Source organism: Paractinoplanes hotanensis (assembly GCF_023717965.1).
GTDB lineage: Bacteria > Actinomycetota > Actinomycetes > Mycobacteriales > Micromonosporaceae > Actinoplanes > Actinoplanes polyasparticus.
Genome location: NZ_JAMQOL010000005.1, coordinates 1 through 56,915 on the forward strand (window position 1 = coordinate 1; position 56,915 = coordinate 56,915).

The window sequence follows — 56,915 nt, forward strand, 5'->3', positions numbered from 1 at the left end:
GGCCGGAGCAGCCTTGGTCGCGGCCGTCTTCTTCGCCGCCGCCGTCTTGGTCGCCGGAGCGGCCTTCGTGGCGGCGGTCTTGGTGGCGGCCGTCTTCTTGGCTGCCGTCGCCTTGGTAGCGGTGCTCTTGGCCGGAGCAGCCTTGGTCGCGGCCGTCTTCTTCGCCGCCGCCGTCTTGGTCGCCGGAGCGGCCTTCGTGGCGGCGGCCTTGGTGGCGGTGGCCTTGGTGGCCGTCGCCTTGGTGGCGGTGCTCTTGGCCGGGGCGGCAGCCTTGGTCGTGGCCGCCTTCCGGGCCGTCGTCGCCTTGGTGGCGGCAGTTGCCTTGGTGGCCGTAGCCGTGGCCTTGGTGGCCGTGGCCTTCTTGGCCGGGGTGGCGGCCTTGGCCACCTTGCCGCTGGCGACCATCTCGCGGAAGGCCGTGCCGGGCTTGAAGGCCGGCACAGACGTTTTCTTCACTTTCACCGGCTCGCCTGTGCGCGGATTACGAGCCGTCCGCGCATTGCGTGCCCGCTTCTCGAAGACGCCGAAGCCGGTGATGGCAACCCGGTCGCCCTTGGTGACTGCGTTCTCCACCTCGCTGATGACCGCTTCAAGAGCGGCCGTAGCCGTCTTGCGGTCACCCAGTCGGGCTGCGAGCGCCTCGATGAGCTCGGCCTTGTTCACGATTTTCCTCCCGAACGTGAGAACTGAGGCTCGTAGGGGTCTACTCCGTCGTTTCGAGCCTCACTGGCCCAATGCGAGCCATTCTGCGCGCACCGTATGCCCTCTGACCAGCGGACACAAACATTCGTGTCAAAAAACCCCTTGTGTTGCAACGAATTCGCCCCCACCGGGGAACCGGTGGGGGCGAAAAAGCGTGTTCCGACTAGGGTTTTCGCCTCAGGCGACGACCGGCTTGAAGGACGGACGAGATTTTTCGTACTCCGTGATGGCGCTCTCATGGCGCAGCGTCAGTCCGATGTCGTCGAGCCCTTCCATCAGGCGCCACCGGCTGAAATCGTCGATCGGGAACGACCAGGAAGCGTCGTCGGCGATGACCCGGCGCCCCTCGAGGTCCACCGTGATCTGCTTCTCGGGCTCGCTTTCGGCCAGATCCCAGAGCGCCTCGACGGCCTTCTGGTCGAGCTGGACCGGCAGCAGCCCTTCCTTGAGGGCGTTGCCCCGGAAGATATCGCCGAAGCGGGCCGCGATGACCACCTTGAAGCCCCAGTCGCGCAGCGCCCAGACGGCGTGCTGGCGCGACGATCCGGTGCCGAAATTGGGTCCGGCGACCAGGATTGTGGAGCCCGCGTGGGCCGGGTTGTGGAGCACGAATCCGGGGTCCTCGCGCCATGCGCTGAACAGACCGTCCTCGAATCCGGTGCGGGTGACCCGCTTCAGATAGACGGCCGGAATGATCTGATCGGTGTCCACATCAGAACGGCGCAGCGGCATGACTTTGCCGCTGTGGGTGACGAACTTGTCCATCTCTCGTCCCTCTCTCAGAGGTCGGCCGGGGCGGCGAGCTTGCCCACCACGGCGGTGGCCGCGGCGACCTGGGGCGAGACCAGGTGCGTACGCCCGCCCTTGCCCTGCCGGCCCTCGAAGTTGCGGTTGGACGTCGAGGCAGCGCGCTGACCAGGGCTGAGAGTGTCGGGGTTCATGCCCAGACACATGGAACAGCCCGCGAAACGCCACTCGGCGCCCGCCTCGGTGAAGACCTTGTCGAGCCCCTCGGCCTCGGCCGCCTCGCGCACCTTGTACGACCCCGGGACGATCATCATGCGGACGTCGTCGTGCACCTTGTGGCCGCGCAGCACGTCGGCCGCGGCCCGCAGGTCCTCCAGGCGCCCGTTGGTGCACGAGCCCACGAAGACCACGTCGACCGGAACCTCCTTGAACGGGGTGCCGGGCTCGAGGGCCATGTAGTCGAGCGCGCGACGGGCGGCGCTGCGGTCGGTCTCCTCGATGAACTCGTCGGGGTCGGGCACCACGCTGTCGAGCGGCGCGCCCTGACCCGGGTTGGTGCCCCAGGTGATGAACGGGCTGATCGACGCCGCGTCCAGGATGATCTCGGTGTCGTACTCGGCGCCCTCGTCGGTCACGAGCGTCTTCCAGTACGCCACGGCGGCGTCCCACTCCGCACCCTTGGGCGCGTGCTCGCGGCCCTCGAGGTAGGCGAACGTCGTCTCGTCGGGCGCGATCATGCCGGCCTTGGCGCCCCACTCGATGCTCATGTTGCAGATGGTCATCCGGCCCTCCATGGAGAGCTTGCGGATGGCCTCGCCGCGGTACTCGACGATGTGGCCGTTGCCGCCGCCGGTGCCGGTCTGCGTGATGAGCGCCAGGATCAGGTCTTTGGCGCTGATGCCGGGGCGCAGCTCGCCCACCACGGTGACCGCCATCGTCTTCGGCTTCGACTGCGGCAGCGTCTGGGTCGCCAGCACGTGTTCGACCTCGCTGGTGCCGATGCCGAAGGCGAGCGCGCCGAACGCGCCGTGGGTCGCGGTGTGCGAGTCGCCGCAGACGATCGTCATGCCGGGCTGGGTGAGCCCCAGCTGCGGGCCGATCACGTGCACGATGCCCTGATTGACGTCGCCCAGCGGGCGGATCTGGACACCGAACTCCGCGCAGTTCTTCCGCAGGGTCTCGATCTGCGTCCGCGAGGTCGTGTCGGCGATCGTGAAGAGTTCGCCGCGCTTGGTGTTGAAGGCCGGGTCGGCGTAGCCGGTCGGCGTGTTGTGATCCTCGGTCGCGAGCGTGAGATCCGTGCGGCGCACCGGGCGCCCGGCCAGGCGCAGACCGTCGAAGGCCTGCGGACTGGTCACCTCGTGCAACAGGTGCAGGTCGATGTAGAGCAGATCAGGCTCACCCTCGGCAGCACGCACGACGTGGTCGTCCCAGACCTTTTCGGCCAGGGTCCTCGGAGTGACTCCCACCATCTGGACATCCTAAATTCTGGGAGGTATGTTTCGGCTTGTGGGACACAGTATGAGCGGTGTCGGCGTTCTCGACAAGGCGGTCGTCATCTTGGCGGCCTGTGTCGACGGCGCCAGCCTGGCCGAACTCGTCGACCGTACGAAGCTGCCACGGGCGACCGCACATCGCCTGGCCCAGGCCTTGGAGATCCACCGGATGCTGGTGCGCGACACCCAGGGCCGGTGGCGCCCGGGGCCCCGCCTGGGCGAGCTGGCCAACGCCGCGCCGGACGTGCTGCTGACCGCGGCCGAACCTCTGCTTTCCGCATTGCGGGACGCGACCGGGGAAAGCGCCCAGCTCTACCTGCGCCGGGCCGACGAGCGCATCTGCGTGGCCGCGGCCGAGCGCGCGAGCGGCCTGCGCGACACCGTCCCGGTCGGTTCGGTGCTGCCGATGGTGGCCGGCTCGGCCGCCCAGATCCTGCTCGCCTGGGAACCGCCCGAGGCTGTCATGCCGCTGCTGCCGCGCTGCAAGTTCACCGGCCGCACGTTGGCCGAGGTGCGCCGCCGCGGCTGGGCCCAGAGCGTGGCCGAGCGTGAGCCCGGTGTGGCCAGTGTCTCCGCCCCGATCCGCGACCGCACGGGCCGGGTCATCGCCTCCATCTCGATAAGCGGACCGATAGAGCGTCTCGGCCGGCGCCCGGGCGAGCGCCACGCGATGGCCGTGGTGCGCGCGGGGCAGCGTCTCTCCGGCCTCTGAGGCGCGGTCCCGGCTCTTCGCGGGCTTTCGCGTACCCGAGCCGGCTCTTCGCTTTGCGGGGGCAGGCTCTTCGCTTACTCGAGACGGCATTTGTGCACTCGGGGCGGCTCTTCGCGCACGTCGATCGGCCCTCTGTGCACGCGGATCGGCCCTGGGTGCACGGCGGGCTTCGACCTGGTGACCGGCCGTTCCGGCGCGGATAGGGTCGCCGCGTGCGGTTGTTCGGTCGGGAGAGCGAGTGCGCCACGCTCGACGCCATGCTGGCGGCGGCGCGACGCGGTCGCAGCGCGTGCTTGGTGCTGCGGGGCGAGGCCGGCGCCGGCAAGACCGCCCTTCTGACGTACGCCGTGAACGCCACACCGGACGTGCTGCGACTCAGCGGCATCGAGTCGGAGGCCACATTCCCGTTCGGGGCGCTGCACCGGTTGCTCATTCCGCTGCTGTCGCAACGAGATCGGCTGCCGGAGCGGCAGCGCGCGGCCCTCGAGGTCGCCTGCGGGCTGGCCGACGGCTCCCCACCGGATCTCTACCTGGTCAGTCTGGCCGCCCTGACCCTGCTCGCCGACGCGCCCCGGCTCTGCGTGATCGACGACGCCCAGTGGCTCGACCAGGAATCGTTGCGATCACTGGCCTTCGTGGCCCGGCGCCTGCACGCCGAGGGCTTGGTGCTGCTGTTCGGCCTGCGCGGCGCCGAACATCCCGGCCTGACCGGCATCCCGGCCCTCGACGTGGCCGGGCTCGGGCGCGAGGCCGGTGTGGCGCTGCTCGGCGAGGTCGTCGACGGTCAGCTCGACCGGCTGGTGGCCGCCTCGATCGTCGACGCCACCGGCGGCAATCCGCTGGCGCTGACCGATCTCGGCCGCGAGCTGACCGCCGCCCAGCTCACCGGCGGCACACCACTGCCCGAGCCGATGCCGATCGGCGCCCGGCTCGAGGCCACCTATCTCGCCCGGGTGCTCGGCTATCCCGCGGCCACCCGCACGTGGTTGCTGCTGGCCGCGGCCGAGCCCAGCGGTGACCCGGTTCGCCTGGGGACCGCCGGAGCGGCCCTGGGCGTCGGCCCCGACGACGCCGGACCGGCCGAGACGGACCGTCTCGTCTCGGCCGGGCAGCAGGTCGCGTTCCGGCACCCGCTCGTGCGTTCCGCGGTCTACAACGGAGCCTCGGCCACAGAACGCCGCCGGGTGCACCGCGCCCTGGCCGCCGCGACCACCGAACCCCACGACGCCGATCAGCGGGCCTGGCACCTGGCGGCCGCGGCGACCGGGCCCGACGAGGAGACCGCAGCCGAACTGGCCCGCGTCGCCAACCGGGCCGGCGCCCGCGGGGGTCATGCCGCCCGCGCTTCGTTCCTGGTACGCGCGGCCGAACTGACCGACTCCCCCGCCGCTCGTTCCGGGTGGCTGCTGGCCGCGGCCGGCGCGGCGTTGCAGGCCGGATCGCCGGTGCGGACGCTGGCTCTGCTCGACTCGGCCGACGACGTTCTGCTGGGCCCTGTCGGCCGGGGCGAGGCCCTGCTGATCCGGGCGGCGGCCGCGGTGAGCACCGGCGACCCCGAGGCGACCCGGCGGGCGTCCGCGATGTGCCTGGCCGCAGCCGGGTCGTTCGGCAGCGAGGCGCCCGACCGTGCCCGAGCGGCCGTGCTGCAGGCGGCGGAACACTCCATCTCGGTCGAGTCGTCGCTGCACGGCACGACCCAGCGCGAGATCGCCCGGGCCGCCCGCGCGCTACCCGGCATCGACCAGGCCGGAGGCGAGCTCGCGGCTCCGGCTGATCTGCTGCTGGCCGCGTACGCCAATTTCTTCGACGGCGGCTACCCGGAGGCCGGGCCCCATCTGCGGCGCGCGGCCGCGGCGATGGCCGGCGCGGCCGACGCCGAGGTGCTGCGCCACGTCGTGCTGGGGGTCACGTTCTGCACGCTCGTCTGGGACGACGCCAACCGCCAGACGATTCTGCGGCGGGCCGAGGCGCACGCGCGGGCCACCGGCGCGCTGCAGATGCTCGACCTCGTCGTCTTCCTGGCCGCGATGACCGAGACGTCGTTCGGCCGGCTCGCCGAGGCCGACCGCTACGAGGCGACCGGCCGCCGGATCCGGGAGTCCATCGGATCGACCACCGACCAGGAACAGATCTGGCGGCATCCGGAACTGCTGGCCTGGCGGGCCGGCGACGGCGTCCACGAGGCCCTGCAGGCGATTCTGCCGGCGGCCGAGGCGATCGGTCTGGGCGCGATGGTCTCCATCGTGCGGCAGAGCCTCGCGCTGATGGCGGTCGGCCGCGGCGACTACGCGGCCGGAATGGCTCAGCTGAGCCGCCTGGTCGAGCTCGGCACCCCGGGCCTGTACGCCCGGGTGCTGCCCGACCTGGTCGAGTGCGCCCTGCGGGCCGGTGACCGCCGGACAGCCAAGCTGGCGTACGGCGACCTCGCCGCGGCCGTGCGGCACAGCGGGACGCCGTGGGCGCAAGGTCTGCTGGCCCGCTCCCGCGCGTTGCTGGCCGCCGGGGAATCGGCTGAGCCGCACTACCGGGAGGCAGTCGAACTGCTGTCGGGCACGCTCGCGGTGGGCGATCTGGCGCGGGCCCGTCTGCTGTACGGCGAGTGGCTGCGCCGCCGCCGGCGCCGGGGCGACGCCCGCGAACAACTCGCCGCGGCACTGCGGCTGTTCGAGGCGGAACGGGCCGAGGCGTTCGCCGGAAGGGCCCGTCGTGAGCTCGCCGCCCTCGGCGGAAGCGTCCGGACCTTCGTACAAGAAAACGAAACGGCCCTGACCCCGCAGGAGGCCGCCGTGGCCCACCTGGCCCGAGCCGGCAGGACCAACGCGGAGATCGCCGCGCATCTGTACCTGAGTGCCAGCACCGTGGATTACCACCTGCGCAAGATTTACCGGAAGCTCGGGGTGCGTTCGCGGCGGCAGCTACGGACCGGTCCGCACGACTGACTACGCGTCGCACGGGATTCGCGGATGGGTGCGCTCCCACCACGATCGGCTCATGGCCTTCGTGAGAACCGCCGACGGCGCGGACATCTTCTACAAGGACTGGGGCGCCGGCCGGCCGGTCGTGCTCAGTCACGGATGGCCGCTCAACGCCGACAGCTGGGAGGCGCAACAGCTTTCCCTCGCGAGCCACGGATACCGTGCGATCGCCCACGACCGCCGCGGGCACGGCCGCTCCACCCAGACGTGGCACGGCAACGAGATGGACACGTACGCCGATGATCTGGCCACGCTGATCGGCGCGCTCGACCTGTGGCGGATCACGCTGATCGGCTTCTCGACCGGCGGCGGCGAGGTGGCCCGTTATGTGGGCCGGCACGGCACCGCACGGGTGGCCCAGGTGGTGCTGGTGTCGGCGGTGCCGCCGTTCATGCTGCGGACGCGGGACAACCCGGGCGGGCTGCCGGTCGAGATCTTCGACAGCCTGCGCGCGGGCTCGCTGGCCGACCGTTCCCAGCAATATCAAGACCTGGCGGACGGCCCGTTCTTCGGCAACAACCGGCCGGGGGCCGACGTGTCTTCCGGCATCCGCCACGCCTTCTGGTTGCAGGGGCTGCAGGCGGGGAACCGCAACGCGTACGAGTGCATCGCCGCCTTCTCGGGCACCGACTTTCGCGCCGACCTGGACGCGATCGACGTGCCCGCACTGGTCATCCACGGCGACGACGACCAGGTGGTGCCGTTCGCCGTGGGCGGGCAGGCGTCCGCTGCCCGCCTCAAGTACGCCCGCCTGACCGTCTATCCCGGTGCGCCGCACGGCATCACCGACACCCATCGAGAACAACTCACCGCCGATCTGCTGGCCTTTCTGAAGGAGTACGACGCATGAAGCCCATCGTTCTGGTCCACGGTTTCTGGGTCACCCCGCGCAGCTGGGAGAACTGGAAGGCGCACTACGAGGCCAAGGGGCATCAGGTCATCGCGCCCGCCTACCCCGGTTTCGAGGTCGAGGTCGAGGCGCTCAACGCCGACCCGACTCCGGTCGTCAACGTGACCGTGCCGCAGATCATCGCGCACCTCGAGGAAGCGATCCGCGCCCTGCCCGAGCCGCCGGTCATCATCGGGCACTCGGCCGGCGGCGCGTTCACCCAGATCCTGCTCGACCACGGCTTCGGTTCGGCCGGGGTGGCCCTGAACTCGGCGCCCACCGAGGGCGTACGGGTGGTGCCGCTGTCCCAGCTGAAGTCTACGTTCCCGGTGCTCAAGAACCCGGCCAACCGGCACAAGGCGATCCCGCTGAGCTTCGAGGAATGGAAATACGCCTTCACCAACACGTTCACCGACGACGAGGCGCGGGCGCTGTACGAGCGCTACGCGATCCCGGCCAGCGGCGGCATTCTGTGGGGTGGCGTGCTCGCCAACTTCCAGCCCGGCCACCAGGACACGTGGGTCGACTACACCAACGACAACCGGGCGCCATTGCTGTTCGTCTCGGGCTCGGAGGACCACATCATGCCGCCGGCAATCCAGGAGTCGAACGCCAAGCACTACAAGTCCAACACGATCACCGAACGGCGCGAGTACGAGGGGTACGCCCACCTGTTGCCGGCCCAGAAGGGCTGGGAGCAGATCGCCGACGAGGTCCTCGAATGGGCCCTGGCCCACGCGAAATGACGAAGCTGACCATCACCCACATCGGCGGGCCGACCACGCTGCTGGAGCTGGGCGGCGTGCGGCTGCTGGTCGATCCGACCTTCGACGCCCCCGGCCGGCGCTACTCGTTCGGCTGGGGCACGTCGTCGCGCAAGACCGCCGGCCCCGCGGTGCCGCCCGAGTCGCTGGGCCGGATCGACGGCGTGCTGCTGACCCACGACCAGCACGCCGACAACCTGGACGACGCCGGCCGGGCCCTGCTGCCGACCGTGCCCGCCGTGGTGACCACCCCGGCCGGCGCAAAACGACTGGGCGTCACCGGTCTGGCCCCGTGGCAGACCACCACCGTCGGCGACGTCGAGATCACCGCCACCCCGTCGCGGCACGGACCGGCCTGGAGCGTGCCGATCGTCGGCCCGACAACGGGTTTCGCCCTCCGGACGCCCGGCTCCTCATCGGTGGTCTGGATCTCGGGAGACACCGTCGTCTTCCCCGGCATGCTGGAGGTGGCCGATCGCTTCACCGTGGACACCGCGATCCTGCACCTCGGCAAGGTTCAATTCGGCCTGACCGGCCCGGCCCACTTCACCATGACCGGCCGCGACGCCGCGACGCTGGTCGATCGGATCAAGCCCCGCGCCGTCGTCCCCGTGCACTACGAGGGTTGGTCGCACTTCCACGAGGGCCGCACCCAGATCGAGGCGGCCTTCCCACCGGACAGCCTGACCTGGCTGCAACCCGGCGTCGCAACAACCGTGTGAGCCGTGCGGCGGTCAACCAGGCCGCCGCACGGCAGAGCCACGGTTCGCACCGCCGCCGAATCGGTTTCGTTCTGAGGTGAAAAATCCGCCGCCGGGTAGCGATAGCTTGGTCAAGGTGAGCGACATCTCCGTGCGGCGCGTCAACTACGGCTACTTCATCCGGCCCGCCGAAGAGACCGGCACCGGGACGCCCCGGGTCGAACCGACTCTGGGCTATGTCGTCACCCACCCCTCCGCCGGCGTGATCCTGGTCGACACCGGAATGGGCGGCAACGCCGAGGTAGACGCTTGGTATCAGCCCACCCGCATCCCACTGGCCGCCGCCCTCAAATCCGCCGGCACAGACATGACCGAAGTCAAGGCAGTGATGAACTGCCACCTGCACTTCGACCACTGCGGCGGAAACCCCGAACTGGCCGGCGTCCCCATCTTCGCCCAGCAATCCGAACTGGCCCTGGCCCGCGCCACCGAAAGCCACACACTGCCCGAATTGGTCGATCACCCCGGAGCCCAGATCGAAGAACTGACCGGCGAAGCCGAGATCGCTCCCGGTGTCTTCATCATGCCCACCCCCGGCCACACCGCCGGCCACCAATCCCTGGTGGTCCGCCGCACCGACGGCACGCTCATCGTGGCCGGCCAGAGCCACGACAACGCAACCCTCTTCACCAGCGACGTCCTCGGCCACCACGCAGGCGTGGGCGAACAGCCCACCTGGCTCGACGCCCTACTGGCCCTGGACCCGAAGCAGGTCCTGTTCGCCCACGACAACGCAGTCTGGACCCCATCCTGACCGCCACCACGAAGATTCATCCGGAATGTGAGCAGGGACAGAAGCCGTCGTCGCTGCTGATCTCCGCCGGCAGCGCGGTGACAGTCGACCGCGCGGACTGCAAGGCCCGGCACGCGGTCGAGGCGAGATCAGCCGTCACAGGCAGCACCGGGCCGCGGCAACCCGGTTTGACAGATTTGCGGGGCGGTGCGTCCAGGTTGCACCTTCCGTAGCGGCATGTGGTCCAGTGGACTGACGTCCCGATTCCCTCGAGGAGAGGTGTGCCTGCTCATGCATTCGTCCTTCCTTCCACCCCGCCAGGTCAAGATCGGTGACGCGGCGGCCTTCGCCGGCAGCACGCCACGGGCGATTCGCCACTACCACGAGATCGGCCTGCTCCCCGAGCCTGCGCGGGGCAGTGACAACCGTCGCCGCTACGGGTACGAGGACATGATCCGCCTGCTGTGGATTCGCAAGATGGCCGACGCCGGGATCGCCATTGTCTGGTAACGCCGCGAACGGCGACCAGCTCGCGCGTTGCGCAGGACTTGGACGGCGACGGCAACAGCATCTTCGTCGCGGATCGCCCCCAGCCGACGCGGGAAGAACTCAACCCGGAACCCAAGAAGCCAAAGACCGAGAACCCAAGAAGACCGAGAACCCGGTGAAGCCGGTGAAGCCGGTGAAACCGAAGGCGAACCACCAGGCCCGAACCGCCGCCCACACCAACCACCCACGACACCAGCCACCGTGAAGCCGAAGGCGAACCACCAGGCCCGAAGGGCCTTCCACCCCAACCACCCACGGCCGCAGGCACCGTAACGTGGGGTCTGGGGGCTCGGCCCCCAGGGAAAATGCGAAATGACCCCGTTCGCGCTTTCTGCGAACGGGGTCAACCCGAATGTAGCCCCGAAGGGATTCGAACCCTCGCTACCGCCTTGAGAGGGCGGCGTCCTAGGCCGCTAGACGACGGGGCCAGGACTTGCTTTGTGCTCCCGCTCTCGCGTTTGCGACGGGCTGAACTCTATCAGAAGTCCAGCGCCGCCCCTCCGGCAGGAGTGGTAGCGCTGGGGTACCAGGACTCGAACCTAGACTAGCTGAACCAGAATCAGCCGGGCTGCCAATTACCCCATACCCCAATGGCTCGGTTTCCCGTGCCGAGAGAAAACCTTACCTGACGCCAGGGGGCCAACCAAATCGGGTTACCTCATCGGAAGAGGTCGGCGTTGGCTCGGGCCCACTGTTCGTACGTCGCGGCCGGTCGGGCCAGCAGGTCGGCGACCGTGGTGACGGCGGGCTGGGGGTGCTGGGCGAGCAGGGCCACGCCTTCGACGTACCACTCGGCGTACTCGCCCATGGCGGGCCGCAGCTGTTCGACGGCCTCGTCGTGGCTGAGTTCTATGTAGCGCAGTTCACGGCCGAGCGCCCGCCCGATGGCTTCGACCTTTTGGCGGCGGGTCAGGGATTCGGGGCCGGTGAGGTAGTACGACTTTCCTTCGTGCCCGGCCTCGACGATGACCTTGGCGGCGACGGCGGCGATGTCCTCTTGGGCGATGGCCGCGTTGGCCGAGTTCGCGTAGCCGTCACGCACTTCGTCGCCGGCGCGGATCTGGGCGGCCCACAGGGTGGAGTTGGCCATGAACTCGCCCGGTTCGAGGTGGGTGTACGGCACGCCGGAGGCTTCGACGCCGTCTTCGATCTGTTGCCAGTGGTCGCCCTTGGCGCCGGCCAGGTCGACGATGCGGCCGACGCCGGCGGCTGCGGCCAGGCGGCAGGCTTCGAAGACCGTCGGGATGTGCGGCGCGAGGTACATCACGTCGACGCCGGCCAGCGCCGGGCGCAGCGACTCGGGCCGGCCGACGAAGCCGTGCACCACTTCGACGCCGGGCGGCAGAGCGGCCTTCGCCGGGTCGACCGTGAGGGCGCGCACGTCGGTGGCGCCGAGCGTCAGAAGTTCGTCGACGACCATCCGGCCCACATTGCCGGTGGCGCCCGTAACCAAGATCTTCATTTTCGTACCCCCCACCCGTCCGACCACCCCGCCCGCCACCCCTGACCGGACTGAAGGCTGCATTCCTAGTTCCCGTAGGGTATACGGAATCATGGAGGAATTCAGCCCCCGGATCCTGCCGCTGCTCTGGCGGCGCTCGGTTCCGGCCCGCAAGGCGGTCGGCCGCCCACCCCGGCTCAGCATCGACCTCGTGGTGTCCACGGCCATCCGGATCGCCGACGCCGAGGGGCTCGAGGCGGCGTCGATGGCACGCGTCGCGGCCGAGCTCTCGGTGGCCACGATGAGCCTCTACACGTACGTGCCGTCCCGGCCCGAGCTGGCCGACCTCATGGTCGACGAGGTGTTCTGGGCACGCGACCTGCGCGGCGAGGGCGCCTTCCGGGATCGGGTGCGGCACTACGCCGAGCGCACGTTCGCCATGTACCGGGCGCATCCGTGGCTGGCCGAGGTGTCGCGGGCGCGGCCGCCGCTCGGGCCGGGCATGCTCGCCGAGCAGGAGTACGTGCTGGCCGCGGTGGCCGCGCTCGGACTGCCGCTGCGGCAGCTGAACCCGGCGGCCACGGCGATCTCGGCCTGGGTCACCTCGGCCGCCCGGCACGAGGCGGAGAGCGCCCTGTTACGCCGTACGACCGGTCTCAGCACCGACGAGTGGTGGCTTCAGCGCGGCGAGCTGTGGGAGAGCTGGTTCGACGTCGAGGCTCATCCGACGATGACCGCGATCTGGAACGGCGGTGCCTTCGACCGGGGCGCCGACGAACAGGCCCAGGACGCGTACGAGTACGGCCTGGGCCTGCTGCTCGAAGGGATCGAGCGGTGGGCCGAGCTCGAAGGGGTCGAAGGGGCCGAGCGGTCAGTCGAGGGAGACGACCGGGTTCCGTAGCTCGCCGATGCCCTGGATGCTCACCGAGACCGTGTCACCCGACGTGATCTCGCTGACCCCGGCCGGCGTGCCGGTCAGGATGATGTCGCCCGGCAGCAGCGTCATGACGTGCGACACGTACGAGACCAGGGTCGGGACGTCGAAGACCATGTCCTTGGTGCGGCCGATCTGCCGCACCTCCATGTCGTCGGGGTTGCGGCCGACCTCGCAGCGGATCTCGAGGTCGCTCACGTCGAGGCCGGTGACGATCCACGGGCCGATCGGGCAGAACGAGTCGAAGCCCTTGGCGCGCGTCCACTGCGGGTCGCTGCGCTGCAGGTCACGGGCCGTGACGTCGTTGCCGATGGTGTAGCCGAAGATCGCCTTCTCGGCGCCGGCCCGGTCGACGCGGCGGGCGCCGGTGGCACCGATCACCACGGCCAACTCGGCCTCTTCCTCGACCCGCTTCGACTGCGGGGGCAGGCGGATCGCGTCGTTGGGCCCGATCACCGAGGTGGAGGGCTTGATGAAGATCAGCGGCTCCTTGGGCACCTCGTTGCCGAGTTCGGCCGCGTGGTCGGCGTAGTTGCGGCCGACCCCGATGACCTTGCTGGAGAAGATCGGGGCGAGCAGCCGGACGTCGGCGAGCGCCCAGCGCTGGCCGGTGAACCGGACCTCTTCGAACGGCAGCGAACCGATCTCGGCGACGGTCAGGCCCGACGCGTCACCCTCGACGACACCGAAGGACACCCCTCCGGCATGAACAAAACGGGCGAATCGCACGGTTGATCCCCTCTTCGCGGCTGGCGGCTCTCGAGAAGAAATCTACGCCGGACGCCCGGCGTGCGGGCCGGGCCGTCACGAGGCTCACGCCGAGCCGGACGAGCCGTTCGACGAGGGCGCCGCGGCGCCGAGCCGGGGGAACGGGTCGAGCGAGAAGATGACCTCGACCGGGACCTCGAAGTAGCGGCTCAGCCGCAGGGCGAGGTGCAGGCTGGGGCTGAACTCGCCGCGCTCCAGATAGCCCACCGTCTGGTAATGCACACCGAGAGCGTCGGCGAGTTGCCGCCGGGTGATGCCTCGTTCCGCGCGCAGCATCGCGATGCGGTTGAAGGTGATCTCACTGCCCACTAGCGGACCATACTGTTCATCGCCCGCTCGCGCCGCGCGGCCACCGCCGAACCGGACTCGCGACGGGCCATCCGCCGTAGCAACACCGGAGCCAGCAACAGGCCGGCGACCGCCCACGCGGCCAGCACGCCCAGCGTCTCGAAGTGGCGCCAGGAGTCGCCCAGTTCGACCGCCGCCAGCGCGTCGGGCAGGAACGCCGACCGCATGCCCAGCCCCAGCCAGTAGATCGGGAAGATCTGGCCGACGCCCTGCAGCCACCCGGGCATCGCGCCCAGCGGATAGAAGATGCCGGAGATCGCGACGATGCCCAGGATCGGCAGCATGACCATGCCGAAGCTGCGCGGGTTGTCGAAGAGCGAGCCGATCGCCGCCCCGATCGGCACGGTGGCCACGACCGCCAGCGGGAGGACCCAGAGCAGGGTGCCGATGCCGCCGAGGTCGACCCGCAGACCCTCGACCAGGAACAGGCCCGGCACCAGCACGACCAGCACCGAGGCGAGCGTCATGCCACCCACGGCGACCACCTTGCCGACCAGGTAGCCGCTCATGCCGTTGGGCGTCGCCTTGGCCCGCAGCAGTGTGCCGTCCTCGCGGTCGACGATCAGGTATTGGGCGACGGTGAGCAGGCCGCCGAAGGCCAGCAGCATGCCGATCGAGCTGGGCAGGGTGCTCGCGCCGAGCGAGAAGTTCGTGCCCGGCACCTTCGAGTCGGCCGTGAAGAACAGCGTGACGAGCAACCCGGCGGCCGGGAAGAAGTAGCCCCACAGGTCCTGGGCGTTGGTGAGGGTGTGGCGGAACTCGATGAGGCCGCGAGCGGCGCCGACCCGGAGTGTCTCGATCATTTCCGGCCTCCCTCGAAGTCGTGCACCAGGCGCATGTAGGTGTCTTCGAGGCTGTTGCGCCGCACCTCGAGCTCGGCGACGTCGTCGCCGTGTTCCAGCAGCAGCTCACGGACGAAGGGTGTGGGGTTCGTCGCGGAGTGCACGAACCGCCGGCCGTCCCGGGTCCAGCGGATCTCGCTCGCGCCGGCCACCCGCCGCGACAACTCATCGGCCGAGCCGTCCGCGATGATGCGGCCGCCGGACAGGATGAGGATGCGGTCGGCCAGCTTCTCGGCCTCGTCGAGGTCGTGGGTGGTGAGCAGCACGGTGGTGTCGTCCACATCGGTGAGCCGGTGCACCAGGTCGTGGAACTCGCGCCGGGCCTCGGGGTCGAACCCGACCGTCGGCTCGTCGAGGAAGAGCAGCTCGGGCCGGCCGACGATGCCGATCGCCACGTCGAGCCGGCGGCGCTGCCCACCGGAGAGCCGGCTGACCCGGTTGTCGGCGGAGGCGGTGAGGCCGACCACGTCGAGCAGGTCGTCGACCGGCCACGGCCGGACCCTGGCCTCGGCGGAGTAGCGCCGGTAATAGGCGCCGAGGTGGCCGAGCAGCTCGCGGACCCGCCACTTGCCATGGTCGCGCCAGGACTGGAGCACCACGCCGACCCGGGCCCGCCAGGCCTCGCCGGCGCCCGCCGGGTCGGCGCCCAGCACGCTCACCTCGCCCGAGGACCGTACGCGGAAGCCCTCGAGAATCTCGATCGTGGTCGTCTTGCCCGCGCCGTTGGGCCCGAGCAGCGCCAGCACCTCGCCCCGGCGCGCGGCGAAACTGACACCGGTCAGGACGTCTTTCGCCCCGTACCGCATCCGCAGGTCGCGGACATCGATGACTCGCTCGCCCGGTGGCACCTGCGTGCCGGCCGCGAGCGCCCCCGCCAAAGTCGTTCCTCCCATGGGGAGCAAGCTATCAAGCAATGTAGTAGGTGTACTACATACTTAAGTATGTATTCGGCACGCGACCAGGATGAGGAGCGGGACGCCACTCTCATTCGCGCTGAACGGTGATCGTGTTGATCGCTTCGGCTGGATACGCTGGGCCCATGGGGATCAAGCAGGTGAGGGCGCTCACCACGACGCTGCCCTCGGTCACCTGGATTCCTCTGGCCCGGGCGCACGCCGAGCGGGCCGACGAGATGACCGCGGGCCACCGGGCCCGGCGGGCCACCGGCGAGAAGCACGCCATCGAGGATTTCCTGTACGACTACTACGGCACCCGGCCCTCGGTGCTGCGCCGCTGGCACCCCGGTGTCGGCGCCGGCCTCGCGCCCGCCCCCGACGGGCTGGCCGAGCACTCGGCGTGGAAGTTCTACATGACCTATCCCGACGGTGTGGTCGCGCTCGACCAGGACGCCTATCTCCACGCCCGCGGCGAGAGCGTGCGCTACATCCACGGCCTGCTCACCGCGACGGCGTCGCGCCCGGTCTTCTCGGGCTGCTTCGGCCTGCACGAGTGGGCCATGGTCTATCGCGACCCCGACCACCGCCATCCGCTGCCGCTGCGCCTCGGCCTGGCCGAGACCGACCGGGTGGTCGAGCAGCACCCGATCCGCTGCACCCACTTCGACGCGTTCCGCTTCTTCACTCCCGAGGCGGTCGGGCTCAACCGGCTCCAGCCGACCCGGGCCACCCAGGTCGACCTCGACCAGCCGGGCTGCCTGCACGCGGCGATGGATGTCCACAAGTGGGCGACGAAGCTGGGCGCCGCCGTGCCGGGCGCCCTGGCCCTCGACTGTTTCGCCCTGGCCATCGACATCCGGCTGCTCGACATGCAGGCCAGCCCGTACGACCTGAGCTCCTACGGCCATCCCCCGGTCAAGATCGAAACCCCCGAGGGCAAGGCCGAGTACGTGGCCCGGCAGCGCGAGTTCGCCCGCCGGGCGGCCGGTCTGCGGGCCCGCCTGATCCGCGTCTGCGAAGAGTTGCTGGGCCCCGAGAACGCCGCTCGCAACCGCGAGGCCGTGGCCCCCTTCAACCACCGCTGACGAAGTCGAGCACCAGCCGCGCGGTCTCCTCCGGGGCGTCGAGGCGCACGTCGTGCCCCGCCGCCGCTGAGCACGGTGGGGCTGGTGCGGACGAGGGTGGCCACGGTCAGTCCCCCGGATCGGAGCGGCGGTTGCGCTTGGTCTCGCCCCGGCGCTTCTTCTCGGCTATCCGCCGCTCCACCGAGCCCCTCGAGGGGCGCGTGGCCCGGCGTACGCGTGGGGGCGCCGCGATCGCCGACGCGACCAGCCCGGCCAGGCGGGCGGCCGCAGCCTCGCGGTTGCGCAGCTGAGACCGGTGCTCGGAGGCGGTGACGGTCAGCACGCCGTTGACCAGGCGGTGGCCCAGGCGGTCGACCGCCCGCTGCTTGAGCGCGGTCGGCAGCGACGGGGAACCAGTCAGGTCCCAGGACAGCTCGACCCGGGAGTCGGTGGTGTTCACCCCCTGGCCACCGGGGCCGCTGGAGCGGGAGAAACGCCACGCCACCTCGGCCGCCGGGATGGTGAGCCGATCATTGACCCGGATGTCCTCCAACACGCCGCCCATCCTGGCACGCCCGCAAGGCACTATGGGTGGGTGACGTCACCCAGCGCGCCGGTCGTCGCGACCGGCTATCCGTGGCCCATCGAAACCACGCGCCTCGACAACGGCCTCCGGGTCGTGGTCAGTGAGGACACGACCGCCCCGGTGGTCTGCGTCAATCTCTGGTACGACGTCGGCTCGCGCCACGAACCCGCCGGGCAGACCGGCTTCGCCCACCTCTTCGAGCACCTGATGTTCGAGGGCTCACAGCACGTGGCCAAGACCGAGCACATGCGGCTCGTGCAGGGAAACGGCGGCTCGCTCAACGCGACCACCAACCCCGACCGCACCAACTACTTCGAGACCATGCCGGCCGAACACCTGGAGCTGGCCCTGTGGCTCGAGGCCGACCGGATGGGCGGCCTGGTGCCGGCGCTGACCCAGGAGACGCTCGACAACCAGCGCGAAGTGGTGAAGAACGAGCGGCGTCAGCGGTACGAGAACGTGCCCTACGGCGACGCCTGGCTGCGCCTGCTAGCCCTGCTGTATCCCGAGGGCCACCCCTACCACCACGCCACCATCGGCTCGATGGAAGACCTGAACGCCGCCGGCCTCGACACGTTCAAGGCCTTCCACCAGCAGTACTACGCGCCGAACAACGCCGTGCTGACCGTCGCCGGGGACGCGTCGCCGGCCGAGGTGTTCGCGCTCGCCGAGAAATACTTCGGCCTGCTCGAGCCGGTGGCCTCGATCCCGGCCGCGCCCAGCCCCCATCTGCCCGGCCCGGCCACCTCGCCGGCCCGCGAGACGGTCACCGCGGCCGTCCCGGCGCCCCGGCTCTATCTGGCCCACCGCACCCACCAGTTCGGCACCGCCGGCTACGACGCGATCACCGTGCTCGCCGCGGTGCTCGGCAACGGGCGGGGCAGCCGGCTCTACCAGCGGCTGGCCGACGGCGCCCGGATCGCCCAGCCCGACTACATCGGCTCGTACGGCGTCGACCTGGCCCACGCGCCGGCCCCGCTGATCATCACGGCGACGGCCAAGGACGGTGTCTCGGTCGAAACCCTGGAGGAGGGGCTGACCGAGGTCATCGGCAGCCTCGTCACCGATCCGGTCACGCCGGAGGAGCTGTCCCGGGCCAAGGCGCTGCTGACCACCGCGTGGTGGCGGCAGGTGTCCACCGTGGGCGGCCGGGCCGACACGCTGAGCCGCTACGCCACCCAGTTCGGCGACGCTGCCTCCGCCGGCTACCGCCTGCCCCAGTGGCTCGCGGTCACCGCCGACGACGTCACCGAGGCCGCTGCCTACGCGCTCCAGCCCAAGTCCCGGGTGACGCTGACCTACCTGCCCGAGGCCGCCGAGACCGAGTCGAACGGGGAATCCGCATGACGCTCATCGCCACCCGCCCCGATCCGGGCCAGGCCCGCCCCTACACGTTCCCCGGCCTGCAGCGGGTGACCGTGGCCGGCGGCACCGTCATCGGCGCCCACCTGCCCGGCCAGGCGCTGGCCAGCGCCATGCTGCTGCTCGACGCCGGCGCCGCCCGCGAGCCGGCCGGCCGCGAGGGCACGGCCACCGTGCTGGCCAAGTCGCTGGAAGAGGGCACGGCCGAGCGCGACTCGGCCGCGTACGCCATCGCCCTCGAGAGCCTCGGCGCCGAGTTCTCGCCGGGCGTCGACTGGGACACGTTCCGGGTCAACGTCTCGGCGCCCGTCCCGCAGCTGCTCGGCGCCGTCCGGCTGGCCGCCGAGGCGGTGCGCACACCCCGGCTCGACCCGGCCGACGTCACCCGGGTGCGTGACGACGAGGTGACCGCGCTGCGCATGGACTGGGCCCAGCCCGGCCCGCGAGCCGACGCCGCCCTGCGGGCCGACCTGTTCGGCGCGGCCGAGCGCTTCGGCCGCCCGATGCACGGCGACCCGGCCTCGGTCGCCGCCGTCGAGGTCGACGACGTGCTCGCCTTCCACCAGGCCTGGCTGCGCCGGCCGGGCGTGCTGCTGGTCGCGGGCGATCTCGGCACCCTCGACCTCGAGGCGCTGGGCGAGGCCGCCTTCGCCGGCACCGGGGGCGAGGCGCTGGTCCCCGAGCCGCCGTTGGGGGTTCCGGTGCGGGCGGAACGCCGGATCATCCTGGTCGACCGGCCCGGCTCGGTGCAGTCGACGCTGCGCATCGGCCACCGCGCGCCCGAGCGGGCCACGCCCGACTTCGTGGCCATGACGCTGGCCGCCACGGTGCTCGGCGGCGCCTTCACCTCCCGCCTCAACCATCTGATCCGCGAGGTCAAGGGCTACTCGTACGGCATCCGGGGCGCGTACGCGATGAGCCGGCGCTTCGGCCGGTTCGAGGTGGCCGCGGGTGTGCAGACCGCCGTGACGGTGCCCGCGATCGTCGACACGCTCGGCGAGATCGCCCGCACCGAGCAGACCGGGGTCACCGAGGACGAGCTGGCGGTCGCCCGGTCGTGGCGGGCCGGTCAGCTCTCGGTCGAGATGCAGACGCCGGGCTCGATCGTGGGCGCGCTGAGCACGCTGGTCGTGCACGGCCTGCCCGACGACTACTACGCGACGCTGCGCCGGCAATACCTGGAGACCACACTGGCCGAGGTTTCCGCCGCGGCCCGCGCCCACCTGCGGCCGAACGGGCTGACCCTGGTCATCGAGGGCGACGCCGCGGTCATCCGCGACGAGCTGGTGGCGGCCGAGCTGGGTGAAGTGGTCGACTCGGAGATCTGAATCACGGCGATCTTCACAGAGAGCGGCAAGGTGGGACCGATAGCTTTGCCGCCATGACGATCACCACGACGCCGTCCGAGGTCCGGCCGGGCCGGCGGGTGAGGCGCACCGCGCTTCTTCTGCTGCTGACCCTGCCGGGCCTCGCGTGGGCGGCGGTCCGGGTGCTGGGCTGGGAACAGGGCCCGCTGGTGCAGCTGATGGCCTTCACACCGTACGCGGCGGTGTGGTCTCTCGTGCCCCTGGTGGCCGCCCTGCTGAGCCGCAAGTGGCTGGTCGCGGGCCTCGCGGCCGTGGCCGGCGTGATGTTCGCCGCCGCCGTGCTGCCCCGGGCCGTGCCCGACCGCGACAAGGGGCCGGCGACGGGCGTTCCGGTGACCGTCATGACGGTCAACATGTTCATCGGCGCGGCCGACCCGGCGGCGGTGGTGCGGCTGGTGCGCGAGAACGACGTCGCGATCCTGGCCGTGCAGGAGTTCACGCCCGAGTCGGCGGCCGGGTTGCGGGCGGCCGGCATCGACGCGCTGCTCCCCCACCACGCGCTGGCCGACGAGATCGGCACCACCGGGTCGGGGCTCTACTCCCGGTTCCCGATGACGAATCAGGCCTCGCGGCGCGGCGACGGCGGCGGCCTCCAGGACGGCAACCTGCAGGTGTACGCGACGATCCAGGCGCCCGGTGCGGGCCCGGTGTTCGTCGAGTCGGCCCACCCGCTGGCGCCGTACACACTGCGGGCCGAGGACGCCTGGCGCGGCGACCTCGAGTCGATGCCCCGCCCCGACCAGGGCGGCGTGCCCCGGATGCTGCTCGGCGACTTCAACTCCACCCTCGATCACCAGCCCCTGCGCGAGCTGATCGGGCACGGCTACCGCGACGCCGCCGCGGCGACCGGCAAGGGCCTGATCGGCACCTGGGGTCCGTACGCGGGCCTGCCGGTCCCGCCCGTGACGCTCGACCATGTGCTGGTCGACAAGCGCATCGGCGTACGGGACAGCGAGGTGCACAGCGTGGCCGGCAGCGACCACCGGGCCGTTGTCGCGACAGTCACGCTTCCGTCCGCGTCATAGTGGGAATGGCGTGGGGTCGCTAGCCTCGCCGCCATGACGATCATCAGCGCGCCGAGCGCCGGTCGCGAGGACGGCCGCCCCCGACGACGACGAAAGGCCGCGCTGACCGTGCTGTTCTGGCTGTTCATCCTGCCGTTCCTGGTCTGGGCGGTGTTCCGCCTCGGTGGCTGGGAACGGGGCCTGCTGGTCCAGTTGTTCGCTTTCACGCCCTACGTCGCGGCGGCCGCCTGGGCGCCGGCGATCCTGGCCCTGGCCACCCGCCGGTGGACCGTGGGCGCGATGGCCGTGGTGGTCGCGATCCTGCTGACCTCGGCTGTGCTGCCCCGCGCGATCCCGAGCCGCGACCGAGGCCCGGAACTCGGCGTGCAGCTCAACGTGATGACCTCGAACATGCTGTTCGGGGGCGCCGACGCGGCCGCCATCGTCAAGTTGGTCAGCGAGCGAGACATCGACGTGCTGGCCGTGCAGGAGTTCACGACCGAGGGCAAGGAGGCACTGGCCCAGGCCGGGCTGGGCGCGTTGCTGCCGTACTCGTCCCTCGCCGACGAGCCGAAGGCCGACGGCTCCGGGCTCTACTCGCGCCACCCGATCACGTCGCCCGGGGCGGAGCGCAACGGCGGCGGCTTCATGCAGGCGTACGCGACCCTCGAGGTGCCCGGGGCCGGGCCGGTCGTCGTGGAATCGGCGCACCCGCTGGCCCCGTACGCCCGCTCGGTGCTGGGCCAGTGGCGCAAGGATCTGCTGGCCGAGCCGCGCGCCGACCAGGGCGGGACGCCGCGCATCCTGCTCGGGGACTTCAACGCCACGCTCGACCACGCCCCGATGCGCGAGCTGATCTCGCGGGGCTACCGCGACGCCGCCGACGCGACCGGCAAGGGCCTGATCGGCACCTGGGGTCCGTACGACGGCAACCCGATCCCGCCCGTGACGATCGACCACGTGCTGGTGGACGAGCGGATCGGCGTACGGGAGGTCAGCGTGCACCCGATCCCCCGCAGCGACCACCGCGCGATCGTCGCCGCCCTCACCGTCCCGGCCGCCGGATGACAGTCACCACCCGCCTGCTGACGGTGGGCGACGCGGCCGAGATGGCCGGGCAGCTGCGGGCCAACCGCGAGTTCCTGGCCCCCTGGGAACCCGACCGCTCCGACGAGTACTTCACCGAGGCGGGCCAGCGGCGGGTGCTGACCGACCTGCTGCGGCATCACGAAGCCGGCTCCGCGTTGCCGCACGCGATCGTCGAGGACGGCCGCATCCTGGGCCGGATCGCGCTCACGAACATCGCCCGCGGCCCGTTCCTGTCGGCCTCGCTCGGCTACTGGGTGGCTCAGGAGGCGAACGGACGCGGCGTGGCCACCGCGGCGGTCGCCCGGATCGTGGACCTGGCGTTCGGCGAGCTCGGCCTGCACCGGGTCGAGGCCGGCACGCTCGTCCACAACACGGGCTCCCAGCGGGTCCTCGAGAACAACAAGTTCCACCGGTACGGCCTGGCGCCGCGCTACCTGTGGATAGCCGGCGCCTGGCGCGACCACGTGCTCTTCCAGCGCCTCGCCGACGACTGAACCGTCTCCCGGTTAAATCGGATGCCGGTACGAGGAAGGCGGCCTACCCTTGCGTTCCATGAGCTTCAGTCAGCTGTGCACGACGACGCCGGGCCTTCCCGGCGTGCGTTCGCGCTGACCTGACCACAGCGCAGAAACGGCCCCGGGCGGGATGCCCGGGGCCGTTCCGTGTGCCCGGACGTCTCGCCCCCATTTTCAGGGAGACTCCGATGCACATCGACCACCGCAAGCTCGGGCGTGAGCTCGACCTCTTCGACTCCGACCCGCTGATCGGGGCCGGGCTGCCGTTCTGGCTGCCCGGCGGCGCCGCGGCCCGGCACGCGGTCGAGTCCTTTCTCCACGATCTCGAGCGCCGCCACGGGTATCAGCACGTGTATTCGCCGGCGCTGGGCAAACGGCAGCTCTTCGAGTTGTCGGGACACTGGCGGAATTTCGCCGAGGACATGTTCCCGCCGATGCCGATGGGCGGGGACGAACTGGTGCTGCGGCCCAGTATCTGCCCGCATCACGCGTTGATCTACAAGTCGCGCGGGCGCTCGTACCGCGAGCTGCCGTTGCGCCTGGCCGAGCTGGGGCCGATGTTCCGCTCCGAGCGGTCGGGGGTGCTCGGCGGGTTGTCGCGGGTGCGGGCCATCCAGCTCAACGACGCCCACATCTTCTGCGCCGAGTCGCAGGCCGGCGCGGAGGTCGCCGAAGTGCTGCGGCTCATGCGGGAAGCGCATCGGGCGCTCGGCATCAAAGCCTCGTCCTACCAGCTGTCGCTGCGGGGCGAGGGGCAGAAGTACGGCGGGTCCGACCAGAGCTGGCAGAAGGCGGAGCGACTGCTGCGCGAGGCCCTGGACGGCCTCGAGTTCGTCGAGGCGCCGGGCGAAGCAGCCTTCTACGGGCCCAAGATCGACGTACAGATGGCCGATCCGGCCGGGCGCGAGTGGACCCTGGCCACCATCCAGATCGACTACCATCAGCCGGAGGCGTTCGGTCTCGAGTACGCGGACGCGTCGGGCGGCCGGTCGCGCCCGGTGATGATCCATCGCAGCCTGGCCGGGTCGATGGAGCGGTTGTTCGCGCATCTGATCGAGGTGCACGACGGCGCCTTCCCGCTCTGGTACGCCCCGGTGCAACTGGCCGTGCTGCCGGTCTCCGAGTCGCAGGACGGGGCGGCGGACGCGCTGGCCCGGGCCGCGATCGAGGCCGGGCTCCGGGTCGAGGTGCTGCGCGAGGGCTCGATCGGCGCCCGCATCCGGTCGGCCGCCGAGCGCCGGATTCCGTACGCGGGAATGATCGGCCGCCGCGAGGCGCCGGACGGCCTGGTCGCCCTGCGGCATCGCGACGGCCGCCGGCTGGAGCCGATGCCGGTCGCCGTGGCCGTCGCGATGCTCAGCGAGGAGGGGAAACCCTAGCGTCGACCTCGATCTCGATGCGCATCCGCGGGTCGGCCAGGCCGCACACCATCATGGTGGCGGCCGGGCGGACCTCGCCGAAGGCCCGGCGCAGCACCGGCCAGCACGGCTCGAAGTCGGCGCGGTCGGGCAGCAGGTAACGCACGCGCACGACGTCGGCCAGGGTGCAGCCGGCCTCGTGCAGGGCCGCCTCGATGTTGCGCAGGCACTGCTCGGCCTGCTCGACCACACCGTCGGGAATGGTCATCGCCGAGTAGTCGAAGCCGGTGGTGCCGGAAACGTACACCTGGTCTCCGGCCACCACGGCCCGGGCGTACCCGATCTGGTCCTCGAAGGTGGACCCGCTGAAGATCCTGGTCACGCTGTGCCGTCCCGGTCGTGCCCCTCCGGCCCTACGCCCGCTCCGGTGCAGTCGGTCACTCCGAGAGGCCGTAGGTCAGGGCGTCGACCAGGGCGACCCAGCTGGCCTCGACGATGTTCTCGTGCACGCCGACCGTGGTCCAGTCGCGCTCGCCGTCGCCCGTCTCGAGCAGCACGCGGGTGATCGCGTTGGTGCCGTGGCTGCCCTCGAGGATGCGCACCTTGAAGTCGGTCAGCTCGAAGTTCTTCAGCTGCGGGTAGTGCTGGGTCAAGGCGGTGCGCAGCGCCTCGTCGAGCGCGTTGACCGGCCCGTTGCCCTCGGCCGTGGCGATGACCCGCTCCCCGCGTACGCGGACCTTGACCGTCGCCTCGGAGACGACCACGCCGTCCTCGCGGTGCTCGACCTGCACGCGGTACGACTCGAGGCTGAACGGGCGGGCCAGCTTGCCGTCGAGCAGCTGGTCCCGCACCAGCAGCTCGAACGAGGCGTCGGCGGCCTCGAACGACCAGCCGTCGGCCTCCAGGTCCTTGACCCGCTGGGTGACCGTGCTGAGCGTGTCCGGATGGCCGGCCAGGTCGATCCCGAGCTCGCGGCTCTTGAGCTCGATGCTGGCCCGGCCGGCCATCTCGGTCACCAGGATCCGCATGTCGTTGCCTACCACCGACGGGTCGACGTGGTTGTAGAGCAGCGGATCCACCTTGATCGCGCTCGCGTGCAACCCCGCCTTGTGAGCGAAGGCAGCGGCCCCGACGTAGGCCTGGTGGGTGTCGGGGGCGATGTTGGCGATCTCGGCGAGCGCGGTGGACACCCGCGTCGCCTTCTCCAGGCAGCCCTCCGGTAGGAGAGGCAGCCCGAGCTTGAGTTGCAGGTTGCTGACGACGGCGAACAGGTCGGCGTTGCCGGGCCGCTCGCCGTAGCCGTTGGCGGTGCACTGGAAGTGTTTGACCCCGGCCTCGACGGCGGCGATCGTGTTGGCCACGGCGCACGAGGTGTCGTTCTGGCAGTGGATGCCGAGCTGGTCGGCCGGGACGCCGGTGCGCTCGACGACCTCGTTGACCGCCTTCGTGATCATCGAGGGGAGCATGCCGCCGTTGGTGTCGCACATGACCACCCGCTCGGCGCCGGCGTCGATCGCGGTCTTGACCACCGAGGCGGTGTACGCGGGGTCGTAGCGGAACCCGTCGAAGAAGTGCTCGCAGTCGACGAAGGCCCGGCGGCCGTTGGCGACCAGGTGCCGCACGGTGTCGCGGACCATGGCCAGGTTCTCGTCGCCGGTGGTGCGCAGCGCCCGCTCGACGTGCCGGATGTCGCTCTTGGCGACCACGCAGACGACCGGCGTCCCGGCGTCGAGCAGGGCCTGCACCTGCGGGTCGGTGGCCACGTCGACGCCGGCCTTGCGGGTGGCGCCGAACGCGACCAGCACCGCGTTCTTCAGGTCGAGCTCGGTGCGGGCCCGGGCGAAGAACTCGGTGTCCTTGGGCATCGCGCCGGGCCACCCGCCCTCGATGAAGCCCACGCCGAACTCGTCCAGCAGCTTCGCGACCGCCAGCTTGTCGGCGACCGAGTAGCTGATCCCCTCCCGCTGCCCGCCGTCGCGAAGCGTGGTGTCGAAGACCTGGTACTCCATGGCGCGTCCCTTCAAGAAGTTTTGACCCAACAAAAAGACCCCCCGCGGATGCGGGAGGTCTGCGCGTCGGCGTGGAGTCAGCCGGCGCGCTAGGTGCGAATAATCAGCACGGAGTGGGTCACGTCCCGAAGTGTGCCACGCGCTCGGCGGTTTGAGACCAGGAATCCACTAGCTGGGATGCGATCCCCCCGATCGGGGTGTCCGCCGGGAAGATCACGTCACAGCGGAAATCGACCCGGACGGTTACGTTTGCTGCGTGGCTGTCGAACAACATTCCCGGAATCTCGGCTTCTCGGCTACCTACAACTTCCGCGACGTCGGCGGCTACAGCGGCCTCGACGGTCGCACGGTCCGCTGGCGGCGGGTCTTCCGCGCCGACGCGCTGCACCGGCTGGGCGAGGCAGACGCATCCGCTTTCCGGGCCCTCGGCGTACGCACGGTGATCGACCTGCGCCGTCCGCATGAGATCGAGAAGTACGGGCGGGTGGCCGAGCACTACGGCCTGGACTACCGCAACCTCGTGCTGAAACACGTCGACTGGGACGAGGTCGGCCACTCCGACGACGTGGTGCACGAGCGCTGGCTGGCCGACCGCTACCTCAACTTCGCCGAGGACGGCCGGGCGGCGATCCTGGCCTCGCTGCGCATCATCGCCGACCCCGACCAGGCGCCGGTCATCGTGCACTGCATGGCCGGCAAGGACCGCACAGGCACGGTCTGCGCCCTCACGCTGTCCCTGCTCGGGGTGTCCGACCAGGACATCGCGGCCGACTACGCCCTGACCACCAACGCCATGGCCCCGCTGACCGCCCACCTGCTCGAGAAGCACCCGTCGGCCGTGCTGGGCAAGCAGCACATGTGGGACTCCCCGCCCGCCGCCATGCTGACGTTCCTCGACGACCTGCGCGCCCGGCACGGCTCGATCGACGACTACGCCCGCGAGATCGGCCTCACCGACGCCGAGATCGCCACGATGCGGCGTCACCTGCTGGAGTGACCCCAGTCGGCCATCCGTCAGCCGGTTCCGGGTGGGCCCATGCAGACTGCATGCTGGAGCTCATGCAGATGCTGATCGGGATTGCTGAGGGCGGGGCCGACGCGGAGCGGCTCGATTACCTGATCCACGGCGTCCGCTCGGAGCTGTTGCAGCTCGAGGTGGACGCCGTGGAACCGGTACGGGCCGGTGTGCCGCCGCCCGGCTCGGGGACGGTCGACGTGGCCGCCATGGGCGCGCTCCTGGTGTCGCTCGGCGGGTCGGCCGAGTCGCTCACCCAGATGATGACCGCGCTGCGCTCGTGGGTGGGTCGCACCCCGGCGCCGCGCATGATCGAGATGACCGTGGGCGACCGGACCTTGCGGCTCTCGGACGCGTCGCTCGCCCAGCAGGACAGGATGATCGACGAGTTCGTGACGGCGATCCGCGAGCGTTAAAGCACGCGGTGGACCCAGCCGAACGGGTCGTCGGCGCGGCCACGCTGGATGTCGACCAGCTGCTTGCGCAGCTCGGCCGTCACCTCGCCGGTGCCGCCGTCGGCGATGACGAACTCGTCGGCGGCGCTCCTGACCTTGCCGATCGGGGTGATGACGGCCGCGGTGCCGCAGGCGAACGCCTCGCGGATGCGGCCGGACGCCGATCCGGTGCGCCACTCGTCGAGGCTCACCGGGCGCTCCTCGACCCTGCGGCCGGCCCGCCCGGCCAGCTTGATCACCGAGTCGCGGGTGATCCCGGGCAGGATCGTGCCGGTCAGTGGCGGCGTCACCAGGCCGCCGTCGTCGAGCACGAAGAACACGTTCATGCCGCCGAGCTCGTCGATGTACCTGCGCTCGATCGCGTCGAGGTAGACGACCTGGTCGCAGCCGTTCTCGATCGCCTCGGCCTGCGCCGACAGTCCGGCCGCGTAGTTGCCGCCGCACTTGGCCGCGCCGGTGCCGCCGGGCGCGGCCCGCGTGTAGTCGGGGGTCACCCACACCGAGACCGGCTTGACGCCGCCCGAGAAGTACGGCCCGACCGGGGACGCGATGACCAGGTAGAGGTATTCCATCGAGGGCCGCACGCCCAGGAAGACCTCGCTCGCGTACGCGAAGGGACGCAGGTAGAGGCTGCCCTCGTCGCTCGTCGGGAGCCAGGACCGGTCGATCGCGATGATCTCGTGCAGCGACTGCAGGAACATCTCGACCGGCAACGGCGGCATGGCCATCCGCTGCGCCGACTGGGCGAACCGGGCCGCGTTGGCGTCGGGGCGAAACATCGCGACGCCGCCGTCGGGCAGCGTGTAGGCCTTCAGGCCCTCGAAGATCTCTTGCGCGTAGTGCAGCACGGCCGACGCCGGGTCCATCGGGATCGGCGCCCGCGCCTCGACGCGAGGCTCGTACCAGCCCTTGCCGTCGGCGTACCGGATCGTGACCATGTGGTCGGTGAAGATGCGGCCGAAGCCGGGGTTGGCCAGCAGAGCTGCGCGCTCCGCGTCGCCCACGGGTGCCGGGTTCGGACGGATCTCGAACTCGAGGTTGTCACCACCGCTCATGACAAGTGGACCTGCTTTCTGACAAGACGAATGAGGGCATGCGGAAGCACCCGTAGTGCTTCATGAACTTACCCGAACGGTCGTTCAATCCCCAGACCGAACCGGGTGGAGGGTCCGTGTCGACGTGGGGCCGGGCTGCGCCGCAGCCCGTCTCTCACTTCGACGACGACCCTGAGGGCCCCCGACGCTGTTGTTACAGCGCGGCGGCGATGCGGTCGCCGACTTCGGCGGTACGCAGCGGCGCGCCCGTCGTGCGGGACGCGACCTCGGCCGCGACCGCCTCGGATACTCGGCGGGCCTCGTCGTGGTGGCCCAGGTGCTCGAGCAGCAGCGAAGCGGAAAGGACGGCGGCCGCCGGGTCGGCGATGCCCTGACCGGCGATGTCGGGCGCGGAGCCGTGCACCGGCTCGAACGTCGACGGGTATTTGCGCTCCGGGTTGACGGAGCCGCTGGCCGCCATGCCGATGCCGCCGGTAACGGCAGCGGCGATGTCGGTGAGGATGTCACCGAAGAGGTTGTCGGTCACGACCACGTCGTACCGCTGGGGGTTGCTGACCATGAACATGCTGGCCGCGTCGATGTGCTGGTATTCCGTCGTGACCTCGGGGAACTCGGCCGCGACGGCGGCGAACGTGCGCGCCCACAGGCCGCCGGCCTTGGTCAGCACGTTCGTCTTGTGCACCATCGTCAGATGACGGCGGTCGCGGCGCTGGGCCCGGGCGAACGCGTCGCGGATGACCCGCTCGACGCCGTGCCGCGTGTTCAGGCTCTCTTCCGTCGCGATCTCGGCGGGGGTGTCCTTGTGCAGGACGCCGCCGGCGCCGACGTAGAGACCCTCGACGCCCTCGCGCACCACGACCATGTCGATCTCGCCGGGCTTGACGCCGGCCAGCGGGCTGGTGGTGCCGGGCCAGAGCTTGGAGGGGCGCAGGTTCACGTACTGGTCGAAGTCGAACCGCAGCTTGAGCAGCAGCCCCCGCTCGAGGACGCCCGGCGGGACGCTGGGGTCGCCGATGGCGCCGAGCAGGATGGCGTCGTGGCGGGCCAGTTCGTCCTGGATGGCCTGGGGCAGCACCTCGCCGGTGCGGTTGTAGAAGCGGGCGCCGAGGTCGTAGTCGTTGAACTCGGCATCCGGAAGGACTGCCTCGATCACCTTTTGAGCCTGCGCGGTCACCTCGGTACCGATGCCGTCGCCGGCCACCACCGCGATACGCGCCACGCCCACGTCAAGCTCCTCAAGTCAGATCCGACGGAACGACACTAGCGCTTCGGTCCCGATCTTCGGTACAGCGGTCCCACCTAGTGAACGTTAAGTTCGGCGGTCACGGCCTCGTGAACACGAACAGCCCCCGGGACCGCGGCAAACGGTCACGGGGGCTGTTGCGACGAAGACGCGTGGCTCGGTCCCGCCGGAATACTTCGCCCGCTCGGACGAAGGCAGACTCGTCACCCGAAGAAGAGCCCACCGGCTGTCCGCGCGGCGGGAACAACGCTAGCGATGCGGACTAAAGACGCGCAAGACACATCCCCCGCGTGTCGGCGCGGATGTTCCGGCTCACATGGCACCATGCGCCGGTGAGTTTCGACCTCGTGGTGTGGGCCATGGACAAGACGGACCGGCCGGACACCGTGCGGGCCGCCAACGCGCGGTGCGCCCGCGGTGAGCACCCGCAGCGCCCGGCCGATCCGCGCGTCGTCGCCTTCTATGACGCCCTGACCAGCGATTATCCCGACCGCGGCCCGCGCGCCACGGCCCCCGGCTCGCCCTGGGCGCACGCCCCGCTGCACGCCGCGGCCGACCACATCCAGATGCGGCTCGACGAGAACTGCCCGGACGAGGTGCTCGAGACGATCGAGCGGCTGGCCGGCGAGCTCAACCTCGATCTGCTCGACCTGCAGGACGGAACGGTGTACCCGCCGCCCGTCAAGGCCCGCTGATCCGCCCGGGGGTCAGGGCCCGCTGATCCGGGGGTCAGGGCCCGCTGATGCGCAGGTCGGCGACGCTGCCCCTTTCGGCGCCGATCGCGGCGGCCGCGGTCGAGAGCAGGTCGGCGCCGATCGAGGAGTCGACGGTGAGGGTCATCAGCGCCTCGCCGCCGGCCTCGCGCCGAGCCACCTGCATGGCGGCGATGTTGACACCGGCCTCACCCAGCACGGTGCCGATGGCGCCGACGACGCCCGGCCGGTCGCTGTAGCGGAAGAACAGCAGCACTCCGTCGGCGTTGAGATCGAGGTCGAAGTCGTCGAGGCCGGTCAGCTTGGCCGTCTCGCGGGCGCCGTGCACGGCCACCGTGCCGGCCACGCTCACCGACCGGCCGTCGGGCAGCGCCCCGCGCACGGTCACCAGGTTGTGGTGCTCGATCGGCTCGTCGCTGACCACCAGGTCGACCTCGACCCCGCGGTCGGCCGCCAGCTGGGGGGCATTGACGTACGTGACCCGCTCGTCGACCACCGAGGCGAAGAGCCCCTTGGTGGTGGCCAGCCGCAGCACACCGACGTCGTGCGAGACGATCTCGCCGCGCACCTCGACCGCGACGTTCGCCGCCACGTGCCCGGCCACCGCCGTGAACACCTTGCCCAGCTTCTCGGCCAGCGCCAGCAGCGGTCGCACGTCCTCGTCGACCACGCCGCCGGCCTGCACGTTGACCGCGTCCGGCACGAACTCGCCGTCGAGCGCCAGCTTGACGCTGCGGGCCACCGAGAGACCCGCCTTGTCCTGCGCCTCGGCTGTGGACGCGCCCAGATGCGGGGTCACCACGACGTTGTCGAAATCGAACAGCGGCGACTCGGTCATCGGCTCGGTGACGTACACGTCGAGCCCGGCGCCGGCCACCCGCCCCTCGCGCAGGGCCACGGCCAGCGCCGCCTCGTCGATCAGCCCGCCGCGGGCCGCGTTGACGATGCGCACGCCCGGCCGGACCAGCCCCAGTTCCTTCTCGCCGATCAGGCCCACCGTCTCGGGCGTACGCGGAAGGTGCACCGAGATGAAGTCGGATTCGCGCAGCAACTCCTCGAGGCCCACCAGGCGTACGCCCAGCTGAGCCGCCCGCGCGGGCTGGACGTACGGGTCGTACGCGATCAGTCGCGTGCCGAAGGCGGCCATCCGCTGGGCGAACAGCACGCCGATGCGGCCCAGCCCGACCACGCCGACCGTCTTGCCCTGCACCTCGACGCCGACGAAGCGCGAGCGCTGCCACCGGCCGCCCTTGAGCGAGGCCGAGGCCGTCGCCGTGTGCCGGGCCACCGCCAGCAGCAACGCGATCGCCTGCTCGGCGGCCGACACGATGTTGCTGGTCGGCGCATTGACCACCAGGACACCGCGGGCGGTCGCGGCGGCGATGTCGACGTTGTCGAGACCCACGCCGGCCCGGGCCACCACCCGCAGACCGGACCCGGCCGTCAGCACCTCGGCGTCGACCAGGGTGGCGCTGCGCACGATCAGCGCGTCGGCCCCGGCCACCTGGGCCAGCAGGGCCGGGCGGTCGGTGCCGTCGACCTGGCGGACGTCGTAGTCGCCGGCGAGAACGTCGATGGCGGAAGGGGCGAGCTCCTCGGCGATCAGGACGACAGACGGCACGCGGCACCCTCCGGGGGATCGCTAGGGATCGATGCGATCGTATGCGTCCCCGGGGCCGGCGTCACTCCCTCAGCGGGTCGGGATCGTCGCCCGGTCGATGGGTGGCGCCGGCGGCTGACCGGCCAGCGCGAGCCCGTCGGGCTGCCGGAAGCTGAGCGCCTCGGCGTCGAGCGCGTCGTACAGCAGGTCGAGGTCGAGCGTGCCGACCGGCGGATAGACCCGCTCGCGCGGCGGCTCCTGGCCCACCTCGAGCGCGCCCTGCTGCACCATGAACTCGACGATCGCCTGCCGCACCGCGGGCAGCGTCACCGGCGAGTGGTAGAGGACGTTGAGGGCCTGCATCCGCATGCCCTGAACGTGTTCCTCGCCCTTGTTGTCGTGGAAGTGCGGGTTGCGGGTCTCGATCTGCAGCACCGGCACCGAGCTGGCCATCACCTCGGGGTCGGTGCTCTCGAGGACGCCGCCGAACTGCTCGAACAGGTCCATGTACTCGTACGGCTCGACGGCGAACCCGCCGGCCAGGCGCAGCTTGAGGCCCAGGTCGAGGGTCATCGCGTGCTCGCCGGCGTTGCCGGTGGCGATCACCTCGGTGCCGAAGTCGGAGTACTCGGCCAGGAAGCGGTTGAGCCACTCGTTGGTGATCTGCGAGCTACGGCCCTTGCGGCTGAAGAAGAGCCGGTTGTCGCGCAGCTTGGGCTTCGAGTGCCACGAGATGCGGACCATGGAGTACGGCGATCCGGCCAGGTGCAGCCCGGCCGCGTAGACCTTGCAGTATTCGTGGACGGACCCCGGCACGTAGTTGTCGGCGTCCACATAGCCGATGTAGCGACGGCCGGTCATCCCGGCCAGCGCCATGCCGATCAGCATGGCCTCGCCCTTGCCGCTGCGAACCAGGCCTTCGTCGTCGATCAGGTCGGGCATGCCGGCCGCCTTGAACGCGGCGGCGACACCGGGGTCCTTCTGATGCACGGTGATCGCGGAACGCCCGGCCAGCCGGCAGAACTGCTCGACGGTCTGCGCCTCGATCTCGTAGCGGTCGACCGGATTGCGGTCGCTGTTCGACACCAGCACGATGAGGCAGTCGTGCGGAATCCCCGAAAGAACACCCTCGATGACGGTCCGTGTCTCATTCATACACGGAACGACAATGACCATTTGCGATTCGATGTCATGCAAGGCATCGGCCGGCACGACCCGGCTGCCGGCCCCGGCGGACAGGCCGGAGTCCAGCTCGATCACCCGCTGAAGTTCATGAATCCGAACCGCACCGAAGCGCTCGCTCCGGAAAGAATCAGCCAGTCGCATCTCGCGAAGATACCCGCCGGACGCCAGTGGCAAGCACCCGAACAGCGCACAATTCCATTTCGGAAACGCCCCAGGTAAATGGCACGTAACGCCAATGTTTCCGAATAGCACCCGGCCCGCTTTCCCTGCCGTGGAAGCCGGGGAAAGCGGGCCGGGAGAAAAATCAGGCAGTCTCGGTGATGGGGCGGTCGACCCAGCTCATCATGTCGCGCAGCTTGCGACCGGTGACCTCGATCGGGTGCTGAGCGCCCTGCTCGCGGTACTTGGCCAGCAGCGGACCGCCGTTGTCGTCGTCCTCGATCAGCTGGCGGGTGAACTCGCCGGACTGGATGTCGGCCAGGATCCGCTTCATCTCGGCCTTGGTCTCGGCGTTGATGACCCGCGGGCCGCTGACGTAGTCGCCGAACTCGGCGGTGTCCGACACGCTGTACCGCATGCGGGAGATGCCGCCCTCGTACATCAGATCGACGATCAGCTTGAGCTCGTGGAGGCACTCGAAGTACGCGATCTCGGGGGCGTAGCCCGCCTCGGTGAGCACCTCGAAGCCGGTCTGCACGAGCGCCGCGGTGCCGCCGCAGAGCACGGCCTGCTCGCCGAACAGGTCGGTCTCGGTCTCTTCCTTGAAGGTGGTCTTGATGACGCCGGCCCGGGCGCCACCGATCGCCTTCGCGTACGAGAGCGCGAGCGCGAGGCCCTCGCCGGTCGGGTCCTGCTCGACGGCGACCAGACACGGCACGCCCTTGCCGTCCACGTACTGACGGCGCACGAGGTGACCCGGGCCCTTGGGCGCCACCATGGCCACGGTCACGTCGGCCGGGGGCTTGATGAGCTCGAACCGGATGTTGAGGCCGTGGCCGAAGAACAGCGCCTTGCCCGCCGTCAGGCTGGGCGCGATCGACTCGTTGTAGATCTTGCGCTGCGCGGTGTCCGGCGCCAGCAGCATGATCACGTCGGCCCAGGCCGACGCCTCGGCCGGGGTCTTGACCTCGAGGCCCTGCTCCTCGGCCTTGGCCCGGCTCTTCGAGCCCTCCTTCAGGCCCACGACCACCTCGACGCCCGAGTCGCGCAGCGACAGCGAGTGCGCGTGGCCCTGGCTGCCGTACCCGATCACGGCGACCTTCTTGCCCTGGATGATGCTCAGGTCGGCGTCGTCGTCGTAGAAAACTTCCGCGGTCATTTGGAATCCTTGCGTCTTTAGTCCGGTTAAGGGCGGTGGCGGGGCGGTCGGATGGGCCTTCTGGTTGGCGCTTCTGCGCCGGAATTATCAGGCGGCGCGGAGCGCCGGGCCGGTCGTGATGGAGCGAGAGCCGCGGCCGATGGCCACGAGGCCCGACTGGACCATCTCTTTGATGCCGTACGGCTCGAGGTCGCGCAGCAACGCGTCAAGCTTGTCGGGGTTACCCGTCGCCTCGATCGTGAGGGTGTCCGGAGCGACGTCGATCACCTTCGCCCGGAACAGCTCGACCGTCTCGAGCACCTGACTGCGCTGCGAACGATCGGCACGCACCTTGACCAGCAGGAGCTCGCGCTGAACCGACTGCTGCGGGTCCAGCTCGACGATCTTCAGGACGTTCACCAGCTTGTTGAGCTGCTTGGTCACCTGCTCCAGGGGTGAGGAGTCGGCGTTGACCACGATCGTGATGCGGGAGACGTCCGGGTTCTCCGTCTCGCCCACCGCCAGCGAGTCGATGTTGAAGCCGCGCCGGGAGAACAGACCACTCACCCGAGCGAGCACACTCGGCTTGTTCTCGACCAGCACCGACAGCGTGTGCTTGTTCACTGCGCCTCCATTGTCATGTCCTTCTGGCCCTCGCGTGCCAGGCCGTTGTCTGGTGCAGCTAGCTGCAGCTCGGTGCAGGCGGCCATGACTAGAGGTCGTCCTCTTCGAATTCGGGACGCACGTCCCGGGCGAACATGATCTCGTCGTTGCTCGTGCCGGCGGCGACCATGGGCCACACCATGGCGTCCTTGCCGACCGTGAAGTCGATGACCACCGGGGCGTCGTTGATCTCCATGGCCTGCTTGATGATCTTGTCGACGTCGTCCTTCGACTCGCAGCGCAGGCCGATGCAGCCGAGCGCCTCGGCCAGCTTCACGAAGTCGGGGATGCGGTGCTTGTGCGTGCCCAGCTCGGTGTTGGAGTAACGGCCCTGGTAGAACAGGGTCTGCCACTGCCGGACCATGCCCAGGCTGCCGTTGTTGATGATGGCGATCTTGACCGGGATGCCCTCCAGGGCGCAGGTCGCGAGCTCCTGGTTGGTCATCTGGAAGCAGCCGTCGCCGTCGATCGCCCACACCGCCGTGTCCGGCCGGCCGACCTTGGCGCCCATCGCGGCCGGGACGGCGTAGCCCATCGTGCCGGCGCCGCCCGAGTTGAGCCACGTGCCCGGCTTCTCGTACTTGATGAACTGCGAGGCCCACATCTGGTGCTGACCCACGCCGGCGCAGTAGATGGCGTCCGGGCCGACCAGCTCACCGATCCGCCCGATCACGTACTGCGGGGCCAGCGTGCCGTCGGTCGGCTCGTCGTAGCCCAGCGGGTAACGCTCGCGCAGCTCGTTGAGGGTGGCCCACCACGGCTCGTACTGACCGATGCCCTCGGCCGAGGCGGAGACGGCGGCGATCAGCTCGTCGATCACGTGCCGGGCGTCGCCCACGATCGGCACGTCGGCGTGCCGGTTCTTGCCGATCTCGGCCGGGTCGATGTCGGCGTGCACGACCTTGGCGTCCGGCGCGAACGAGTCGAGCTGGCCGGTGACCCGGTCGTCGAAGCGCGCGCCCAGCGTGATCAGCAGGTCGGACTTCTGCAGCGCGTAGACCGCCGGGACGGTGCCGTGCATGCCCGGCATGCCGAGATGCTGCGGGTGCGAGTCGGGGAACGCGCCCAGCGCCATCAGCGTGGTGACGACCGGGATGCCGGTCGTCTCGGCCAGTTTGCGCAGCCCGTCGGTGGCGCCCGCCTTGAGCACGCCGCCGCCGACATAGAGCACCGGGCGCTTGGCCGCGGCGATCAGCCGGGCCGCCTCACGGATCTGCTTGCCGTGCGGGTGCAGGGTCGGCCGGTAGCCGGGCAGGTCGAGGACGGGCGGCCACGAGAAGGTGGTCGGCGCCTGCTGCACGTCCTTCGGGATGTCGACCAGGACCGGGCCGGGCCGGCCGGTGGCGGCCAGGTGGAACGCCTCGGCGAGCACCCGGGGCAGTTCCTCGGGCGTCTGCACCAGGAAGTTGTGCTTGGTGATCGGGAGCGTGATGCCCTGGATGTCCGCTTCCTGGAAGGCGTCCGTGCCGATCGCCGGCCGGGAGACCTGACCGGTGATGGCGACGATCGGCACCGAGTCCATGTAGGCGTCGGCGATCGCGGTGACCAGGTTGGTCGCGCCCGGGCCGCTGGTCGCGATGCAGACGCCGACCTTGCCGGTGGCCTGCGCGTAGCCGGTGGCGGCGTGGCCGGCGCCCTGCTCGTGCCGGACCAGGATGTGGCGCACCTTCGAGTCGAACAGCGGGTCGTACGCCGGCAGGATCGTGCCGCCGGGAATGCCGAACGCGACCTCGACACCGAGCGCCTCGAGCGACCGCACGAGCGCGCCGGCGCCCGTGGTGGGGACCGGGGAGACTACGGCCGGGGCCTGGGTGGCGGCCGCGACAGTGGCCGGGTTGGCTCGGTGGGCAAGCGTCTCGGGAGTGGGTCTCGTCATGGCACTTCATACCTTTTCGGGTTGGGCGATGCCGGTACTTGAGCAACAAAAAAGGCCCTCGTGCCGAAAGCACGGGACCTGGCGCACTCTGCCTTACAGAACCGCGATCGGCTCAGGAGGACTGGAGTGCGCTCACATAAGTACTCGGGACGCGAAGCACATGCTGCCCACCTTGCCGCATCTCACGCGGTGAGTCAACTGATCCCACATTTTGATCATTGGCCTCCCTCGCCGGTGGGAGCGACGAAGCCCGGATCGCTGGGTAGCAGGGCCCTGAGCTGGCGCATGCCCGGTCCCAGCATGACCACCTGGCTGCGCGGAGCGGCGTCGGCGGGCGGCGCCGATCGCGGCGCCTGCATCGGGCGGGTGGTGTTCGGCCGCAGGGTGCGCAGCTGCGCCTCGAGGTGCTCGGCGGGCACGCCCCAGCCGAACAGCGAACCCTGGCCCAGCCGGCAGCCGGCCTCCTCGACCACGGCCCGCTGGGCCGGGGTGCCGATGCCCTCGGCCAGCACCTCGAGACCGAGCCGGTGGCCCAGCCGCACCACCACGTCGACCAGCGGCGCGGCCGTGCCCGTACGGGACTCGGGCTCGGCCACCAGGGCGTGGTCGATCTTGAGGATGTCGACCGGGAGCGTGCGCAGCTGGCCGAGCGACGAATAGCCCGCGCCGAAGTCGTCGAGCGCGATGCGGACGCCGGTGGCCCGCAGCTCGGCGAGGCGGCTGATCAGCTCTTCCATGTCGGTGGCGACGGCGTGCTCGGTCACCTCGAGCACCAGCCGCTGCGGCGGGACGCCGTGCCGGTCCAGCACGTCGGCCACCTGGCCCGCGTAGTCGGTGGAGTGCAGCTCCTTGGGCGACAGATTGACCGAGACCCAGACGTCGTGCCCGCGCGACAGCCACTCGGCGAGCTGGATGCAGGCCTGTTCGAGCACCCAGGCGCCGATCCGGTTGATCAGCCCGGACTCCTCGGCGACCGGGATGAACTCGTCGGGACGCACCGCTCCCAGCGTGGGATGGGTCCAGCGCAGCAGCGCCTCGGCGCCGACCGGCCGCATCGAGGGCAGCGCCACCACCGGCTGGAAGACCAGGCGCAGCTGCTCGCGGTCGATCGCGTGCCGCAGCTCGGCCTCGAGCGTGCCGCGGCGGCGCAACAGCTCGTCGTACCGCTGCTGGTAACGCTCGACCCTGTTCTTGCCGCGCAGTTTCGCGTAGCGCAGGGCGAGGTCGGCGTCGCGGATGATGTCGCCGGTGTCGGCCGGGTCGGGACCGGTGTTGGCCACGCCCAGGCTGGCCGACAGGAACATGGAACCGCCGTCGACCTCGTACGGCTCGCCCAGCACGGCCAGCAGCCGGTGCGCGGTGAGCATCGCCTCGTCGGCCGTGCCGCGCATGAGGATCGCGAACTCGTCGCCGCCCAGCCGCGCGGCGACGTCACCCTCGAGCAGGTTGCGCCGCAGCCGCTCGCCCACCTCTTTGAGCACCGCGTCGCCCACGTCGTGGCCGCGCATGTCGTTGACCGTCTTGAAGCCGTCGAGGTCGATGCCGACGAGCACCCGCGACTCGGCGCTCTCGCGCAGTGCCCGCTGCAGGCCGCGGCGGTTGGCCAGGCCGGTCAGCGGGTCGGTGTGGGCCAGCTCGCGGAAGTGCGCCTCGCGGGAGCGCAGCTCGAGCGTGTAGCGCCGCACGTCGCGCAGGGCCAGATACTGGCGGCCGACCAGTGCGAGGCCTTCGACGGCGGCGCCCAGGAAGCCGTACAGCTCGAAGCTGCCGCCCCGCGCGAGGTGATAGCCGAGCGCGGTGACCATGGCGAGCATCGGGACGATGGCGTAGCCGGTACCGCGGTCGGTGACGTCGCCCACGACCGTCACCGGGCGGTCGGCCACCTTCACCGCCCGCGCGACGACGAACAGGCCGGTCGGCAGCAGCAGCGCCCCGGTCAGAATCGCGCCGTCGCTGTCCTGGCAGATGCCACCGGCCAGGGCGACGGCGGCCGCCGAGACGAGGGTCACCCCGCCGGCGACCCGGACCGTGGTCAGGCGGGGCCGGTGAGCATGCAATGCCAGCACGATGGTGAGGCCGAGCGAGATCACCGCCAGGCCGGTCGGGATCAGCACCGACGGGCAGCTCATCGGGGTCGCGTCGCCCAGGACGCGGGTCGGCTCGGCGATCAGCACCCACCCGACGAACCAGATCGCCGCGGCGATGACCAGGCCGTCGAGCAGGTGACGCAGCGCCGCCCCGGGGCTCTCGGCCGCGCCCGGCAGCATGGCCGTGCCGATCAGCAGGATGAGGACGCCGATGGCGGTGCCGGCCGCGACCGCCGTGCCCAGCGCCGTGCGCGGCGGCTCGGCCGTGGTGATCAGCACACTCAGCATGCCGGCCAGGGCGGCCCCGGTGGCGATCGCGCCGCCGGCCGCGAGCACGAGGTGGGCCCGGCGGGCGGCGCCGGTGTGACGGCGGCCGGAATTTCCCAGCAGAGCGACCGCCGGGACCGCGACCAGAAGGCTCGCGAGCCCGGCCAGCTCCATGCCGGACGGTGACTGCACGGGAACACTCTGCCCGATGGCGATCTATTTAACGAGCCCTACGGCATTCCGATCCGGCCACCGGCGAAACGGGGCTGAAGAGTGACCCCATCCCGGCCTGTGGACGGAATTGGCGGTCCTTACGGTCGGCGGTGGCACACTGAGGGGATGCCTGACCTGCGTTCCCGGACCTCGACCCACGGTCGGACCATGGCCGGCGCGCGTGCCTTGTGGCGCGCCACCGGGATGACCGACGACGACTTCGGCAAGCCCATCGTGGCGATCGCCAACAGCTATACCCAGTTCGTACCGGGTCACGTGCACCTCAAGGACATGGGTGGCCTGGTCGCCGAGTCGATCGCCCAGGCCGGCGGCGTCGGGCGCGAGTTCAACACGATCGCGGTCGACGACGGCATCGCGATGGGCCACGGCGGCATGCTCTATTCGCTGCCCAGCCGCGAGCTGATCGCCGACGCGGTCGAATACATGGTGAACGCGCACTGCGCCGACGCCCTGGTCTGCATCTCGAACTGCGACAAGATCACTCCCGGCATGCTGATCGCCGCCCTGCGGCTCAACATCCCGACGGTCTTCGTCTCGGGCGGCCCCATGGAGGCCGGCAAGACGGTCGCCATCGAGGGCATCGTGCACGAGAAGCTCGACCTGGTCGACGCGATGAGCGCCTCGGCCAACGAGAAGGTGACCGACGCCCAGCTCGACACGATCGAGCGCTCGGCCTGCCCGACCTGCGGCTCCTGCTCGGGCATGTTCACCGCCAACTCGATGAACTGCCTCACCGAGGCGATCGGGCTGGCCCTGCCGGGCAACGGCTCGACGCTGGCCACGCACGCGTCCCGCAAGGCCCTGTTCGAGAAGGCCGGCGAGCTGATCGTCGGCATCGCCAAGCAGTACTACGAGAACGACGACGAGTCGGTGCTGCCGCGCAACATCGCCAGCCGCGACGCGTTCGAGAACGCGGTCGCGCTCGACGTGGCGATGGGCGGCTCCACCAACACCGTGCTGCACCTGCTGGCGGCCGCGCGCGAGGCCGAGCTCGACTTCAGCGTGTCCGACATCGACGCGATCTCCCGCCGGGTGCCGTGTTTGTCGAAGGTTGCCCCGAACAGCCCGAAATACCACATGGAGGACGTGCACCGCGCCGGTGGCATCCCGGCACTGCTGGGCGAGCTCCACCGGGGCGGCTCGCTCAAGACGAACGTCCGCTCCGTGCACTCCCCCGACCTCGAGTCATGGCTGGGCGAGTGGGACATCCGCGGCGGTTCGCCGTCCGCGGCGGCTCTCGAGCTCTTCCACGCGGCCCCCGGTGGCGTGCGCACCACCCAGCCGTTCTCCACCGAGAACCGCTGGGCGACGCTCGACACCGACGGCGAGAAGGGATGCATCCGCTCGGTCGACCACGCTTACACGGTCGACGGCGGGCTGGCGATCCTTTTCGGCAACCTGGCTCCGGACGGCTGCGTGGTCAAGACGGCCGGCGTCGACGAGTCGATCTGGAAATTCACCGGCCCGGCCCGGGTCTTCGAGTCGCAGGACGCCGCGGTCGACGGCATCCTCGGCAAAGAGGTGGTCGAGGGCGACGTCGTGGTCATCCGCTACGAGGGACCACGCGGCGGCCCCGGCATGCAGGAGATGCTCTACCCGACGAGCTTCCTCAAGGGCCGCGGGCTCGGCAAGGCGTGCGCTCTGATCACCGACGGGCGCTTCTCGGGCGGCACCAGCGGGCTCTCGATCGGCCACGTCTCGCCCGAGGCGGCCTCGGGTGGCCTGATCGCGCTGGTCCAGACGGGCGACGAGATCACCATCGACATCCCGGGCCGCAGCATCACGCTCAACGTCAACGACGAGGAGCTGGCCCAGCGCCGGCACGAAGAGGAGCGGCGGGCCAAGCCGTTCACCCCGGTCGACCGGCAGCGCCCGGTGTCGGCGGCCCTGCGCGCGTACGCGTCGATGGCCACCAGCGCGAGCGACGGCGCCTACCGCCGCGTTCCCGAGTAGCCCCTTCACCGTTCATCCGTCACGAGGCCGCGCATCCGCTGGGTGCGCGGCCTCGCCGTTCCCCGGCTCCGGAGCCGGCCGTTTCAGCTGGTCCGGAGGGCAACTTCGGGCACGGATGCGTCGTTGGTCGATAAGTGAACGACCCTCGACCGGGCCGGTGCCCGGGCCGACCTTGACGCCGATCCCGCCCGGCTGTTCGACACCGGGCCCAGCCTCGAACGGACGCCCAAGATGGACACTGCCCAGCTGACCGACGAGCCCGCCACCGCCCTCGGCGAGGCCGTCGTCCGCGGCCGCATCGACGGGCCCGGCGGCCTGCCACTGCCCGGGGCCACGCTGACGATAACCGACTTCGGCGGGCAGCAACTGGCCCGCGCGGTGACCGGCGACGACGGCTCCTACCGCATGGTGCTGCACGCCGGCGGCTCGTTCCTGCTGATCTGCGCGGCCGACCGCCACCAGCCGGCCGCCGCCGTGATCAACGTGGCCGCCGGCGAGATCCGGCGGGTGCTGTCGCTGGCCGGCGCCGGCCAGATCACCGGCCGGGTGACCGACCGGGCCGGCCGCGGCCTGCCCGGCGCGACACTGACCCTGACCGACCCGCGCGGCGAGGTCGTGGCGACCACCACCGCCGGCCCCGACGGCCGCTATCAACTGCCCGGCCTGGACGGCCCCGAATACCTGCTGACCGCCACCGCGGACCACGCCCGTCCGGCGTCCCGCACGGTCTCCCCCAACGAGCCCGGCCCGGTCGACCTGGCCCTGGCCGTCGGCGGCACGGTCACCGGCAACGTGCGCGCCGCGGGGTCGGGTCATCCCATCCCCGAGGCGTCGGTGGTGGCGGTGGACCGCACGGGCCGCGTGGCCGGCGCCGCCACCACCGACCACGATGGACGGTACGAGCTGCGCGACCTGCCACCCGGCGTCTACACGGTCGCCGCCAGCGGTCACGCCCCGGTGGCGACCCGGGTCGAGCTGACCGGCGACCACGCCGACCACGACATCACGCTGGGCGCCCCGGCCGCGGCGGCGCTGTTGCGCTGAACCGGGCGGAAACGTCCGTCGACCGGCGCGGACGGTCGCCCGGAGTCGCGGCGAAAGGCGGAGACTGGCGGCATGGCTGAGGAGATCACATTCAAGCGGGTAGTGCCCATCATCCCGGTGAAGGACCTGGAGGCGGCTCTGGCGCGCTACCGGACGCTCGGGTTCACGGCTCACGCCTACGACGGGCCGCAGCGGTACGGCTTCGTCGACCGCGGCGACGTGTCGATCCACCTCACCGAGTGGGACGAGCACGACCCGGCCCGCACGGCGGCGTCGGTCTATCTGTACGTCTCCGACGCGGACGCCGTGCACGACGAGTGGACCGCAGCCGTCGAGGGGCACTTCGGCGCACCCCGCGACACCCCGTGGGGGTTGCGCGAGTTCACCTACGTCGACGCGGAGGGCACGTTGCACCGGGTGGGATCGCCGCTGAAATCTTGAGGCCGCCCGCGCCATCCCGAGCCCCCTCCCACCCGGGGCCTGACCCTACGTCGTTTTCACCCGGAACCGATTCCGTCATCCACAGGCGCCGACGGGGCGAAACGGAGTCATCCACAACGAAAGCGCGGCCCGTGTGATGACGGGCCGCGCTTCGGGGCTGGGTGTCAGCGCGCGAGGATGTCGTTGACGCAGCGGAGGATCGGGCGAGTGGTCAGCGCCTCGGCGTCCAGCAGGCGGTCGGAGTGGACGGTGAACGTCACCGACTCGCCCGGGAGCACGGTGACGGTGGACCGGTCCGCCTCGGCTGCGGGGTTGAGGCGGTCGGGGAAGAGTGTCAGTGACCGCAGCAGCGACTTCGCGTGGACGGTGACCTTGGTGGTGTCGCCGTCCTGCGTGACGTCGGTCGTGTAGTCGGGCGCGGGCCACGGGATGTCCTTGTCCAGCGACCAGAACCACGTCACGCCGGTGTCGGTCGTCAGGAACTCCGTGGCGGGATCGCCGGGGGTGGACAGCTCGGCGGGCAGGGTCAGGGTGGCGTTCTCGCCGGGGGCCACCGTCGTGGTCAGGTCGGCCGCGGCCAGGATCTTGCCGGTCAGGTCGCGGCGGGTCACGGTGGTCGAGACGGCCCATTCCGTACGGCTGTCGTTGACCACCACCAGGGCCGGGGCGCCCTGCGGCGGCGCCACCGAGCCGGGCTCGACGTCGGCGAGCGGGCCGCCGGCTTCCAGCACCGATCCCGTACGGGGCTGGAAGGTCAGCAACCGGTCGGCGTACGCATCCCGCATCGCGTACCAGAGGGGCTTCTTCCGCCCGTCGCCGTCGACGGCCGCCCACGAGGTGACCGGCCAGCAGTCGTTGAGCTGCCACATGATCGTGCCCTGGCACAGGGGGCGCAGCGAGCGGAAGTGCTCGATGCCGAACGCCACCGCCCGGGCCTGATTGAGCTGGGTCAGGAAGTGCCAGTCGTCGAAGTCGCGCGGGGCGGGCAGGTGATTGGCCAGGCCCCGCTCGAGCTTCTGGTCGCCGCCGATGGCCTTCTGATGGTGGGCCATGCCGGGTGAGCCGGGGGCCAGCGGCTCGTCCGAGATGGAGCGGCGCAGGGTCGAGAACGTGGGCGGGGCCTGGAAGCCGAACTCGGAGACGAAGCGCGGGCGGTAGGCGGCGTACTTCGTGTAGTCGTCGGTGTTCCAGACGTCCCAGATGTGGGTGGTGCCGTAGACCGGGTCGTTCGGGTAGCGCTCGGGCGTGCCGGAGTACGGGCTGCCGGGCCAGTACGGCCGGGTCGGGTCGAGCTCGGCGACGACGCGGGGCAGCAGGTCGTAGTAGAAGCCGGAACCCCATGTGCGGCCGTTCAGCTCGGGCTTCCACCCCCAGTCCTCGTACCCCCAGAGGTTCTCGTTGTTGCCGGTCCACACGACCAGGCTGGGATGCGAGGCCAGGCGGACGACGTTCTCGCGGGCCTCCGCCTCGATCTCGGAGCGGAACGGCTCCTCCTCGGGGTAGGCGGCGCAGGCGAACAGGAAGTCCTGGCCGACCAGGAAGCCCATCTCGTCGGCGAGGTCGTAGAAGTCGAACGACTCGTACCGGCCGCCGCCCCAGACGCGCAGGTAGTTGACGTTGGCGTCGGCGGCCTGGCGGAACCGGGCGGCCAGGCGCTCGCGGGTGACCCGGTCGGCGAAGACGTCGTCGGGGATCCAGTTGATGCCGCGGACGAAGACCGGCACGTCGTTGACGATCACCGTGTAGCCGTCGTCGGCGGTGTCGACGCGGACGCTCCGGAATCCGATCTTGCGGGTCCAGGTGTCCAGCACCGTGCCGTCGGCCGCGGCCAGCGTCACACCGAGGTCGTAGCGGACCTGCTCGCCGAAGCCGCGCGGCCACCACCGGTCGGGGTCGTCGACGGCGACGATGAGCAGGGCCTCGATGCCGTCGACGGTGGCCTGCGCACGCCGGCCGGCCACCTCGGCGGTGATGACGACCGGCTCGTCGGCCGCGCGGTCGAGGCGTACGCGAAGTTCGACCCGGCCGGCGCCGTTGTTCACGGTCACCTGCGGGCGGACCTCGGCCAGCCGGGCCACCGACCACGTCTCGAGGCCGATGGACTGCCAGATGCCGGCCGTGACCAGGGTCGGGCCCCAGTCCCAGCCGAAGTTGCAGGCCTGCTTGCGGATGAAGTTGAACGGCTCGCCGTACGCGTTGGGGCGGTGGCCCAGTCGCTGCTGCTGCCCCTCGGCGTACGCGTAGGCGCTCTTGAACTTGACCTTGAGCTCGTTGGCCCCGTCGCGCAGCAGCGGGCCGACGTCGAAGCGGTAGCCGCGGTGCATGTTGGCCGTCTCGCCGACGAGCGAGCCGTTCAGTTCGATCTCGGCGATGGTGTCGAGGCCGGCGCAGACGAGGTCGGTGCGCCGGCCCGGCGTGGCGGTGAAGGTGGTCTCGTAGTGCCAGTCGGTCCGGCCGATCCAGGCGAGCTTGGTCTCGTTCTCATCCAGATACGGGTCGTCGATGCGACCAGCCCGGAGCAGGTCGGTGTGCACACTGCCGGGCACGGTGGCCGGGAGGCCGCTGACGTCGGCACCCGAGACGGTCCAGCCCTCGTGGAGCGGTTGGTACGAGCTCACTGTTCTCCCTCTTCGCCACGCCGGTCCCCGGTCAGGACTTGACGGCGCCTTCCATGATCCCCCGGACGATCTGCCGTCCGCCGATCAACAACAGCACGATCAGCGGAACGGTCGCCATGAAAGCTCCGGCCAGCACCCGGCGGTAGATCACATAGTTGCCGCTGGCCAGGTCGGAGAGGGCGACCATCGAGGTCGGGAAGTCGGTGCCGTTCAGCTGGATCAGCGGCCACTGGAAGTCGTTCCAGGCCATTACGAACGTCAGCAGACCCAGCACGGCCAGGGCGGGCCGGATCGCCGGCAGGACGATGTTCCAGTACACGCGCAGAGTCAGCGCGCCGTCGATGCGGGCCGACTCGACCAGCTCGTCCGGCACCGCGTGCGAGATGAACTGCCGCATGTAGAAGACGCCGAACGCGCTGACCAGCCCGGGGGCGATGACCGCGAGCAGGGTGCCGTTCCAGCCGATCTTGCCCATCACGATGTAGAGCGCGACGATGCCGAGCTGGTTGGGCACGGTCAGGGTCAGGATGACCACGACCATCAGCGCGTTGCGGCCCTTGAAGCGCAGCTTGGCGAACGCGAATCCGGCCAGCGAGCAGAAGAACAGCGTCGCCGCGGTGATGACGCCGGAGACGAGCACGCTGTTGATCAGGGACGCCGCGAAGTACACCTCGTTGAGGGTGAAGACCTCCTGCGCGTTGATCAGGAACTGCGCGCCCGGGATCAGGGCGGGCGGCGAGGCGGCGACGGCCTCGTCGGTGCTCGTCGAGATGACGAACATCCAGTACACGGGGAAGGCCGAGAAGAGCAGGACGAGCGAGAGGCCCAGGTACGTCACCCAGGTGCCGCGCGTGTCCTGCGGGGCCCGGTTCGCGTATGTGGTCATCGGCCACCTCCGATGCGCCGGGTCAGGGCGAAGTTGATCCCGGCCACAACCAGGATGATCAGGAACAGGGCCCACGACATCGACGCGGCGTACCCGAGGTCGAGGTCCTTCCAGCCGACCTTGTAGATCAGCTGCGCGATGGTCTGGAACTGACCGTTGGAGCCGCCGCTGGCCGACTGCGGGTTCTCGTCGAACATCATCGGCTCGTTGAACAGTTGCAGCCCCCCGATGGTCGACAGAATCACGGTGAACACCACGACCGGCTGGATCATGGGCACGGTGATCTGCCACAACTGCCGCCACGGGCCGGCGCCGTCGACTGCTGCCGCCTCGTACACGTCCTTGGGAATCGACTGCATCGCCGACAGGTAGAGCAGGGCGTTGTAGCCGATCCACTTCCAGTTCACCATCGTCGCGATGGCGATCCAGGCGCTCCACTTCTGCGCCCGCCAATCGAGCGGGGTCTCCTGCCCGAAGCCGACCAGCGACAGGAACCAGTTGGCCAGTCCGTTGTCGCGGGCGAAGAAGATCGCGAAGACCAGGGTCGAGGCGACGACCGGGGTCAGGTACGGCAGCAGGATGCCGATCCGCCAGAACGTGGTCCCCCGCAGCCGGCGGTTGAGCAGGTTCGCGATGATCAGCGCGGCCAGCAGCTGCGGCACCGAGGACAGGATGAAGATGCCGAACGTGTTGCCCAGCGCGTTCCAGAAGTCCTCGTCGGTGAGCAGCCGCTCGAAGTTGGCGAAGCCCGCCCAGCCGGTCAGCGTCGGGTCGTCGAGCCGCCAGTTCCGCAGCGCGACGACGCCGTTGAAGATCAGCGGGAAGATGCCGAAGATCGCGAAGAGGATGAAGAAGGGCGAGATGAAGATGTACGGGATCGTCTTGGTGTCGAACCGGTAGAGCCAGTGCTTGGTCTTGCCCGGGCCCGGCTGCGGGGCCTGCCGATGCGAAGCCGGGCGGAGCTCGGTGAGGGACACGGCCACTCCTAAAAGGAGGCGGGGCGGCCCACGAACCGCCCCGCCATCGAATGGGTCAGGCCTTACCGGTCTTCGCGACCTTCTCGGCCTGCTTGACCGCCTCGGCCCAGGCCGCGTCCGACTTGAGGCCGCCCTGCTGCACGCGGGTGATCACGTTCTCCACGGCCACCCGGGTCGGGCCGTTCTTCTTGCCCAGGTACTGCGGCTTGAGGCTCTCCGCGGTGGCGGCGAAGATCTGACCGGTGGGCGCGTCGCTCATGAATTCCTTCTTGTAGTCGAGCACCGCCGGGTCCTTGTACAGGGCGGGCTGCGACGGAAGGTTGCCGACGGTCTTGAAGACCTCGATCTGCTGCTCCGGCTGGACCATCCACTTCACGAACTCGGCCGCGGCGTCGACGTTCTTGCCCTGCGACGGGATGGTCCACCAGGAACCGCCCCAGTTGCCGCCGCCGCCCGGGATCGCGGCGATGTCCCACTTGCCCTTCTGGTCGGGCGCGGTCTCCTGGATGTGGCCGAGCATCCACGCCGGGCAGGCCAGCACGGCGAACTGGTCCTTCTTGAAGCCCTGGTTCCAGTTGGGCTGGAAGCTGGCCAGGTTGGCCGAGATGCCGGCGTCGATCGCCTTCATGCTCACGTCGAAGGCGACCTTCGGGCCGCCGTTCATCTGCAGCTGCTCCTGCTCGTCGTAGAAGCCGACGGGCTGCTGGGCCAGCACCGGGTTGAACATGTTGGTGCCGGAGTCGATGAACTTCTTGCCGGTCTTGGCGGTGTACTGCTTGCCGACGTTGATGAAGTCGTCCCAGTTCGTCCACAGCTTGGAGACGGCGTCGCGGTCCTTGGGCAGGCCGGCCTTCTCGAACAGGTCGCTGCGGTAGCACATGGCCAGGCCGCCGACGTCGGTGCCGAGGCCGATCTGCTTGCCGTCGGCCGACATGGACGCCTTCCACTTCCAGTCCAGGTACTTCGACTCGAAGTCGGCGCCGCCCTTGTCGAGCAGGTTGACGAACTTGTCGGCCTGGTTGCGGAACTGGACGATGAAGCCCTCGTCGACCGCCGAGATGTCCGGGGCGCCCGAGCCGGCTACCAGCTTCTTCTGCAGGTCCTCGTGCTGGGCGTTGAACTCGCCCGTGTTCAGCACGATCTTGATGTTCGGGTGGTCCTTCTCGTACTTGGCCTTGAGCGCGTCCAGGCCCATGTCGCCCCAGAAGTTGACCTTGAGCGTGATCTGCTCGCCGGCCGCGCCGTTGCTGGTGTCTTCCTTGCCCTCGAGGCTCTGCCCACTGCAGCCCGCGATCAGAAGGGTCGCCGCCATACCGGCGACAGCCGCCCGCACAGTCCGTCTCATTACGCGCCTCCACGGCGGAGAAAATTTACTGAACCGGATAAGTTGTGGAGACGCTATGACGGAGGTCCATGACTGTCAATACCGTGTTACGAGGTTGATCTGGCATCGTTGTCAGTACTCTTTAAGCGGGATGAATCATCCATTTCGGGTCATCACTGTTTACAAAATCTGGTGTGTCCGTTGACACTTAACCGATCAATCCGGGTCGCCGCCGTTCGTTCATCTCGGCCTAGTTCCGCGTGAGAGCGCTCTACCGATTCAGGCGCCGGTAAACTCCGCCGGTAGGCTCGGCGGGAACAGAGGAGACCGAGTGAAGCGGCCCACGATCGCCGATATCGCACGGCGGGCGGGTGTGTCGAAGGGCGCGGTGTCGTACGCGCTCAACGGCCAGCCCGGCGTCTCCGAGGCGACCCGGCAACGCATCGTGGCCATCGCCCAGGAGATCGGCTTCAACCCGAACAGCGCCGCCCGGGCACTGTCCGGCGCCAGCGCGCGCGCCGTCGGCCTCACCCTGTGCCGCCCGGCGCGCATCCTCAGCATCGAGCCGTTCTTCATGGGCCTGATCAGCGGCTTCGAGGCCGAACTGGCCGCCCGCTCGTACGCCCTCACCTTGCAGGTCGTGGCCACCCCCGAGCACGAGGTCGAGGTCTACCGCCGCTGGTGGGGCGAGCGGCGCATCGACGGCGTGATCGTCACCGACCTGCGCGAGAACGACGTCCGCATCCCCGTGCTGCAACAGCTCCAGCTGCCGGCCGTGGTCATCGGCGGCCCCGGCGACACCGGCAAGATCGCCCAGGTCTGGTCGGACGACGCCGGCGCGATCACCGAAGCCGTGCGCTACCTGGTGGCGCTCGGCCACCGCCGGATAGCCCGGGTGGGCGGCCTGCCCGACCTGCTGCACACCCGCACCCGGACCAGGGCGTTCGAAGAGGTCTGCACCTCACTGGGCCTCAACGAGGCGGTCACGATGCCGTCGGACTACACCGGCGAAGAGGGCGGCCGGGCCACCCGCCGGCTGCTGATCGGCGCCGACCGGCCCACCGCGGTCATCTACGACAACGACGTGATGGCCGTGGCCGGGCTGGCCGTGGCGCAGGAGATGGGCCTGTCCGTGCCGGGCGATCTGTCCATCGTGGCCTGGGACGACTCCCCACTGTGCAGCCTGGTGCACCCACCGCTGACCGCCCTGTCGCGCGACATCGCCGAGTACGGCGCCCACGCCGCCCGCGAGCTGCTGGCCGCCATCGACGGCAAGCAGGTCAGCAACGTCGAGGCCGGCACGGCCCACCTCACCCCGAGGGGCAGCACAGCCCCGCCGCGCTAGCGGCTAACCGCGGTGGGTCTCCAGGTAGGCCTCGATGCGCTCGGCCGGGGCCGGACGGCCCAGCACGAAACCCTGCCCGTACAGGCAGCCGGCCTTGGCCGCGCGCTCACACTGCTCACGGGTCTCGAGCCCCTTGGCCACGATCTCGAGACCCAGGCGGCGGCCCAGGCTGACCACGACGTCGATCACCGCCGGGCCGGTGCCGGGACCGGTCGCGGGCGTCGTGCTCGACAGCGACGCGTGCAGCTTGAGCATGTCGACCGGCAGGCGGCGCAGGTGGGACAGCGAGGCCTGGCCCGCGCCGAAGTCGTCGAGCGCCGCCCGTACGCCGAGTTTGCGCAGCCCGGCCAGGGAGGCCACGACCGCGGGCACGTCCTCGGCGATCCACGCCTCGGCCACCTCGACCACCAGGCGTTCGGGGGCCACGCCATGCCGCTGGAGGGTCGAAGCCACCCGGTCCGGGAAGCGGGCGGTCAGCAGCTCGCGCGGCGAGACGTTGACCGACAGCCAGAAGCCGTTGTCGCCGCCCGTCCAGGCCGACAGATGCTTGCAGGCCGCGTCGAGCACCCATTCGTCGAGCTCGGCCGAGATGCCCACGGCCCGGGCGATCGGCAGCAGTTCGTTGGGCAGGATCGTGCCGAGCTGCGGATGCCGCCAGCGCAGCAGCGCCTCGACCCCCACCGGCTGGTCGTCACGCAGGTCGACCACGGGCTGGAAGACCAGGTCGAGCTCGCCCCGGTCGGCCGCGCCCAGCAGCTCACGCTCGAGATCCATGCGGCGGTTGAGCTGCATCTCGACGTCGGGGTCGTACCACTCGACCCGGTCGATGCCGAGCTGGCGGGCCCGCCGCCGGGCCAGGTCGGCGTGGCGCAGCACCTCGTCGGAATCCTCGCCGCCGGCCAGTTCGGCCAGGCCTATGCTGGTGTGCAGCTCGACGATCGAGCCCGGCAGCTGCAACGGCTCGGCCACCGCGACCGCGATGCGGCTGGCCAGCGCGTAGGCCAGCACGGCGCCGTCGGTGGTGAGCACGGCGAACTCGTCGCCGCCGAGCCGGGCGGGCAGGTCGTCCCCGCTGAGCAGGCCGCGCAGGCGGCGGCCGACCTCGATCAGCACCGCGTCGCCGGTCTCGCGGCCCCGGCTGTCGTTGATCTCGGCCAGGCCGTGCAGGTCGATCACCAGCAGAGTGCCCGGCTGACCGGCGCGGCGGCGGTGGGCCAGCAGCTCGCGCATCAGCGCCCGCCGGTTGGCCAGGCCGGTGAGCTGGTCGGTGGACGACAGCTTGTGCAGCGTCCGCTCCAGGTGCCGGCGCTCGCCGATGTCGCGCACGTGCACCACCAGCGCCGCCACCTCGGGCACGGAACGCTGGTCGGCGATGGTCGACTCGGTCTCCCGCCACATCTCGGCGCCGTCGCGCAGCCGGGCCGTGACCAGCGCGGGCGGCCCGTCGGCGCCCTCCCCGGCGAGCACCGCGGCGATCACCTCACGCGCGCCCTCGACGTCGTCGGGGTGGATCAGCTCGATGAAGGCGCGGCCCACCACCTCGTCGTCGTCGAGCCCGAACAGGCGGGACGCGGCCGGGGACTGCCAGGTGATCCGCAGATCCCGGTCGAGCACCAGGGTGAGGTCGGTGGCCCCGGCGACCAGCGAGCGGAAGTGGGCCTCGGCGGTCTGCAACTGGCCCGCGTAGCGACGGATGTCGTGCACGACGAGCAGCTCACGCATCGCCAGCACGGCGACCATCGCGATGCCAAGGATGATGCTGGTGGGGTCGAACGTGCGCACCATGATCAGGTGCCAGATCGCGGCCAGCACGCCCACCCCGGCCGGCACGGCGAGCAGCGGATAGCTGGCCAAGTACTGGTCGGGGTGGCGGGGCTCGAGCGGCACCGCGGGCAGGTCGCGCCGGGAGCCGCCCTCGACGGTCAGGGCCAGGCCGGCGACGATGGGCAGGCCGGCGAGGACCAGGACGGCCCCGCTCGTGCCGACGGCGATCGCGCCGAGCCCGCTCAGCACCAGGATCGCCCCGATGCCGCAGCGGACCGCGGGCCGGCGCCGGGGCCGGCCGCGGAGGATCGCCACCAGCACGATGGCGGCGCCGGTGGCGCCGACCGCGATCATCGACACGGCGCTCGGGCGGGCGACGTCGGCCGGGGTGAGCAGATAGGCGGCGAAGGCGAGGCTGACGCCCAGACCGAGGCCGTCGAAAGCGCGCCGGGAATGCACCGCCCACCCCGTGCCCGAGCCGGGCAGCAGCAGTGTGCCGGTCGCATACAGGGCCGCGGCCAGGCCGAACGCGACGGTCACCCACACGCCCGCCGCCGGCGGCGAGAACAGTGTGAGCAGCACGGCGACGACCGAGGCAAGCGCGCCCAGGCCCACGAGGCCGGCCCCGCGGCAGGCCACGAAGGACTGGTCGGCGTGGTGGATCGAGAACGCGGCCCGTACCAGGTGGAAGGTGGCCCACAGGCCGCAGCCGCCGACGCCGGCAGCCAGTGTGAGCGGGGCCGGAAGCAAGCCGACGTAACCCGTCAGCAGCGCGAGGGCCGCGGCCACGGGTACGGCCAATGACATCGCCCGGCGTCGGGGCCGGGCGGTGTGCGTGCGCGTGGGGGGCGGCGCTGGCACGTCGACGGATCCTCCCGGATTCTCGTCGGATCAGGGATGGTGCGGGGTCTGCTCCGGACAACGAGCGTCCCCCGAACAGGTTACGGCCGCGTGTTGCGCCCGCGCACCTCCGCAGCGTCGGCTATGGACGCCGGACAGTCAACGGGCGCCGCCGGCCACCGAGGGCAGCACCTGGATCTCGGAACCCGGCGCGACCGGCGTCTCGAGGACGGCCTGCTCGCCGTCCACAAAGACGTTCACGTAGCGGCGGACGGCGCCCCGCTCGTCGCGGATGCGGCGGGACAGCAGCGGCCAGCGCTCGCCGACCTCGGCCAGCACCGCACCGAGCGTGCCCGCCGCGGCGATCTCGAGCCGGGACGCGCCGCCGGCCTCGGCCCGCAGCACGCCCGGCACCAGAAGCACCGGCATCAGACCGCCACCGCCCGCACCGAGAGCACGTCGGGCAGGTGGGTCACCACGGTCGACCAGGTCTCGCCCTCGTCGTTGGTGGCGAAGACCTCGCCGGCCCGGGTGCCGAAGTAGACGCCGGCCGGGTCGAGGTTGTCGGCGCACATCGCATCGCGCAGCACGACTGGGTAGTAGGGGCCGTCGGGCAGGCCCTCGTGCTGTGGTTCCCACTTCTCGCCGGCGTCGGTCGAGCGGTAGACCCGGCAGCGCAGCCCGGTGGGGTGGCGCTCGCTGTCGGCGATGAGCGGGAAGTTCCACAGTGTGCCGGGGCGGTGCGGGTGAGCCACGATCGGGAACCCGAAGTCGGAGGGCAGCGTGCCGGCGATCGACTGCCAGCTGTCGCCACCGTCGGTGGAGCGGTAGACGCCGTGGTGGTTCTGCGCGTAAAGCTGCTCGGGGTCGCCGGCGTCGCGGGCCACGCGGTGGACGCACTGGCCGAATTCGGGCCACGGATCGGGGAAGAAATAGGCCTTGATGCCCCGATTGGCCGGCGACCAGCTCTCGCCGCCGTCGCCGGAGCGGTAGACCCCGCCGGTCGACATGGCCACCAGCAGCCGGGACGGGTCGCCGGGGTGGGGCAGGATCGTGTGGATCGCCTGACCGCCGAACCCGGCGCCCCATTCCGGGCGGTGCGGATGTTCCCACAACCCGCGCACCAGCTCGAAGGAGCGGCCACCGTCGGCCGAACGGAACAGCGCGGAGGGCTGGGTGCCCGCGTAGACCACGCCCGGCTCGGCGGCACTGCCGGGAGCGATCTGCCAGACCCGCTCGACCGCGGCCCCCGCGTCTTCGGGGAAGGCGATGGGGGCGGACTCGGGCTCGTGCCAGGTGGCACCGAGGTCGTCGCTGACCGCGACGCTCGGGCCGAAGTGGGAGTTGTCGACCGCGGCCAGCAGGCGTGGGCGGGGGCCGCGAGGATCCACGCCGATCGTGTAGACCGCCGTGCCGGGGAAAAGAGCCGGGCCGACCTGCCATGCCCGGCGGTCGTCGTCGCCGGTGGCCAGGAACAGGCCCTTCTGCGTACCGATCGCAAGAAGCACTGTCATGGCCACGAGTATGCGCGCCGGGTCCGACAGAAACGCCGCACAGCGGGGGTGGGAGGATGAGGACGTGCGTTCGAAGCCCCTGCTCCGCGTCCGCAAGACCGGCGCCCTGATGGTCGCCGCCGTCCTCGCGTTCGTCAGCGGTGTTCCGCTCGCCGGCGTCTCCTGGGCGTGGTCCCTGATCCTGCTGATCCCGGTGGCCTTCTTCGTCTGGGCCTGGCGCGCCGGCACCGACGTCTACGCCGACCGGCTGCGCGTCCGCGCCCTGTTCGGCAACACGACGGTGCCGTGGGAACGGATCACCGAGCTGGCGCCCGACCCCAGTGGCCAGATCTCCGCCCTGCTCGACAACGGCAACGTCATTCGCCTCACCGCCGTCACCACTGACAACCTGTCTAGGGTGCTGGCTGCGGGCGGACAGGAAGTCGGCCACTCCGACTGACTTCCCAGGCGACCTCGCTACCCTGGGGTGCGTCGAGTCTCGAGGAGGTCGAGTGATCGTGCGTTCCCGCCGGGCCCGCGGCGCCACGGTGGCGCTCGCCGCCACGCTGGGGCTCGCCACGGCGTGCAGCTTCGGCCCGCCCGATCCCGACCAGCAGGGCGCCCCGCCCAACCTGCCCGCCCCTTCGGCCGAGGAATCGGCCGGGGCCGGCGCCGAGGACCAGGGCGGCGGCGGCAGCCAGGAGGTCGCGATCACCGTCCTGGCCAAGGATCTGGATGTGCCGTGGGGCATGGCCTTCCTGCCCGACGGGTCGGGGCTGGTCACCGAGCGCGACACCGGCCGCATCCTCAAGGTCGGCCCCGAGTCCGACGCCAACGGGCTCACCGTCACCCAGGTCCACCGGTTGACCGAGGTGAAGCCCGCAGGCGACGGCGGCCTGCTCGGCATCGCCGTCTCGCCCAAGTACAAGACCGACAAGCTGGTGTACGTCTACTACTCCACCGCGACGGACAACCGCGTCGGCAAGCTGACCCTGGGTGGCAAGGTCCAGCCGATCCTCACCGGCATCCCGCGCTCGCGTGACTTCAACGGCGGCGCGCTGGCCTTCGGTCCCGACGGTTTCCTCTATGCCGGCACGGGCGACGGCACTGCCACCGGCGCCCAGGCGCAGAACCCGAAGAGCCTGGGCGGCAAGATTCTGCGGATGACCGTGGCCGGCAAGCCCGCCCCCGGCAACCCCGTCAAGGCCAGCCTCGTCTGGAGCTCCGGCCACCGCAACGTCCAGGGAATCGCCTGGGACAAGACCAAGCGCATGTACGCGAGCGAGAGCGGTCAGCGCCGGTCGGGCGAGCTCAACGTGATCGCCAAGGGCAAGAACTACGGCTGGCCCCGGGCGGACGGCGCGGGCAGCGACACCAAGCTGACCAACCCGGTGTTCAGCTGGCCGGTCGCCGAGTCCGGCTGCTCCGGCGTCGCCACGTTCGAACAGACGGTGGCCAACGCGTGCCTGCTCGGCAAGCGGGTCTACCTGCTCACCATCACCGAGAACGGCACGGTGCTGGGCACACCGCAGTCGGTGCTGACCGGCGAGTACGGGCGCCTGCGGGGCCTGGTGGCGGCGCCCGACGGCTCGCTCTGGGCCGGCACCTCGAACCAGGAGGACGACGGCGACCCCGGCCCCGAGGACGACCGGATCATTCGGCTGGTCTTCTCGGACGGTGGCGCCGGCCGCAGCTGAGGTGGGCCACGGTGGGAGGGCACACAGTTTGACGCGCGACAGGGCGGGGCAGGTGAGGCGGCGATGACCTCGATTACCTCGACGGCCGGCCGCTGGTGGGGTGCCGTCCGCCGCAGCCGGTGGACGCGGCGGTCCCTCGTCGGCGCGATGGTCGCCCTGGTCAGCGTGACCGGCGCGGTGATCGGCACGATGCTCTTCGCGCACGCCGACGTCGCCGTCGGCCCGTTCCGCGCCGAGATGTCGATCAGCCCGTCGATCCTCGGCGGGACCGAGGTCGACCTGCCGCCGCTGGGCTCGCTCCACCTCGACAGCCACGACGGCCCGATCCACCTCAAGGTCAACCTGGCCGCCCTCGACCAGAACCGCACCGAGGCGCTGATCGACGACCCCGCGGCGATCAGCTCGGCCGGCGAGAACGCGGTCGACGACGTCCGCGACGGCGTGATCCGGCTCGGGGTGCGCACTCTCGGCATCGCGGTGCTCAGCGCCCTGGTGCTGAGCGCGCTGATCTTCCGGAACGTGCGCCGGGTCGCCGTGGCCGGCGTGACCGCCCTGGTGGTGACCGGCGGCAGCCTCGGCCTGGCGGCCGGCACCCTGCGGCCCGACTCGATCGCCGAGCCGCGCTACGAGGGTCTGCTGGTCAACGCGCCGGCCGTGGTCGGTGACGCGCGCCGGATCGCCGACAACTACGGGCGCTACTCCGAGCAGCTGCAGCAGATCGTCAGCAACGTGAGCCGGCTGTACACGACGGTGTCGACGCTTCCGGTGTACGAGCCGGAGGCGAACACCACGCGCATCCTGCACGTCTCCGACCTGCACCTGAGCCCGCAGGCGTACGGTCTGATCCGCACCGTGGTGCAGACGTTCGAGATCGACGCCGTGATCGACACCGGCGACCTGGTCGACTGGGGCAGCACCGCCGAGACCGGCTA

At 70.6% G+C, this 56,915-nt stretch carries 52 protein-coding genes and 2 tRNA genes (1 of these 54 running past the window's edge); 26 read left to right on the forward strand and 28 right to left on the reverse strand.

What is annotated here, in order from left to right:
* The 3 genes from LXN57_RS03875 to leuC form a co-directional block, all read right to left on the reverse strand.
* Nucleotides 1–663, reverse strand: a 663-nt coding sequence (locus LXN57_RS03875) for an HU family DNA-binding protein (protein WP_251796598.1), incomplete at its 3' end; no start/stop codon positions are given.
* Between the two features lie 216 nt (nt 664–879).
* Nucleotides 880–1,467, reverse strand: a complete 588-nt coding sequence (gene leuD, locus LXN57_RS03880; protein ID WP_221375951.1) for a 3-isopropylmalate dehydratase small subunit — start codon at nt 1,465–1,467, stop codon at nt 880–882.
* Nucleotides 1,468–1,481: 14 nt separating this feature from the next.
* The gene (gene leuC, locus LXN57_RS03885) at nt 1,482–2,921 is read right to left on the reverse strand and encodes a 3-isopropylmalate dehydratase large subunit (RefSeq protein ID WP_251796599.1); all 1,440 of its coding nucleotides are present in this window, start codon (nt 2,919–2,921) and stop codon (nt 1,482–1,484) included.
* 49 nt (nt 2,922–2,970) lie between these two features.
* On the opposite strand from leuC, the gene LXN57_RS03890 reads away from it, so the two are divergent.
* The 7 genes from LXN57_RS03890 (at nt 2,971) to LXN57_RS03920 (ending at nt 10,289) form a co-directional block, all read left to right on the forward strand.
* Complete coding sequence (locus LXN57_RS03890; protein ID WP_023561932.1) at nt 2,971–3,657, forward strand: IclR family transcriptional regulator; 687 nt, start codon at nt 2,971–2,973, stop codon at nt 3,655–3,657.
* 212 nt (nt 3,658–3,869) lie between these two features.
* Nucleotides 3,870–6,596, forward strand: coding sequence for an AAA family ATPase (locus LXN57_RS03895; protein ID WP_251796600.1), 2,727 nt, complete (start codon nt 3,870–3,872; stop codon nt 6,594–6,596).
* Nucleotides 6,505–7,482: an alpha/beta fold hydrolase gene (locus LXN57_RS03900; protein ID WP_438872824.1), complete on the forward strand. Its 978-nt coding sequence runs from the start codon at nt 6,505–6,507 to the stop codon at nt 7,480–7,482. The genes LXN57_RS03895 and LXN57_RS03900 overlap by 92 nt, the downstream gene beginning before the upstream one ends.
* Nucleotides 7,479–8,267, forward strand: coding sequence for an alpha/beta hydrolase (locus LXN57_RS03905; RefSeq protein ID WP_251796602.1), 789 nt, complete (start codon nt 7,479–7,481; stop codon nt 8,265–8,267). The genes LXN57_RS03900 and LXN57_RS03905 overlap by 4 nt, the downstream gene beginning before the upstream one ends.
* Nucleotides 8,264–9,007: an MBL fold metallo-hydrolase gene (locus LXN57_RS03910; protein WP_251796603.1), complete on the forward strand. Its 744-nt coding sequence runs from the start codon at nt 8,264–8,266 to the stop codon at nt 9,005–9,007. Before LXN57_RS03905 ends, LXN57_RS03910 begins: the two co-directional genes overlap by 4 nt.
* Before the next feature lie 115 nt (nt 9,008–9,122).
* The gene (locus tag LXN57_RS03915) at nt 9,123–9,800 is read left to right on the forward strand and encodes an MBL fold metallo-hydrolase (RefSeq protein WP_251796604.1); all 678 of its coding nucleotides are present in this window, start codon (nt 9,123–9,125) and stop codon (nt 9,798–9,800) included.
* Between the two features lie 270 nt (nt 9,801–10,070).
* Nucleotides 10,071–10,289 (forward strand): MerR family transcriptional regulator, encoded by a 219-nt coding sequence (locus LXN57_RS03920; RefSeq protein WP_251796605.1) that lies wholly within the window; start codon nt 10,071–10,073, stop codon nt 10,287–10,289.
* Nucleotides 10,290–10,683: 394 nt separating this feature from the next.
* Here LXN57_RS03920 and LXN57_RS03925 read toward each other — a convergent pair.
* The 3 genes from LXN57_RS03925 to LXN57_RS03935 form a co-directional block, all read right to left on the reverse strand.
* A tRNA-Glu gene (locus tag LXN57_RS03925) sits at nt 10,684–10,756 on the reverse strand.
* Between the two features lie 90 nt (nt 10,757–10,846).
* Nucleotides 10,847–10,918 (reverse strand) — tRNA-Gln (locus LXN57_RS03930).
* A 68-nt stretch (nt 10,919–10,986) separates the two neighbouring features.
* Nucleotides 10,987–11,790, reverse strand: a complete 804-nt coding sequence (locus LXN57_RS03935) for an NAD(P)H-binding protein (RefSeq protein WP_251796606.1) — start codon at nt 11,788–11,790, stop codon at nt 10,987–10,989.
* Nucleotides 11,791–11,881: 91 nt separating this feature from the next.
* Here LXN57_RS03935 and LXN57_RS03940 point away from each other — a divergent pair, with 91 nt between their 5' ends.
* The gene (locus LXN57_RS03940) at nt 11,882–12,670 is read left to right on the forward strand and encodes a TetR/AcrR family transcriptional regulator (RefSeq protein WP_251796607.1); all 789 of its coding nucleotides are present in this window, start codon (nt 11,882–11,884) and stop codon (nt 12,668–12,670) included.
* Here the strand turns inward: LXN57_RS03940 and LXN57_RS03945 are convergent.
* The 4 genes from LXN57_RS03945 to LXN57_RS03960 all read right to left on the reverse strand — a co-directional run bounded on the left by LXN57_RS03945 (nt 12,641) and on the right by LXN57_RS03960 (nt 15,467).
* Nucleotides 12,641–13,432 (reverse strand): fumarylacetoacetate hydrolase family protein, encoded by a 792-nt coding sequence (locus tag LXN57_RS03945; RefSeq protein WP_251796608.1) that lies wholly within the window; start codon nt 13,430–13,432, stop codon nt 12,641–12,643. The two genes, LXN57_RS03940 and LXN57_RS03945, sit on opposite strands and share 30 nt — an antisense overlap.
* An 84-nt stretch (nt 13,433–13,516) precedes the next feature.
* A complete protein-coding gene (locus LXN57_RS03950) occupies nt 13,517–13,747 on the reverse strand; it encodes a helix-turn-helix transcriptional regulator (protein WP_221376034.1) in 231 nt (76 codons plus the stop codon).
* A gap of 32 nt (nt 13,748–13,779) precedes the next feature.
* Nucleotides 13,780–14,622: an ABC transporter permease gene (locus tag LXN57_RS03955; protein WP_251796609.1), complete on the reverse strand. Its 843-nt coding sequence runs from the start codon at nt 14,620–14,622 to the stop codon at nt 13,780–13,782.
* A complete protein-coding gene (locus tag LXN57_RS03960) occupies nt 14,619–15,467 on the reverse strand; it encodes an ABC transporter ATP-binding protein (RefSeq protein WP_251796666.1) in 849 nt (282 codons plus the stop codon). Before LXN57_RS03960 ends, LXN57_RS03955 begins: the two co-directional genes overlap by 4 nt.
* Nucleotides 15,468–15,700: 233 nt before the next feature.
* Between LXN57_RS03960 and LXN57_RS03965 the strand changes: the two genes are divergently transcribed.
* Entirely contained in the window at nt 15,701–16,642 is a 942-nt protein-coding gene (locus tag LXN57_RS03965) for a 3-methyladenine DNA glycosylase (RefSeq protein WP_221375941.1), read from the forward strand.
* A 106-nt stretch (nt 16,643–16,748) separates the two neighbouring features.
* Here LXN57_RS03965 and arfB read toward each other — a convergent pair whose 3' ends face one another.
* The gene (gene arfB / locus LXN57_RS03970; protein ID WP_251796610.1) at nt 16,749–17,177 is read right to left on the reverse strand and encodes an alternative ribosome rescue aminoacyl-tRNA hydrolase ArfB; all 429 of its coding nucleotides are present in this window, start codon (nt 17,175–17,177) and stop codon (nt 16,749–16,751) included.
* Nucleotides 17,178–17,216: 39 nt separating this feature from the next.
* On the opposite strand from arfB, the gene LXN57_RS03975 reads away from it, so the two are divergent.
* The 6 genes from LXN57_RS03975 to thrS all read left to right on the forward strand — a co-directional run bounded on the left by LXN57_RS03975 (nt 17,217) and on the right by thrS (nt 23,923).
* Complete coding sequence (locus LXN57_RS03975; RefSeq protein WP_251796611.1) at nt 17,217–18,554, forward strand: M16 family metallopeptidase; 1,338 nt, start codon at nt 17,217–17,219, stop codon at nt 18,552–18,554.
* On the forward strand, nt 18,551–19,897 hold the full coding sequence (locus LXN57_RS03980) for a M16 family metallopeptidase (protein WP_251796612.1): 1,347 nt from the start codon (nt 18,551–18,553) through the stop codon (nt 19,895–19,897). The genes LXN57_RS03975 and LXN57_RS03980 overlap by 4 nt, the downstream gene beginning before the upstream one ends.
* A 53-nt stretch (nt 19,898–19,950) precedes the next feature.
* Nucleotides 19,951–20,961 carry an endonuclease/exonuclease/phosphatase family protein gene (locus LXN57_RS03985; protein WP_251796613.1) on the forward strand — a complete coding sequence of 337 codons (1,011 nt, stop codon included), beginning with the start codon at nt 19,951–19,953 and terminating at the stop codon, nt 20,959–20,961.
* A 33-nt stretch (nt 20,962–20,994) separates the two neighbouring features.
* Complete coding sequence (locus LXN57_RS03990; RefSeq protein ID WP_251796614.1) at nt 20,995–22,008, forward strand: endonuclease/exonuclease/phosphatase family protein; 1,014 nt, start codon at nt 20,995–20,997, stop codon at nt 22,006–22,008.
* On the forward strand, nt 22,005–22,523 hold the full coding sequence (locus LXN57_RS03995; protein WP_251796615.1) for a GNAT family N-acetyltransferase: 519 nt from the start codon (nt 22,005–22,007) through the stop codon (nt 22,521–22,523). The genes LXN57_RS03990 and LXN57_RS03995 overlap by 4 nt, the downstream gene beginning before the upstream one ends.
* A 209-nt stretch (nt 22,524–22,732) precedes the next feature.
* Nucleotides 22,733–23,923 carry a threonine--tRNA ligase gene (thrS, locus tag LXN57_RS04000; protein ID WP_251796616.1) on the forward strand — a complete coding sequence of 397 codons (1,191 nt, stop codon included), beginning with the start codon at nt 22,733–22,735 and terminating at the stop codon, nt 23,921–23,923.
* On the opposite strand, the gene LXN57_RS04005 is transcribed toward thrS, so the two are convergent.
* Together LXN57_RS04005 and cimA are read right to left on the reverse strand one after the other, a co-directional pair.
* Complete coding sequence (locus LXN57_RS04005; RefSeq protein WP_251796617.1) at nt 23,901–24,284, reverse strand: RidA family protein; 384 nt, start codon at nt 24,282–24,284, stop codon at nt 23,901–23,903. The genes thrS and LXN57_RS04005 overlap by 23 nt on opposite strands.
* Before the next feature lie 55 nt (nt 24,285–24,339).
* Entirely contained in the window at nt 24,340–25,911 is a 1,572-nt protein-coding gene (cimA, locus tag LXN57_RS04010) for a citramalate synthase (protein ID WP_251796618.1), read from the reverse strand.
* A gap of 256 nt (nt 25,912–26,167) precedes the next feature.
* Between cimA and LXN57_RS04015 the strand changes: the two genes are divergently transcribed.
* Together LXN57_RS04015 and LXN57_RS04020 are read left to right on the forward strand one after the other, a co-directional pair.
* Nucleotides 26,168–26,908, forward strand: coding sequence for a tyrosine-protein phosphatase (locus LXN57_RS04015; RefSeq protein WP_251796619.1), 741 nt, complete (start codon nt 26,168–26,170; stop codon nt 26,906–26,908).
* Between the two features lie 62 nt (nt 26,909–26,970).
* A complete protein-coding gene (locus LXN57_RS04020) occupies nt 26,971–27,342 on the forward strand; it encodes a hypothetical protein (RefSeq protein WP_251796620.1) in 372 nt (123 codons plus the stop codon).
* Here the strand turns inward: LXN57_RS04020 and LXN57_RS04025 are convergent.
* The gene (locus tag LXN57_RS04025; protein ID WP_251796621.1) at nt 27,339–28,436 is read right to left on the reverse strand and encodes a branched-chain amino acid aminotransferase; all 1,098 of its coding nucleotides are present in this window, start codon (nt 28,434–28,436) and stop codon (nt 27,339–27,341) included. The genes LXN57_RS04020 and LXN57_RS04025 overlap by 4 nt on opposite strands.
* A gap of 193 nt (nt 28,437–28,629) precedes the next feature.
* A complete protein-coding gene (locus LXN57_RS04030) occupies nt 28,630–29,655 on the reverse strand; it encodes a 3-isopropylmalate dehydrogenase (protein ID WP_251796667.1) in 1,026 nt (341 codons plus the stop codon).
* A gap of 356 nt (nt 29,656–30,011) precedes the next feature.
* Here LXN57_RS04030 and LXN57_RS04035 point away from each other — a divergent pair, with 356 nt between their 5' ends.
* Complete coding sequence (locus tag LXN57_RS04035) at nt 30,012–30,374, forward strand: hypothetical protein (protein WP_221375928.1); 363 nt, start codon at nt 30,012–30,014, stop codon at nt 30,372–30,374.
* 34 nt (nt 30,375–30,408) lie between these two features.
* Here the strand turns inward: LXN57_RS04035 and serA are convergent, their stop codons facing one another.
* Both serA and mpgS read right to left on the reverse strand, forming a co-directional pair.
* Nucleotides 30,409–32,013 carry a phosphoglycerate dehydrogenase gene (gene serA, locus LXN57_RS04040; RefSeq protein WP_251796622.1) on the reverse strand — a complete coding sequence of 535 codons (1,605 nt, stop codon included), beginning with the start codon at nt 32,011–32,013 and terminating at the stop codon, nt 30,409–30,411.
* A 69-nt stretch (nt 32,014–32,082) separates the two neighbouring features.
* A complete protein-coding gene (mpgS, locus tag LXN57_RS04045) occupies nt 32,083–33,270 on the reverse strand; it encodes a mannosyl-3-phosphoglycerate synthase (RefSeq protein WP_251796668.1) in 1,188 nt (395 codons plus the stop codon).
* On the opposite strand from mpgS, the gene LXN57_RS04050 reads away from it, so the two are divergent.
* Nucleotides 33,169–33,396, forward strand: coding sequence for a hypothetical protein (locus tag LXN57_RS04050; protein ID WP_251796672.1), 228 nt, complete (start codon nt 33,169–33,171; stop codon nt 33,394–33,396). The genes mpgS and LXN57_RS04050 overlap by 102 nt on opposite strands.
* Nucleotides 33,397–33,481: 85 nt before the next feature.
* Here the strand turns inward: LXN57_RS04050 and ilvC are convergent, their stop codons facing one another.
* The 4 genes from ilvC to LXN57_RS04070 form a co-directional block, all read right to left on the reverse strand.
* Nucleotides 33,482–34,495, reverse strand: coding sequence for a ketol-acid reductoisomerase (gene ilvC / locus LXN57_RS04055; RefSeq protein WP_251796623.1), 1,014 nt, complete (start codon nt 34,493–34,495; stop codon nt 33,482–33,484).
* Between the two features lie 87 nt (nt 34,496–34,582).
* The gene (ilvN, locus tag LXN57_RS04060; RefSeq protein WP_251796624.1) at nt 34,583–35,098 is read right to left on the reverse strand and encodes an acetolactate synthase small subunit; all 516 of its coding nucleotides are present in this window, start codon (nt 35,096–35,098) and stop codon (nt 34,583–34,585) included.
* Nucleotides 35,099–35,186: 88 nt separating this feature from the next.
* Nucleotides 35,187–37,013 carry an acetolactate synthase large subunit gene (locus LXN57_RS04065; RefSeq protein WP_251796625.1) on the reverse strand — a complete coding sequence of 609 codons (1,827 nt, stop codon included), beginning with the start codon at nt 37,011–37,013 and terminating at the stop codon, nt 35,187–35,189.
* 215 nt (nt 37,014–37,228) lie between these two features.
* A complete protein-coding gene (locus LXN57_RS04070) occupies nt 37,229–39,559 on the reverse strand; it encodes a putative bifunctional diguanylate cyclase/phosphodiesterase (RefSeq protein WP_438872825.1) in 2,331 nt (776 codons plus the stop codon).
* Nucleotides 39,560–39,706: 147 nt separating this feature from the next.
* Here LXN57_RS04070 and ilvD point away from each other — a divergent pair, with 147 nt between their 5' ends.
* From ilvD to LXN57_RS04085, 3 genes are all read left to right on the forward strand, one after another.
* On the forward strand, nt 39,707–41,554 hold the full coding sequence (ilvD, locus tag LXN57_RS04075; RefSeq protein ID WP_251796626.1) for a dihydroxy-acid dehydratase: 1,848 nt from the start codon (nt 39,707–39,709) through the stop codon (nt 41,552–41,554).
* Between the two features lie 231 nt (nt 41,555–41,785).
* Nucleotides 41,786–42,598: an MSCRAMM family protein gene (locus LXN57_RS04080; RefSeq protein WP_251796627.1), complete on the forward strand. Its 813-nt coding sequence runs from the start codon at nt 41,786–41,788 to the stop codon at nt 42,596–42,598.
* Between the two features lie 72 nt (nt 42,599–42,670).
* Nucleotides 42,671–43,039, forward strand: a complete 369-nt coding sequence (locus LXN57_RS04085; protein ID WP_251796628.1) for a bleomycin resistance protein — start codon at nt 42,671–42,673, stop codon at nt 43,037–43,039.
* A 164-nt stretch (nt 43,040–43,203) separates the two neighbouring features.
* On the opposite strand, the gene LXN57_RS04090 is transcribed toward LXN57_RS04085, so the two are convergent.
* The 4 genes from LXN57_RS04090 to LXN57_RS04105 are packed head-to-tail and all read right to left on the reverse strand — an operon-like array spanning nt 43,204 to nt 48,865.
* Nucleotides 43,204–45,657: a glycoside hydrolase family 2 protein gene (locus LXN57_RS04090; RefSeq protein WP_251796629.1), complete on the reverse strand. Its 2,454-nt coding sequence runs from the start codon at nt 45,655–45,657 to the stop codon at nt 43,204–43,206.
* Nucleotides 45,658–45,688: 31 nt separating this feature from the next.
* Nucleotides 45,689–46,543, reverse strand: coding sequence for a carbohydrate ABC transporter permease (locus LXN57_RS04095; protein WP_251796630.1), 855 nt, complete (start codon nt 46,541–46,543; stop codon nt 45,689–45,691).
* Entirely contained in the window at nt 46,540–47,520 is a 981-nt protein-coding gene (locus tag LXN57_RS04100) for a carbohydrate ABC transporter permease (RefSeq protein WP_251796631.1), read from the reverse strand. The genes LXN57_RS04095 and LXN57_RS04100 overlap by 4 nt, the downstream gene beginning before the upstream one ends.
* A gap of 55 nt (nt 47,521–47,575) precedes the next feature.
* Nucleotides 47,576–48,865 carry an ABC transporter substrate-binding protein gene (locus LXN57_RS04105; protein ID WP_221375916.1) on the reverse strand — a complete coding sequence of 430 codons (1,290 nt, stop codon included), beginning with the start codon at nt 48,863–48,865 and terminating at the stop codon, nt 47,576–47,578.
* A 310-nt stretch (nt 48,866–49,175) separates the two neighbouring features.
* Here LXN57_RS04105 and LXN57_RS04110 point away from each other — a divergent pair, with 310 nt between their 5' ends.
* Nucleotides 49,176–50,189, forward strand: coding sequence for a LacI family DNA-binding transcriptional regulator (locus LXN57_RS04110; protein ID WP_251796632.1), 1,014 nt, complete (start codon nt 49,176–49,178; stop codon nt 50,187–50,189).
* Nucleotides 50,190–50,192: 3 nt separating this feature from the next.
* Here the strand turns inward: LXN57_RS04110 and LXN57_RS04115 are convergent, their stop codons facing one another.
* From LXN57_RS04115 to LXN57_RS04125, 3 genes are all read right to left on the reverse strand, one after another.
* On the reverse strand, nt 50,193–52,814 hold the full coding sequence (locus LXN57_RS04115) for a putative bifunctional diguanylate cyclase/phosphodiesterase (RefSeq protein WP_308206589.1): 2,622 nt from the start codon (nt 52,812–52,814) through the stop codon (nt 50,193–50,195).
* A 138-nt stretch (nt 52,815–52,952) separates the two neighbouring features.
* The gene (locus LXN57_RS04120; protein ID WP_251796633.1) at nt 52,953–53,222 is read right to left on the reverse strand and encodes a MoaD/ThiS family protein; all 270 of its coding nucleotides are present in this window, start codon (nt 53,220–53,222) and stop codon (nt 52,953–52,955) included.
* On the reverse strand, nt 53,222–54,307 hold the full coding sequence (locus LXN57_RS04125; protein ID WP_251796634.1) for a WD40/YVTN/BNR-like repeat-containing protein: 1,086 nt from the start codon (nt 54,305–54,307) through the stop codon (nt 53,222–53,224). Before LXN57_RS04125 ends, LXN57_RS04120 begins: the two co-directional genes overlap by 1 nt.
* 64 nt (nt 54,308–54,371) lie before the next feature.
* On the opposite strand from LXN57_RS04125, the gene LXN57_RS04130 reads away from it, so the two are divergent.
* From LXN57_RS04130 to LXN57_RS04140, 3 genes are all read left to right on the forward strand, one after another.
* A complete protein-coding gene (locus LXN57_RS04130; protein ID WP_251796635.1) occupies nt 54,372–54,746 on the forward strand; it encodes a PH domain-containing protein in 375 nt (124 codons plus the stop codon).
* Nucleotides 54,747–54,798: 52 nt separating this feature from the next.
* The gene (locus tag LXN57_RS04135; RefSeq protein ID WP_251796636.1) at nt 54,799–55,983 is read left to right on the forward strand and encodes a PQQ-dependent sugar dehydrogenase; all 1,185 of its coding nucleotides are present in this window, start codon (nt 54,799–54,801) and stop codon (nt 55,981–55,983) included.
* A gap of 63 nt (nt 55,984–56,046) precedes the next feature.
* Nucleotides 56,047–56,915 carry the 5' portion of a metallophosphoesterase family protein gene (locus tag LXN57_RS04140; protein WP_251796637.1) on the forward strand. Its footprint extends 700 nt past the window's final position, so the window shows 869 of its 1,569 coding nt (coding positions 1–869); the start codon lies at nt 56,047–56,049; its stop codon lies beyond the right edge, outside the window.

What these genes read in the sequence shown, in the direction of transcription:
- LXN57_RS03955 (WP_251796609.1), bottom strand. Translation starts at nt 14,622, where the DNA reads ATGATCGAGACACTCCGGGTCGGCGCCGCTCGCGGCCTCATCGAGTTC.
- LXN57_RS03920 (WP_251796605.1), top strand. Translation starts at nt 10,071, where the DNA reads ATGCATTCGTCCTTCCTTCCACCCCGCCAGGTCAAGATCGGTGACGCG.
- LXN57_RS03990 (WP_251796614.1), top strand. Translation starts at nt 20,995, where the DNA reads ATGACGATCATCAGCGCGCCGAGCGCCGGTCGCGAGGACGGCCGCCCC.
- LXN57_RS04065 (WP_251796625.1), bottom strand. Translation starts at nt 37,013, where the DNA reads ATGACGAGACCCACTCCCGAGACGCTTGCCCACCGAGCCAACCCGGCC.
- LXN57_RS03965 (WP_221375941.1), top strand. Translation starts at nt 15,701, where the DNA reads ATGGGGATCAAGCAGGTGAGGGCGCTCACCACGACGCTGCCCTCGGTC.
- LXN57_RS03980 (WP_251796612.1), top strand. Translation starts at nt 18,551, where the DNA reads ATGACGCTCATCGCCACCCGCCCCGATCCGGGCCAGGCCCGCCCCTAC.
- LXN57_RS03950 (WP_221376034.1), bottom strand. Translation starts at nt 13,747, where the DNA reads ATGCTGCGCGCGGAACGAGGCATCACCCGGCGGCAACTCGCCGACGCT.
- LXN57_RS03985 (WP_251796613.1), top strand. Translation starts at nt 19,951, where the DNA reads ATGACGATCACCACGACGCCGTCCGAGGTCCGGCCGGGCCGGCGGGTG.
- LXN57_RS04025 (WP_251796621.1), bottom strand. Translation starts at nt 28,436, where the DNA reads ATGAGCGGTGGTGACAACCTCGAGTTCGAGATCCGTCCGAACCCGGCA.
- LXN57_RS03940 (WP_251796607.1), top strand. Translation starts at nt 11,882, where the DNA reads ATGGAGGAATTCAGCCCCCGGATCCTGCCGCTGCTCTGGCGGCGCTCG.
- LXN57_RS04125 (WP_251796634.1), bottom strand. Translation starts at nt 54,307, where the DNA reads ATGACAGTGCTTCTTGCGATCGGTACGCAGAAGGGCCTGTTCCTGGCC.
- LXN57_RS04105 (WP_221375916.1), bottom strand. Translation starts at nt 48,865, where the DNA reads ATGAGACGGACTGTGCGGGCGGCTGTCGCCGGTATGGCGGCGACCCTT.
- LXN57_RS04095 (WP_251796630.1), bottom strand. Translation starts at nt 46,543, where the DNA reads ATGACCACATACGCGAACCGGGCCCCGCAGGACACGCGCGGCACCTGG.
- ilvD (WP_251796626.1), top strand. Translation starts at nt 39,707, where the DNA reads ATGCCTGACCTGCGTTCCCGGACCTCGACCCACGGTCGGACCATGGCC.
- LXN57_RS04120 (WP_251796633.1), bottom strand. Translation starts at nt 53,222, where the DNA reads ATGCCGGTGCTTCTGGTGCCGGGCGTGCTGCGGGCCGAGGCCGGCGGC.
- LXN57_RS03995 (WP_251796615.1), top strand. Translation starts at nt 22,005, where the DNA reads ATGACAGTCACCACCCGCCTGCTGACGGTGGGCGACGCGGCCGAGATG.
- LXN57_RS03905 (WP_251796602.1), top strand. Translation starts at nt 7,479, where the DNA reads ATGAAGCCCATCGTTCTGGTCCACGGTTTCTGGGTCACCCCGCGCAGC.
- ilvC (WP_251796623.1), bottom strand. Translation starts at nt 34,495, where the DNA reads ATGACCGCGGAAGTTTTCTACGACGACGACGCCGACCTGAGCATCATC.
- LXN57_RS03890 (WP_023561932.1), top strand. Translation starts at nt 2,971, where the DNA reads ATGAGCGGTGTCGGCGTTCTCGACAAGGCGGTCGTCATCTTGGCGGCC.
- LXN57_RS03910 (WP_251796603.1), top strand. Translation starts at nt 8,264, where the DNA reads ATGACGAAGCTGACCATCACCCACATCGGCGGGCCGACCACGCTGCTG.
- LXN57_RS04020 (WP_251796620.1), top strand. Translation starts at nt 26,971, where the DNA reads ATGCAGATGCTGATCGGGATTGCTGAGGGCGGGGCCGACGCGGAGCGG.
- LXN57_RS04085 (WP_251796628.1), top strand. Translation starts at nt 42,671, where the DNA reads ATGGCTGAGGAGATCACATTCAAGCGGGTAGTGCCCATCATCCCGGTG.
- leuD (WP_221375951.1), bottom strand. Translation starts at nt 1,467, where the DNA reads ATGGACAAGTTCGTCACCCACAGCGGCAAAGTCATGCCGCTGCGCCGT.
- LXN57_RS04080 (WP_251796627.1), top strand. Translation starts at nt 41,786, where the DNA reads ATGGACACTGCCCAGCTGACCGACGAGCCCGCCACCGCCCTCGGCGAG.
- cimA (WP_251796618.1), bottom strand. Translation starts at nt 25,911, where the DNA reads ATGGAGTACCAGGTCTTCGACACCACGCTTCGCGACGGCGGGCAGCGG.
- thrS (WP_251796616.1), top strand. Translation starts at nt 22,733, where the DNA reads ATGCACATCGACCACCGCAAGCTCGGGCGTGAGCTCGACCTCTTCGAC.
- LXN57_RS03960 (WP_251796666.1), bottom strand. Translation starts at nt 15,467, where the DNA reads ATGCGGTACGGGGCGAAAGACGTCCTGACCGGTGTCAGTTTCGCCGCG.
- leuC (WP_251796599.1), bottom strand. Translation starts at nt 2,921, where the DNA reads ATGGTGGGAGTCACTCCGAGGACCCTGGCCGAAAAGGTCTGGGACGAC.
- LXN57_RS03935 (WP_251796606.1), bottom strand. Translation starts at nt 11,790, where the DNA reads ATGAAGATCTTGGTTACGGGCGCCACCGGCAATGTGGGCCGGATGGTC.